The sequence below is a fragment of the Polaromonas sp. P4_H1 genome (assembly GCF_056400945.1).
The window spans coordinates 165,494-221,799 of the sequence record NZ_JBFUKG010000010.1 but is presented as its reverse complement, the minus strand read 5'-3'; the positions used below and the strand labels follow the sequence as shown (position 1 = coordinate 221,799).

At 63.9% G+C, this 56,306-nt stretch carries 51 protein-coding genes; 29 read left to right on the top strand and 22 right to left on the bottom strand.

What is annotated here, in order from left to right; all coding sequences use genetic code 11:
* Positions 1–1,500 (top strand): AMP nucleosidase, encoded by a 1,500-nt coding sequence (locus AC1DS5_RS14955; protein WP_477719037.1) that lies wholly within the window; start codon positions 1–3, stop codon positions 1,498–1,500.
* Positions 1,501–1,505: 5 nt separating this feature from the next.
* Here the strand turns inward: AC1DS5_RS14955 and AC1DS5_RS14950 are convergent, their stop codons facing one another.
* From AC1DS5_RS14950 to purT, 7 genes are all read right to left on the bottom strand, one after another.
* On the bottom strand, positions 1,506–2,684 hold the full coding sequence (locus AC1DS5_RS14950; protein ID WP_477719036.1) for an MFS transporter: 1,179 nt from the start codon (positions 2,682–2,684) through the stop codon (positions 1,506–1,508).
* 60 nt (positions 2,685–2,744) lie between these two features.
* The gene (gene tcuB / locus AC1DS5_RS14945; RefSeq protein ID WP_477719035.1) at positions 2,745–3,932 is read right to left on the bottom strand and encodes a tricarballylate utilization 4Fe-4S protein TcuB; all 1,188 of its coding nucleotides are present in this window, start codon (positions 3,930–3,932) and stop codon (positions 2,745–2,747) included.
* On the bottom strand, positions 3,919–5,325 hold the full coding sequence (gene tcuA, locus AC1DS5_RS14940) for an FAD-dependent tricarballylate dehydrogenase TcuA (RefSeq protein WP_477719034.1): 1,407 nt from the start codon (positions 5,323–5,325) through the stop codon (positions 3,919–3,921). Before tcuA ends, tcuB begins: the two co-directional genes overlap by 14 nt.
* A 22-nt stretch (positions 5,326–5,347) precedes the next feature.
* Positions 5,348–6,340 (bottom strand): Bug family tripartite tricarboxylate transporter substrate binding protein, encoded by a 993-nt coding sequence (locus tag AC1DS5_RS14935; RefSeq protein ID WP_477719033.1) that lies wholly within the window; start codon positions 6,338–6,340, stop codon positions 5,348–5,350.
* A 228-nt stretch (positions 6,341–6,568) separates the two neighbouring features.
* The gene (locus AC1DS5_RS14930; RefSeq protein ID WP_477719032.1) at positions 6,569–7,501 is read right to left on the bottom strand and encodes a LysR family transcriptional regulator; all 933 of its coding nucleotides are present in this window, start codon (positions 7,499–7,501) and stop codon (positions 6,569–6,571) included.
* A 356-nt stretch (positions 7,502–7,857) separates the two neighbouring features.
* Positions 7,858–8,952: a mechanosensitive ion channel family protein gene (locus AC1DS5_RS14925; protein ID WP_477719031.1), complete on the bottom strand. Its 1,095-nt coding sequence runs from the start codon at positions 8,950–8,952 to the stop codon at positions 7,858–7,860.
* Between the two features lie 35 nt (positions 8,953–8,987).
* Positions 8,988–10,196 carry a formate-dependent phosphoribosylglycinamide formyltransferase gene (gene purT, locus AC1DS5_RS14920; RefSeq protein ID WP_477719030.1) on the bottom strand — a complete coding sequence of 403 codons (1,209 nt, stop codon included), beginning with the start codon at positions 10,194–10,196 and terminating at the stop codon, positions 8,988–8,990.
* A gap of 243 nt (positions 10,197–10,439) precedes the next feature.
* On the opposite strand from purT, the gene AC1DS5_RS14915 reads away from it, so the two are divergent.
* The 5 genes from AC1DS5_RS14915 to AC1DS5_RS14895 all read left to right on the top strand — a co-directional run bounded on the left by AC1DS5_RS14915 (position 10,440) and on the right by AC1DS5_RS14895 (position 15,265).
* Positions 10,440–11,267 (top strand): siderophore-interacting protein, encoded by an 828-nt coding sequence (locus tag AC1DS5_RS14915; RefSeq protein ID WP_477719029.1) that lies wholly within the window; start codon positions 10,440–10,442, stop codon positions 11,265–11,267.
* A gap of 251 nt (positions 11,268–11,518) precedes the next feature.
* Positions 11,519–12,463 carry an ATP-binding cassette domain-containing protein gene (locus tag AC1DS5_RS14910; RefSeq protein WP_477719028.1) on the top strand — a complete coding sequence of 315 codons (945 nt, stop codon included), beginning with the start codon at positions 11,519–11,521 and terminating at the stop codon, positions 12,461–12,463.
* Positions 12,463–13,287 (top strand): ABC transporter permease, encoded by an 825-nt coding sequence (locus AC1DS5_RS14905; RefSeq protein ID WP_477719027.1) that lies wholly within the window; start codon positions 12,463–12,465, stop codon positions 13,285–13,287. Before AC1DS5_RS14910 ends, AC1DS5_RS14905 begins: the two co-directional genes overlap by 1 nt.
* Positions 13,288–13,343: 56 nt before the next feature.
* The gene (locus AC1DS5_RS14900) at positions 13,344–13,865 is read left to right on the top strand and encodes a hypothetical protein (RefSeq protein ID WP_477719026.1); all 522 of its coding nucleotides are present in this window, start codon (positions 13,344–13,346) and stop codon (positions 13,863–13,865) included.
* The gene (locus AC1DS5_RS14895) at positions 13,862–15,265 is read left to right on the top strand and encodes a GAF domain-containing protein (RefSeq protein ID WP_477719025.1); all 1,404 of its coding nucleotides are present in this window, start codon (positions 13,862–13,864) and stop codon (positions 15,263–15,265) included. Before AC1DS5_RS14900 ends, AC1DS5_RS14895 begins: the two co-directional genes overlap by 4 nt.
* Positions 15,266–15,273: 8 nt before the next feature.
* On the opposite strand, the gene AC1DS5_RS14890 is transcribed toward AC1DS5_RS14895, so the two are convergent.
* The 3 genes from AC1DS5_RS14890 to pcaH form a co-directional block, all read right to left on the bottom strand.
* Entirely contained in the window at positions 15,274–15,990 is a 717-nt protein-coding gene (locus AC1DS5_RS14890) for a hemerythrin domain-containing protein (protein ID WP_477719024.1), read from the bottom strand.
* 278 nt (positions 15,991–16,268) lie between these two features.
* Positions 16,269–16,859, bottom strand: coding sequence for a protocatechuate 3,4-dioxygenase subunit alpha (gene pcaG / locus AC1DS5_RS14885; protein ID WP_477719023.1), 591 nt, complete (start codon positions 16,857–16,859; stop codon positions 16,269–16,271).
* Between the two features lie 32 nt (positions 16,860–16,891).
* The gene (pcaH, locus tag AC1DS5_RS14880; RefSeq protein WP_477719022.1) at positions 16,892–17,605 is read right to left on the bottom strand and encodes a protocatechuate 3,4-dioxygenase subunit beta; all 714 of its coding nucleotides are present in this window, start codon (positions 17,603–17,605) and stop codon (positions 16,892–16,894) included.
* Between the two features lie 101 nt (positions 17,606–17,706).
* Here pcaH and pcaQ point away from each other — a divergent pair, with 101 nt between their 5' ends.
* The gene (pcaQ, locus tag AC1DS5_RS14875) at positions 17,707–18,684 is read left to right on the top strand and encodes a pca operon transcription factor PcaQ (protein WP_477719021.1); all 978 of its coding nucleotides are present in this window, start codon (positions 17,707–17,709) and stop codon (positions 18,682–18,684) included.
* 21 nt (positions 18,685–18,705) lie between these two features.
* On the opposite strand, the gene AC1DS5_RS14870 is transcribed toward pcaQ, so the two are convergent.
* The gene (locus tag AC1DS5_RS14870; RefSeq protein WP_477719020.1) at positions 18,706–19,647 is read right to left on the bottom strand and encodes a class I SAM-dependent methyltransferase; all 942 of its coding nucleotides are present in this window, start codon (positions 19,645–19,647) and stop codon (positions 18,706–18,708) included.
* Between the two features lie 283 nt (positions 19,648–19,930).
* Between AC1DS5_RS14870 and AC1DS5_RS14865 the strand changes: the two genes are divergently transcribed.
* From AC1DS5_RS14865 to AC1DS5_RS14845, 5 genes are all read left to right on the top strand, one after another.
* Positions 19,931–20,335 (top strand): RNA recognition motif domain-containing protein, encoded by a 405-nt coding sequence (locus AC1DS5_RS14865; protein ID WP_477719019.1) that lies wholly within the window; start codon positions 19,931–19,933, stop codon positions 20,333–20,335.
* 279 nt (positions 20,336–20,614) lie between these two features.
* Positions 20,615–21,070 carry a MarR family winged helix-turn-helix transcriptional regulator gene (locus tag AC1DS5_RS14860; RefSeq protein WP_477719018.1) on the top strand — a complete coding sequence of 152 codons (456 nt, stop codon included), beginning with the start codon at positions 20,615–20,617 and terminating at the stop codon, positions 21,068–21,070.
* An 87-nt stretch (positions 21,071–21,157) separates the two neighbouring features.
* Positions 21,158–21,577, top strand: a complete 420-nt coding sequence (locus AC1DS5_RS14855) for an organic hydroperoxide resistance protein (RefSeq protein ID WP_477719017.1) — start codon at positions 21,158–21,160, stop codon at positions 21,575–21,577.
* 333 nt (positions 21,578–21,910) lie between these two features.
* Positions 21,911–22,987 carry a serine/threonine protein kinase gene (locus tag AC1DS5_RS14850; RefSeq protein ID WP_477719016.1) on the top strand — a complete coding sequence of 359 codons (1,077 nt, stop codon included), beginning with the start codon at positions 21,911–21,913 and terminating at the stop codon, positions 22,985–22,987.
* 113 nt (positions 22,988–23,100) lie between these two features.
* The gene (locus AC1DS5_RS14845; RefSeq protein ID WP_477719015.1) at positions 23,101–24,069 is read left to right on the top strand and encodes a tripartite tricarboxylate transporter substrate binding protein; all 969 of its coding nucleotides are present in this window, start codon (positions 23,101–23,103) and stop codon (positions 24,067–24,069) included.
* An 86-nt stretch (positions 24,070–24,155) separates the two neighbouring features.
* Here AC1DS5_RS14845 and htpG read toward each other — a convergent pair whose 3' ends face one another.
* Entirely contained in the window at positions 24,156–26,036 is a 1,881-nt protein-coding gene (gene htpG / locus AC1DS5_RS14840) for a molecular chaperone HtpG (RefSeq protein WP_477719014.1), read from the bottom strand.
* 274 nt (positions 26,037–26,310) lie between these two features.
* Here htpG and AC1DS5_RS14835 point away from each other — a divergent pair, with 274 nt between their 5' ends.
* The 6 genes from AC1DS5_RS14835 (at position 26,311) to AC1DS5_RS14810 (ending at position 32,617) form a co-directional block, all read left to right on the top strand.
* The gene (locus AC1DS5_RS14835; protein WP_477719013.1) at positions 26,311–26,763 is read left to right on the top strand and encodes a spore coat protein U domain-containing protein; all 453 of its coding nucleotides are present in this window, start codon (positions 26,311–26,313) and stop codon (positions 26,761–26,763) included.
* A 65-nt stretch (positions 26,764–26,828) separates the two neighbouring features.
* Entirely contained in the window at positions 26,829–27,383 is a 555-nt protein-coding gene (locus tag AC1DS5_RS14830) for a hypothetical protein (RefSeq protein WP_477719012.1), read from the top strand.
* Positions 27,384–27,448: 65 nt separating this feature from the next.
* Positions 27,449–28,123 (top strand): fimbrial biogenesis chaperone, encoded by a 675-nt coding sequence (locus tag AC1DS5_RS14825; RefSeq protein ID WP_477719011.1) that lies wholly within the window; start codon positions 27,449–27,451, stop codon positions 28,121–28,123.
* 41 nt (positions 28,124–28,164) lie between these two features.
* On the top strand, positions 28,165–30,531 hold the full coding sequence (locus AC1DS5_RS14820; RefSeq protein ID WP_477719010.1) for a fimbria/pilus outer membrane usher protein: 2,367 nt from the start codon (positions 28,165–28,167) through the stop codon (positions 30,529–30,531).
* Positions 30,532–30,715: 184 nt separating this feature from the next.
* Positions 30,716–31,648, top strand: coding sequence for a Csu type fimbrial protein (locus AC1DS5_RS14815; protein ID WP_477719009.1), 933 nt, complete (start codon positions 30,716–30,718; stop codon positions 31,646–31,648).
* Positions 31,649–32,224: 576 nt separating this feature from the next.
* The gene (locus AC1DS5_RS14810) at positions 32,225–32,617 is read left to right on the top strand and encodes a hypothetical protein (protein WP_477719008.1); all 393 of its coding nucleotides are present in this window, start codon (positions 32,225–32,227) and stop codon (positions 32,615–32,617) included.
* Between the two features lie 86 nt (positions 32,618–32,703).
* Here the strand turns inward: AC1DS5_RS14810 and AC1DS5_RS14805 are convergent, their stop codons facing one another.
* The 9 genes from AC1DS5_RS14805 to AC1DS5_RS14765 form a co-directional block, all read right to left on the bottom strand.
* Positions 32,704–33,084, bottom strand: coding sequence for a response regulator (locus AC1DS5_RS14805; protein ID WP_477719007.1), 381 nt, complete (start codon positions 33,082–33,084; stop codon positions 32,704–32,706).
* Between the two features lie 235 nt (positions 33,085–33,319).
* Positions 33,320–34,168, bottom strand: coding sequence for a pseudouridine synthase (locus tag AC1DS5_RS14800; RefSeq protein ID WP_477719006.1), 849 nt, complete (start codon positions 34,166–34,168; stop codon positions 33,320–33,322).
* A gap of 95 nt (positions 34,169–34,263) precedes the next feature.
* A complete protein-coding gene (gene kdpE / locus AC1DS5_RS14795; protein WP_477719005.1) occupies positions 34,264–34,968 on the bottom strand; it encodes a two-component system response regulator KdpE in 705 nt (234 codons plus the stop codon).
* A gap of 11 nt (positions 34,969–34,979) precedes the next feature.
* The gene (locus tag AC1DS5_RS14790; protein ID WP_477719004.1) at positions 34,980–37,697 is read right to left on the bottom strand and encodes a DUF4118 domain-containing protein; all 2,718 of its coding nucleotides are present in this window, start codon (positions 37,695–37,697) and stop codon (positions 34,980–34,982) included.
* Between the two features lie 34 nt (positions 37,698–37,731).
* Positions 37,732–38,304 carry a potassium-transporting ATPase subunit KdpC gene (kdpC, locus tag AC1DS5_RS14785; protein WP_477719003.1) on the bottom strand — a complete coding sequence of 191 codons (573 nt, stop codon included), beginning with the start codon at positions 38,302–38,304 and terminating at the stop codon, positions 37,732–37,734.
* A gap of 9 nt (positions 38,305–38,313) precedes the next feature.
* Positions 38,314–40,434: a potassium-transporting ATPase subunit KdpB gene (kdpB, locus tag AC1DS5_RS14780; protein WP_477719002.1), complete on the bottom strand. Its 2,121-nt coding sequence runs from the start codon at positions 40,432–40,434 to the stop codon at positions 38,314–38,316.
* Positions 40,435–40,458: 24 nt separating this feature from the next.
* On the bottom strand, positions 40,459–42,258 hold the full coding sequence (kdpA, locus tag AC1DS5_RS14775) for a potassium-transporting ATPase subunit KdpA (RefSeq protein ID WP_477719001.1): 1,800 nt from the start codon (positions 42,256–42,258) through the stop codon (positions 40,459–40,461).
* A complete protein-coding gene (locus AC1DS5_RS14770; protein ID WP_477719000.1) occupies positions 42,258–42,356 on the bottom strand; it encodes a potassium-transporting ATPase subunit F in 99 nt (32 codons plus the stop codon). The genes kdpA and AC1DS5_RS14770 overlap by 1 nt, the downstream gene beginning before the upstream one ends.
* 289 nt (positions 42,357–42,645) lie before the next feature.
* Complete coding sequence (locus AC1DS5_RS14765; RefSeq protein WP_477718999.1) at positions 42,646–43,365, bottom strand: Crp/Fnr family transcriptional regulator; 720 nt, start codon at positions 43,363–43,365, stop codon at positions 42,646–42,648.
* 187 nt (positions 43,366–43,552) lie between these two features.
* On the opposite strand from AC1DS5_RS14765, the gene AC1DS5_RS14760 reads away from it, so the two are divergent.
* The 9 genes from AC1DS5_RS14760 (at position 43,553) to AC1DS5_RS14720 (ending at position 54,833) form a co-directional block, all read left to right on the top strand.
* Positions 43,553–45,499 carry an AMP-binding protein gene (locus tag AC1DS5_RS14760; protein ID WP_477718998.1) on the top strand — a complete coding sequence of 649 codons (1,947 nt, stop codon included), beginning with the start codon at positions 43,553–43,555 and terminating at the stop codon, positions 45,497–45,499.
* A gap of 17 nt (positions 45,500–45,516) precedes the next feature.
* Entirely contained in the window at positions 45,517–46,302 is a 786-nt protein-coding gene (locus tag AC1DS5_RS14755; protein WP_477718997.1) for an ABC transporter ATP-binding protein, read from the top strand.
* 242 nt (positions 46,303–46,544) lie between these two features.
* Positions 46,545–47,474 (top strand): branched-chain amino acid ABC transporter permease, encoded by a 930-nt coding sequence (locus tag AC1DS5_RS14750; RefSeq protein WP_477718996.1) that lies wholly within the window; start codon positions 46,545–46,547, stop codon positions 47,472–47,474.
* Positions 47,475–47,632: 158 nt separating this feature from the next.
* Complete coding sequence (locus AC1DS5_RS14745; RefSeq protein ID WP_477718995.1) at positions 47,633–48,709, top strand: branched-chain amino acid ABC transporter permease; 1,077 nt, start codon at positions 47,633–47,635, stop codon at positions 48,707–48,709.
* A gap of 127 nt (positions 48,710–48,836) precedes the next feature.
* Positions 48,837–50,171, top strand: a complete 1,335-nt coding sequence (locus AC1DS5_RS14740; protein ID WP_477718994.1) for an ABC transporter substrate-binding protein — start codon at positions 48,837–48,839, stop codon at positions 50,169–50,171.
* 110 nt (positions 50,172–50,281) lie between these two features.
* Positions 50,282–51,091, top strand: coding sequence for an ABC transporter ATP-binding protein (locus tag AC1DS5_RS14735; protein ID WP_477718993.1), 810 nt, complete (start codon positions 50,282–50,284; stop codon positions 51,089–51,091).
* 174 nt (positions 51,092–51,265) lie between these two features.
* Positions 51,266–52,528: a phenylacetate--CoA ligase family protein gene (locus AC1DS5_RS14730; protein WP_477718992.1), complete on the top strand. Its 1,263-nt coding sequence runs from the start codon at positions 51,266–51,268 to the stop codon at positions 52,526–52,528.
* Positions 52,529–52,676: 148 nt separating this feature from the next.
* Positions 52,677–53,663 carry a tripartite tricarboxylate transporter substrate-binding protein gene (locus tag AC1DS5_RS14725; protein WP_477718991.1) on the top strand — a complete coding sequence of 329 codons (987 nt, stop codon included), beginning with the start codon at positions 52,677–52,679 and terminating at the stop codon, positions 53,661–53,663.
* A 213-nt stretch (positions 53,664–53,876) separates the two neighbouring features.
* The gene (locus AC1DS5_RS14720; protein ID WP_477719053.1) at positions 53,877–54,833 is read left to right on the top strand and encodes a Bug family tripartite tricarboxylate transporter substrate binding protein; all 957 of its coding nucleotides are present in this window, start codon (positions 53,877–53,879) and stop codon (positions 54,831–54,833) included.
* A gap of 152 nt (positions 54,834–54,985) precedes the next feature.
* Here AC1DS5_RS14720 and AC1DS5_RS14715 read toward each other — a convergent pair whose 3' ends face one another.
* On the bottom strand, positions 54,986–55,282 hold the full coding sequence (locus AC1DS5_RS14715; RefSeq protein ID WP_477718990.1) for a DUF1840 domain-containing protein: 297 nt from the start codon (positions 55,280–55,282) through the stop codon (positions 54,986–54,988).
* On the opposite strand from AC1DS5_RS14715, the gene AC1DS5_RS14710 reads away from it, so the two are divergent.
* Together AC1DS5_RS14710 and AC1DS5_RS14705 are read left to right on the top strand one after the other, a co-directional pair.
* Entirely contained in the window at positions 55,281–55,460 is a 180-nt protein-coding gene (locus AC1DS5_RS14710; RefSeq protein WP_477718989.1) for a hypothetical protein, read from the top strand. The genes AC1DS5_RS14715 and AC1DS5_RS14710 overlap by 2 nt on opposite strands.
* Positions 55,461–55,465: 5 nt before the next feature.
* Positions 55,466–56,215: a 2OG-Fe dioxygenase family protein gene (locus tag AC1DS5_RS14705; RefSeq protein WP_477718988.1), complete on the top strand. Its 750-nt coding sequence runs from the start codon at positions 55,466–55,468 to the stop codon at positions 56,213–56,215.
* The last annotated feature ends 91 nt before the right edge of the window (positions 56,216–56,306 follow it).

Below are 56,306 nucleotides of genomic sequence, written 5' to 3'. Positions count from 1 at the left end.
ATGTCCTACCTGCCCCCCTTCATTGCCCCGACCCGCTACTCCGACCCCGCTGCCGCGCTGGCGCAGGTGTGCGTCATCTATGACCAGCAGATTGCGCACCTGCGCGATGCCATGCAGCGCTATGTTGCCGGAGAAACCCTGCCCGGCCATGTGCGCGCCTGCTACCCCTTTGTGCGCATACACACCGACACGGTGGCGCGCGCCATTCTGGAGACGCCGGACATCGCCCAGCTGAGCTATGGCTTTGTGGCCGGGCCCGGCCGCTTTGAAACCACGCTGACGCGGCCCGACCTCTATGGCGAGTACTACCTCGAGCAGTTTCGCCTGCTGATGCAGAACCATTCGGTCGAGCTCGAAGTGGGCACCAGCACCCAGCCCATCCCCGTGCATTTTTCGTTTGCCGAGCATGACCATATCGAGGGCCACCTGAGCGTGAAGCGCCGCATGCTGATGCGTGACGCCTTCGACCTGCCCGACCTGAGCGCCATGGACGACGGCATTGCCAACGGCACCCACGAGCCGCGGCCGGGCGAGCCGCAGCCGCTCTCGCTCTTCACCGCCGCGCGCGTCGACTATTCGCTGCAGCGCCTGCGCCACTACACCGGCACTTCGCCCGAGTGGTTCCAGAACTTTGTGCTGTTCACCAACTACCAGTTCTACATCGACGAATTCGTGCGCCTGGGCCACGAAGCCATGGCCGACCCGGACAGCGAGTACATCGCGTTTATCGAACCCGGCAATGTGGTCACGCGGCGCGCCGGCATGCCGCCCATCACGGGCGACGAGCTGGGCATGGCGCCGCCGCGGCTGCCGCAAATGCCGGCCTACCACCTGCTGCGCGCCGACCGCACCGGCATCACCATGGTCAACATCGGCGTCGGCCCGGCCAACGCCAAGAACATCACCGACCACATCGCCGTGCTGCGGCCCCACGCCTGGATCATGCTCGGCCATTGCGCCGGCCTGCGCAACAGCCAGCAGCTGGGTGACTATGTGCTGGCGCACGGCTATGTGCGCGAAGACCATGTGCTCGACGAAGAGTTGCCGCTGTGGGTGCCGATCCCGGCGCTGGCCGAAATCCAGAAGGCCCTCGAGCAGGCCGTGGAACACGTGACCCACCTGCAGGGCCCGGACCTCAAACGCATCATGCGCACCGGCACGGTGGCCTCCACCGACAACCGCAACTGGGAACTGCTGCCCGGCAACCAGCCGCAGCGCCGCTTCAGCCAGAGCCGGGCCATTGCGCTTGACATGGAAAGCGCCACGATTGCCGCGAACGGCTTCCGCTTTCGGGTCCCCTATGGCACCCTGCTGTGCGTGAGCGACAAGCCGCTGCACGGCGAGATCAAGCTGCCCGGCATGGCCAACCACTTTTACCGCGAGCGGGTCGACCAGCACCTGCGCATCGGCATCCGCGCGGTGGAGCTGCTGCGCGGCGAAGGCATCGACCAGCTGCACAGCCGCAAGCTCAGGAGCTTTGCCGAGGTGGCGTTTCAGTAAGAGCCTCAGGACGGCTCAGGCTGGCGGCGCAACAGGGGGCGCATGGCCAGCAGGCCCAGCGCCGGCCCGACACCCAGCCAGGGCAGCAGCGACGCCAGCGCATGGCGCTGTGTCAGACTGGTGAACAGCTCGATGCTAACGATGGAAATCGCAAAGCCTATGCTGTTGGTCAGCGTCAGCACGCTGCCCACCGCCTGGCGCGGCGCATTGCTGGCGGTGAGCGCGGAAAACTGCGGCGAGTCGCCGGCCACGGTGATGCCCCACACCAGCAGCCACAGCGCGAACCATACGGCCGGCGCGCCAATGAGCCAGGGCGCCAGCAGGCAGCACAGGCCGCTGATCGCCAATTGCCCGCACGCGACCCGCGCGCTACCGATTTTTTGTGCGACCCATCCGCCACCCATGCAACCGATGGCACCGGCACCCACGACGCCAAATGCAGCCAGCGACAGCGCCGCCCCGTTGAGCCGGCTGGCCAGAATCAGGGGCACCAGCACCCACATGGTGTAGAGCTCCCACATGTGGCCGAAATAGCCCAGGACCGAGGATCGCACACGCCAGTCGGTCCACAGCGTGGCCAACGCGCGCCATTCCAGCGTGCTGCGCCGCACCGGACCCGCAGGGGGCTCGGGCAACAGGCCGTACAGCAGCACACCGCCGGTAGCGGCCAACGCGGCAACACCCAGCATGACGCTGGGCCAGGGCAATTCACCGCTCAGCCCACGCAGCGCATGAGCACTGGCCGAACCAAGCACCAGGGCACCAATCAGCAGGCCCAGAGCGGCACCCAGCCCGCGTGAATACCATTGCGCGGCAATCTTCATCCCCACCGGGTAAATGCCCGCCAGAAAAAAACCGGTCGCCGTTCGCCAGACCAGCAGGGCCGTGAACTCGCGCACCATCCACCAAGCCCCCACGGTGCATAGGGCACCGGACAGTGAGCACACCAGAAAGACCCGCCGGGCCGGAAAGCGGTCGGCGACGGCCAGGACGGCAAAAACCAGCGTACCCACGATAAAACCAAGTTGCAGCGACGAGGTCAGCGTGCCGACGGCGGATGCCGGCCATCCGAGTTCACGCTGCAGGTCCGGCATCACCGCATTGACGGCAAACCACAGCGAGGTTCCGGCAAACTGCGCCAGTACCAGCACGGGCAGCACATGACGGGGAACGGCATCGTTCATGGGCTGGACTATATCCCGCACCCCCCGTCCATCCAAACTGCCGTTTCGTTGATGGGGCGCTCAGTCTTCGCTGAGCCGCAGCCCGGTGGGCAGGCGTTTTTCCGTCGTCCACTTCAGCAGGGCGGCGCAGCGGTACACCCCATGCGCAAATTTTCCGTACGGCAGGGTGGCAAACAGGGCCATCACCGCGCCCAGATGAACCGCCAGCAGCAGGGCCATGGCCGATGTGTCGCGCCAGGCCAGCAAGGCCAGGCCGGTCAGGCTGGTCAGAAACAGCAGGGCGATGAATCCGCGGTCCATCGGTTTCTGGGCCGCATCGCCGTGCTGCGGGTGGCGCCGCAGGTTGAGCCACAACAAACCCGCCGGGCCCAGCAGCAGGCCCACACCCCCCACCGTCCCCAGCAATACCGGCAGGCTGTTCAGCGCATAAGGCGCCTGCAGGCCCAACAGATAGTGGTAAAGCGTGGCCACCGCAGTAGCGGCAAAGCACAGCATGAAACCGTAGAAGGTGAGATGGTGAAAGCGCCGCCGCCACAGCGTCCACGCGTCGCTGTCGTTGTTGCAGCCCTCGCCATGCCCGCCGTCGAGGTATTTCAGGCGCAGCGCGTCCACGGTGGCCTCGACCGCCGCTTCCCGCTTCATGACTTCAACCGTGGCGGCCCCCGATGCGTCGCCTGGCGCCACGTCACGCCAGAACTTGCGCACGCCCAGTGCCAGCGCCAGCGCAGCAAACAGGAAAATCGGCGCGAACATGGAGACCAGCAGGTTGTGCGGAAAGATCGCATAGAAATTTCCCGCCAGCGGTTCATGCAGCAGCGTGCCCTTCATCACCAGGGCGAGCACCAGGAACAGCGCCAGTCCGGCGGCCAGCGCCAGTGCCAGCGTCAGGCCGTTGCGCTTGTACAGCGCCCCCAGGGCGGGCGGCCAGGCGTAGTCGGCATAGGTCTGGCCGCGCACCTGCGCCATGGCCTGCGGCACGTTGACGGCAAACTCGTGCGGCGGCGCGTACTGGCAGGCATGCAAGCAGGCGCCGCAGTTGTGGCAGAGGTTGGCCAGGTAGTGGATGTCGGCCTTGCCAAACTCGAGCCGGCGCGTCATGGCCGGGAACACGGCGCAAAAACCTTCGCAGTAGCGGCAGGCATTGCAGATCTGCATTTGCCGGCCGACTTCGGCCTCGAAAGGGGTCAATGGCAGGTCACCGACCGCCAGCGCGCGCGCTTCGCGGGTCAGGGCTTCAAGCTGCTGCATGTCGCGCTCCGTGATTCAGGGCCGCCCGGGCGGCCTGGGTGCCGGCAATCCGGCCAAACGCCGTGCCGATGGTCATGCCGACGCCGGCGGTGTAGCCCTTGCCCAGCACGTTGCCCGCCATGATTTCACCGGCGGCAAACAGGTTGGAACTGGGTTGACCGCCAAAATGCACGGCCGCCTGGTCGTTGACCTTCATGCCCAGGTAGGTGAAGGTGATGCCGGGCTTGAGCGCATAGCCGTAAAACGGGGCCGTATCCAGGGGCCGGGCCCAATGGGTCTTGGCCGGGGCCAAGCCTTCGGTATGGCAATCGTCGAGCACGGCATGGTCGAAGGTGCCGACGCGGCAGGCCGTGTTGTAGTCATTCACCGTGCGCAAAAACGCCTGCACGTCCAGGCCCAGCTGGCACGCCAGCTGCTCCAGCGAATCGGCTTTTTCGCCGGGGAACACCGGCGGCATGAAGCGGCCCACGGCCTTGGCATCGATCACCGAATAGGCCAGCTGCCCGGGCTGCATCGCCACCAGCCGGCCCCAGATGGCGTAGCGCTTGGGCCAGAAGTCCTCGCCCTCATCGTAAAAACGCTGGGCGTGTTTGTTGACCACCACACCGAGCGAGACACAGTCGACGCGGGTGCAAATGCCGCCGTCGTACAGCGGTGCGCGCGCGTCAATGGCGACCGAGTGGCTTTGCGTCGGATCGCCAATGGTGTCCGCCCCCTGGGCCATCAGGTCGCGCAACAGCACGCCCTGGTTAAAGCGCGTGCCGCGGATGGCAAAGTTGTCGGCCGGCCACTCGCCCGCTTCATTCTGGCCCCAGGCTTCGCGCAGCCACTCGCGGTTGGACTCGAAGCCGCCGCTGGCCACCACGCAGGCGCGGGCCTCAATCCGCTCGGCGCCGCAGTGCGCGGCCACGAAGCGGCCATCGCGCAGTTCCAGGCGATCGACGGGCGCGTCATAGCGGACCTGCACACCGAGGCGCCCGGCACTGCGGTAATAGGCGTTTATCAGCGCCTTGCCGCCGCCCATGAAAAAAGCATTGGTGCGCGACAGGTGCAGCGTGCCCGACAACGAGGGCTGAAAGCGCACCCCGTGCCGGCGCATCCAGTCGCGGCAGCGCGACGATTCGCGTATCGCCAGGCGCGCCAGCTGTTCATTGGTCTGCCCGCCCGTGACCTTGAGCAGGTCCTGCCAGTACTCTTCTTCCGGGTAGGCGTCGGTCAGCACGTCCTGCGGCGACTCATGCATGCAGCGCAGGTTGCGCGTGTGGCTGGAATTGCCGCCACGCCACTCGCGCGGCGCCGACTCCAGCACCAGCACGCTGGCGCCGGCCTCCCGCGCCATCAAGGCGGCACACAGAGCGGCATTGCCACCGCCAATCACCAGGACATCCAGCATCTCTTGCGACTCCCTTTGACGTTTAATCGGCGTGGATGCCGGCGCGCTTGACGATGTCGCTCCAGATCTTTTGCTCGCTCGCGATAAACGCGGCAAATTCGCTGGACGGCCCGCCGCCGCCAACCGCGTTGTCCGTGGCGAAGCGGGCGGTGACGGCCGAGGACTTGAGGGCCTTCAGCGACTCTTCCTGCAGATGCTTGACGACGTCCGCGGGCGTGCCGGCCGGCGCCAGGATGCCGTACCACTGCGAGGTCTCAAAGTTCCTGAAGCCCATCTCGGCCACGGTGGGCACATCGGGCAGGCCGGAAATACGCTGCGCGGTGCCCACCGCGATGGCGCGCAACTTGCCGCTCTTGATGTGCGCGCTCAGGGCCGGCAGGCCGGCTGACGAGGCTTGGGTACGACCCGAAAGCAGATCGGTCAGCTGCGGGCCGGTGCCGCGGTAAGGAATGTGCGTGATGAACATGCCGGTGACCAGCTTCAGATATTCCATGGCCAGATGCCCGGCGCTGGCATTGCCGGCCGAGCCGTAATTGAGCTGACCCGGGTTTTTCTTCACATAGGCGACAAATTCCTGGAAGTTTTTGGCCGGTACATCCGGATGGATCACAAAGACATTGGGCACCTTGGCCAGCAGGGTCACCGGGATGAAATCCCTGTTCACGTCATAGGGCTGGTTTTTCAGCATGTAGGGATTGACGGCGAGCGTGCCCACATGCCCGAGGATGATGGTGTGCCCGTCGGCCGGGGACTTGGCCACCTCCTGCATCGCCACCGTGCCCGCCCCGCCCGGCTTGTTTTCCACGTAGACACTTTGCCCCAGCTGCTTGCTGAGCTCGGCGGCCACCGAGCGCGCGACGATTTCAGAAGTGCCTCCCGGTGCAAACGGCACCACAAAGCGAACCGGCCGCGACGGCCATGCCGACTGCCCCAGCGCATACGGCAAGGCCAGCGCCGAGGCGCCCAGGCCGGCGGCCTGCAACAGCACACGCCGGGAAATGGAAGGGCTCATCATGACGGGTCTCCTTGTAGTAATTGAAGCTGAAGCGCGGCGAACGGCGCCAGGAAATGACACCTGTGACACTCGATACATCTGAGGCACCCATGACGCCGGGACCGCCGGCGTTGATCACCCGGCCGGGTTGTCAGCCACGCTGGAATTTAGCGCCAAAACACCGGCAGGCCTAGCGGGTCGGCGGCATGGGGGTATCACCAATCGTGATGGCAACGCGCCGAGTTGGCCTCAGGCGTCCACCAGCCGGGCGCCCAGCCAGCGGCCGGAGCGCACGGCCTCGGTCGCGCAATCGGCCAGCACCACGCGCGCCGCCAGGGCGGCGGGCGACAGCTCGTCGTCCGACAGGCTGCACAGTGAATTGACGCGGCGCGCCAGGGGGTCGGAGATTTGCGCCAGATGAAAGCGCTGCGTCGCATCGGTGAACCGGCTCACCGCGGCCCAGGGCTGCAGCGTGCAGCCGAGGCCGTTGTCAACCGCATCCATCAGCATGGCCAGTGAGTCGATTTCGGCCACCAGCGTGGGCTTGCATTTGGCCCGGGCAAAGGCACTTTCGATCGTGCTGCGCAAGCCGTGCGTGCCGGTGGGCAGTATCAGCGGCAAGCCCGCCAGCTGCGCCACACGGATGCGGTCGGCGGGTTTGCCCGCCAGCGTGCGGCGTGACCGGATCAAAAACAGCTTTTCCTCGAGCAGGGGCATCACGCTCCAGCGGCGCCCCGCCTGGGTGTTGAACAGCATGGCCAGGTCCAGCTGGCGGGCATTGAGCATGGCCGTCAGATGGCCCGACAGGCTTTCCACCATATGCAGGCGCACATCGGGGTAGCGTTCACGCATGGCGCGGATCAGCGGCAGGCCCAGCACGGCGGCCGTAGTGGGCGCCATGCCCACGCTGACACTGCCCGACAGGCGCGACTGCTGCGCCGCTCGCGCCGCCTGCTCGGCGTGGCGCAGCACCAGTTGCGCCTCGCGGAAAAACGCCATGCCGGCCTCGGTCGGGGTCACGCCCTTGGGGCTGCGCTGGAGCAAACGGGTGGACAGCTCGCTCTCCAGCCGGCTGATCTGCTGGCTCAATGCCGATTGCACGAGGTCCATGTCCAGCGCGGCGCGGCTGATGCTGCCCAGCTCGATCACCCGGACCAGGTAACGCAGTTGGCGCAGTTCCATGCAAAATCCTCCGGTGGGTTCAACCTAGAAACGGCAGTTGGATGCGTCTGAGTGCGCCGTGATCGGCGTGCCAGGCAAGGCGTGACAACGCAGTGGGCTACTGCCCGCAAGGCGGAGCAACGCCGCATGGTGCGTCGAGCACGGTGCAATCGGACGCATAGCGCTGTCACCCAGAAGGTGAACGCGATCGAAGAGGGGAAAGTCAATGGGCATGCGGCTTTCCTGAAGTTTGTGAGCGGTCAACTGCTGTTTCTAGGTTCAACCATCACCTTTCGTGATGCCCTTGATCATCGCATGCGCGCCCTGCCTGTCCGCGTTGCCTGACTGCCTTGGGCTGCGGGCCTGCGGGCTTTGGCTCAGCCGGCCAGCCCGCCCGCCGCGTTCTGCCCTGGCTGCGGCGCTTGCGCCAACTCGGCCCGCATGCGGGGCAGGTATTGCGGGTACTCGCGCTGCATGAAATCCACCAGCGCCTCGCGCACCTTGCAGCGCAAATCCCAGTTCAGGCTGGAGTTGGCCGACGTGACCAGCAAGCGCAACTGCATGCTGTGCTCCCCCGCCTCCACCACCTGCAGCAGGCACAGCCGCTTGTCCCATTCAGCAGCCGCTTCACAGGCCTGCAGTGCGGCGTGACGCAGCGGCTCCATCGGCATGCGGTAATCCACCCACAGCAGCACGGTACCGATGATTTGCGCGCTGTTCCGTGTCCAGTTCTGAAAGGGATTTTCAATAAACCATTGCAGCGGAACGATCATGCGCCGCTCATCCCAGATCTTCAGCACCACATAGGCACCGGTGATTTCCTCGACCCGCCCCCACTCGCCCTGGACGATGAGGACGTCGTCAATGCGGATGGGCTGGGCCAGCGCAATCTGCAAGCCGGCAATCAGGTTGCTGAAGACGGGGCGCGCGGCAATACCGACCACCAGCCCCGCCACACCGGCCGAAGCCAGCAGGCTGGCCCCAAACTGCCGGGCACCGGGAAAGGTCATCAACATCAGGGCCAGCCCGGCCATCAGCACGACGAACATGAGGGTGCGCGCCAGCATGCGAGTTTGCGTGTGGATGCGGCGGGCATTGAGGTTGTCAGCCACATCGACCGGATGCAAGCCAATCACACCCAGCGCTGCCCCGCGGGCCGCGCGCATGCCCGCCCAGGTCAGGGTGGCCAGCAGTAACAGGCCATTGGCATGGCGTATTCCGCCGATCAGCGAGAAGGCATCGGGCGCGCTGTGCCACACGACCTGCAGGGCAATCAATGGCAGCAGGAACTGCGCAGGGGACCGGCATTGCTCCGCCACTTTGGCCAGCACCGGCATGGAACGCGTCACGCGCAGCACGATGGCGGCACCGATGCGGGCCACCACCAGCGCCAGCACAACGCTGACACCGGCTGCCAGCACGATGCGCAGCGACGAGTCGTCCACCCAGGCGACGAGCTCAGACAGGTTCATACCGCAGCCTCATACCGCAGCCCTGTCAGCATGCATCAGCCCTTCACCACCCGGGGCTTGACCCGGGACGCGGCCAGCTTGGCGTTGGCACGCGCCACCTCGACATCGGCATCAAACGCCAGTGCCACGCCCATGCGGCGCTTGACGAAACTCTCGGGCTTGCCGAACAGGCGAATGTCGGTGTTGGGCACGCGCAGCGCGTCGGCCACGCCGTCAAACACAATGCCGTGGGCGTCCACGCCGCCGTAAATCACTGCGCTGGCGCCCGGGCTCTTGAGCGCGGTGTTGACCGGCAGGCCCAGGATGGCGCGCGCATGCAGCTCGAACTCGCTTTGCCATTGCGTGGCCATGGTGACCATGCCGGTGTCGTGGGGGCGCGGGCTGACTTCGCTGAACCACACCTCGTCGCCCTTGACGAACAGCTCGACGCCAAAGAGACCCTGGCCGCCCAGGTTGTCGGTGATGGCTTTGGCAATGGCCCGGCTTTTTTGCAGGGCGGCCTCGCGCATGGGGTGCGGCTGCCAGCTTTCCACGTAGTCGCCGCTGACCTGGATGTGGCCAATCGGTTCGCAAAAATGCGTTTCCACCTGGCCGTCAGCGCCGAGGGCGCGCACGGTGAGCTGCGTGATCTCGTAGTCAAAGTCGATGAAGCCCTCGACGATCACCCGGCCGTGGCTCACGCGGCCACCGGCCATGGCGTAGTCCCAGGCGGTTTTCACGTCGGCGGGGCCGGCGATCTTGCTCTGGCCCTTGCCCGAGGAGCTCATGACCGGCTTGACGATGCAGGGGTAGCCGATTTTTGAATCGATGGCGGCCTGCAGCTCCTGCAGCGAATCACAAAACACATAGGGGCTGGTCGGCAGGCCCAGGGTCTCGGCGGCCAGCCGGCGAATGCCTTCGCGGTCCATGGTCAGGCGGGCGGCGCGGGCCGTCGGGATCACGCGCACCGTGCCAGCGGCTTCGAGTTCCTCGAGCATGGCCGTGGCGATGGCCTCGATCTCGGGCACGACCAGGTCAGGTTTTTCCTTTTCAATCAGCGCCTTGAGCTGAGCCGGGTCGCTCATGGTGATGGTGCGCGCATGGTGGGCAACCTGCTGGCCGGGCGCATTGTCGTAGCGGTCTATTGCAATCGTTTCCACGCCCAGGCGCTGCAACGCAATCAGCACCTCCTTGCCCAGCTCGCCCGAACCGAGCAGCATGACTTTGGTGGCATGGGGGGACAAAGGGGTTCCGAAAGTGGTCATAAGCGCAGAAGGTAGAAGTGGGAGAAATGGGAGAAAAGGGGAACGGCGGCCGCAAGGCTGGGCGCCTGGGCACCGCTTGGGCTTACTTTACTGCACAAGCCCCGCAGCCCCGGGTAGGACGCCGGCCCGCTTTGCCCCTGCAAAGCACCGGTCATTGCAATCAGATGATAATAATTCTCAATTAGAACGTTTCTCCGTTTCTCCCTCAAGCAGCGCACGATGCGCCGCTCCTCTGAAAGACACATGTCCACCACACCCACTTCGCCCTCCACCCCCGCCGCAGCCCCTGTATCCGAGGCCGCGCCGCGCAAGCGCCGGCCGCCGCGCCGCGTGCAGGTCACCCGCGTGCAGACCCTGAGCCCGCTGATGCGCCGCATCACCTTGCAAGGCGCGGAGCTTGAAGGCTTTGAGGTGGGCGACCCAGCCAGCTATATGAAGCTGATTTTTCCCGAGCCTGGGCAGACCGAGCCGGACCGCCCACTGCCCGACGGCCCGAAGCCGAAGGCCATGCGCACTTACACGCCGCTGGCCGTGCGTGCGGACGTGCACGAAGTCGACGTGGACTTTGTGCTGCACGGCGACGGCCCCGCGTCCACCTGGGTCGCGCAGGCGCAGACGGGCCAGGTGCTGTTTTTGATGGGGCCAGGCCCGGGCTACAAACTCGCGCTGGACGCACCCGTGCACGTGCTGATAGGTGACGACAGCGCCCTGCCCGCGTTTGAAACCATTCTGGCGAGCTTGCCCGCAAGCGCTCAGGCAAAGGTGCTGGTCGAAGTGGTCGATGGCACCGAAGAGCGCCCGCTGCAAAGCGCCGCGAAAGTGGACGCACGCTGGGTGGCGCGCGGCGCCGACAACACCCAGGCCGGCCAGGCGCTGGAAGCCGCCTTGCGCAAAGCCGGCGCGCCCGCCGCGGATGCCCGCATCTACCTGGCCTGCGAAGCCGCCGCCATGCGCCGCATACGCCAGTTGCTCATTGAAGAACTTGGCGTGGAACGCAGCCGCATCGTGGGCCGCGGCTACTGGAAGCTGGGCACGGTCAATCACCCGGACCACGACTACGGCGAAGATTGAGCCCCCACGCTCCCCCACTTCGTGTGGGTCGCTGCCCCCCGAGGGGGCCGCCCGCCTGCGGTCTGGCAAAGCCAGTCCCGCGGCTCATGCTTGGTTCAAGAGTTCAGTGGCGTAACCCAGTAGGGTATTTCACCAGTGGGGGCCGCGGGTCCGGCTTTGCCGGCCCCAGGCGCCGCCCCCTTGAGGGGGGAACAGGCTACACGCAGTGAGCCTGGACGGGGGTGTGGTTATAGAGTGGGCACAATGGCCGCATGAGCAAGCCCCTGTTTGAAGTCGCCGGCCTGAGCAAGCATTACGGCGACACCATCGTCGTCAACCAGCTGTCTTTCAGCATCGCACCGGGCGAATGCCTGGGGGTCATAGGCCCCAACGGCGCCGGAAAGACCACCACCATACGCATGTGCCTGGGACTGACCGCCCCCGATGCCGGCAGTGTTTCCTATTATTCCAACGGTCATGCGGCAGGCACGCTGCAGATGCCGCAGGACGCGCTGGCCATCAAGGCGCGCTTGGGCATCGTCAGCCAGTTCGACAGCCTGGACCCGGATTTCAGCTGCGCGGAAAACCTGCTGGTGTTCGGACGCTACTTCGGCCTCAAGGACGCAGTGATCCGGGAGCGGATTCCGCGGCTGCTGGAGTTTGCCGCGCTGACGCACAAGGCCAATGCCAAGCTCAGTGAACTCTCGGGTGGCATGAAGCGGCGCCTGAGCCTGGCCCGCGCGCTGGTCAATGACCCGCAGTTGCTGATGCTCGACGAGCCCACCACCGGCCTGGACCCGCAGGCCCGGCACCTGATGTGGGAGCGCCTGCAGCGGCTGGTTCAGCAGGGCAAATCGATTTTGCTGACGACCCATTTCATGGACGAAGCCGAACGCCTGTGCAACCGCCTGCTGGTGCTGGACCACGGCAAGAAAATGACCGAGGGCACGCCGCGCGAACTGATTGCGCAAAACCTCGAACCCGATGTGGTGGAGGTTTATGGAAACGGCGCCCTGGCGCTGGCCGATTCACCCCTCAAAGCGCTGGCCGCGCGCACCGAAGTCAGCGGTGAGACGGTGTTCTTTTACACGCTGGATGCCAAGCGCCTGCTGAACGCGCTGACGGACTTTCCGCAGTTGCGCACGCTGCACCGCCCGGCCAATCTTGAGGACCTGTTCCTGAAGCTCACCGGCCGCCAAATCAGGGAGGAAGGCTGATGTCCGCCATACCGGGCGCCCCGACCGCAGGGCAGGCACTGCTCAGGCCACCGCAAATCAGCCCGCGCTGGCTGCCCGTCTTCCGCCGCAACCTGCTGGTCTGGCGCAAGCTGGCCATTCCCAGCCTCGTCGGCAACATCGCCGAGCCGCTGATCACGCTGGTGGCCTTCGGCTACGGGCTGGGCGCGCTGGTCGGGCAGGTGCAGCTCAACGGCACGGCCATACCCTACATCCTGTTCCTGGCCAGCGGTTCGATTTGCATGAGTGCGATGAACGCCGCGTCGTTTGAGGCGCTGTATTCGGCGTTTTCGCGCATGCAGGTGCAGCGCACCTGGGACGGCATCATGAATGCGCCAGTGCGGCTCGATGACGTGGTGTTTGCCGAAATGCTGTGGGCTGCCTTCAAGTCGCTGTTCACCACCACCATCATCCTGGTGGTGATGCTGGCGCTGGGCATCAGCCACAGCCCCATGCTGCTGCTGGCCTGGCCGCTGCTCGGGCTGGTGGGCATTACCTTCTCCAGTATTGCGCTGATCTTCAACGCACTGGCCAAGGGCTATGACTTTTTCACCTACTACTTCACGCTGTTTCTCACGCCAACGATGTTCCTGAGCGGCGTGTTTTTCCCGCGCGACCAGTTGCCGGGCGTGATGCGGGTGATCTCGGACTGGCTGCCGCTGACGGCGGCGGTGGAGCTGGTGCGCCCCTTGTTTCTGGGCCAGTGGCCGGCGCAGGGACTGCAGCATCTGGCGCTGCTGGTGTTTTATGCGGCGGCGGGCTTCTGGATTGCGCTGGTGCTGACGCGCAAGCGGTTTCGCAACTAAGAGCCTGTTCACGATCTGCAGGGGGTCGCACCTCAACGCCCCTACAATTTGGCCGCATGAACGCTGCCATGCCCGATACACCGGCGCCGCTGCTGCCGCCAGAGCTCGTCACCATGATGGGCAAGGGCGTGTCCGTCATCGTGAGCGCCTGCAGCCTCGAGATGCGGCCCAGCATCATGCGGGCGGTGGGCTGCGCGATTGCGCCGGCTGGGCACAGCATCACGGTGTATCTGTCGCGGCAGCAGTCGCGGCAATTGATCCAGGACATTGCCAGCACCGGACGCATCGCCGTGGTGTTTTCCGAGCCGAGTTCGCACCGCACGGTCCAGGTCAAGGCCGCGAGTGCGCGCATCCGCTGCGCCGAGGCCTCGGACGAGCCGGCGCTGGACTGCTATGTGGCGTCCATGGAAGAAGAAATCCAGCGGGTCGGTTACGCGCCGGTGTTTACCCGGGCCATGCTGGCGCGCCGGCTGGATGACCTGGTGGCCATCAGCTTTGAGCCGGCGCAGGCGTTTGACCAGACGCCCGGCCCCCAAGCCGGTGCGCCGCTGCCCCATGGCCCCGGGAGTCCGTCATGAACGCAGCTCAATCGGCGCAGTTGGCCCCGGAACCCTGCCTGGCGGACATACGCCCCTGCCTGGAGGGCGCCATCCCGGCCGTCATGGCCACCTGCGCGCTGGACGGCACGCCCAATGTGGCCTATATCTCGCAGGTGTTTTATGTGGACGAACGCCATGTGGCGCTGTCTTTCCAGTTCTTCAACAAGACGCGCAAAAACATCCTGGCCAATCCTTACGCCACGGTGCTGGTGTTGCACCCGGTCACGGCGGCGTTTTTCCGCATGCACATTCGCTACCTGCGCACCGAAACCGAAGGCCCGGTATTTGAGGGCATGAAGGCCCAGCTGGCCGGCATCGCGTCGCACAGCGGCATGGCGGGCGTGTTCAGGCTGCAGGGCTCGGACATCTACGAAGTGCAGGCGATCGAGTGCATTGCCGGCGAGCCCCTGCCCGCCGCCCCACCGCGCGCCAGCATGCTGACCGGGCTGCGCCGCGGCAGCGAGCGGCTGTCGCGCTGCACCGGGCTGGGGGAGCTGCTCAATGCCGCGCTGGCGACGTTGACCGATTTTGTGGGCATTCAGCATGCGATGGTGCTGATGCTGGATCCGGCCACCCAGCGGCTCTACACCGTGGCCAGCTGCGGCTATGCCACATCGGGTGTGGGCTCGGAAATTGAAATGGGCCAGGGCGTGATTGGCGTGGCCGCGCGGGAACGCACCCCGGTTCGCATCGTGCACATGAGCAACGCCTACGCCTACAACCGGGCCATTAAAACCGGCCTGGGCGCCAGCGCGCCTGAGCTGATGCTGGAGACCGACATTCCCTACCCGGGCCTGGCCGAGCCGCACAGCCAGGTGGCGGCGCCCATCGTTTCTGTCGGCCGGCTGCTGGGCGTGCTGTTTGCCGAGAGCCCGAACGACCTGCAGTTTGGCTTTGAAGAAGAAGACGCGCTGGTCGCGCTGGCCGGTCACTTGGGGGCGGCCATCGACCTGATGCAGGCCGGTCCGGAGGCCGCCGAACTGGCGGACGCCGCACCGCCGGCGGCAGCGGGGAACCGGCAGGCGGAAGGCCCTGGCGCCAAGGCAGGTGGTGCGGCCCTGCAGCTGCGGCGCTTCCAGAGCAACGACAGCGTGTTTGTCAACGACAGCTACCTGATCAAGGGCGTGGCGGGCGCGATCTTCTGGAAGCTGGTGACCGACCATGTCCGGCTGGGCCGGACCGAGTTTTCCAACCGCGAGCTGCGGCTGGACCCGGCCATTCACCTGCCTGACGTGACCGACAACCTCGAAGCGCGCCTGTTGCTGCTGCAACGCCGCCTGGCGGAGCACGGCCCGCACATCCGCATCGAGAAAACCGGACGGGGCCGCTTCAGGCTGGCGGTGCAGCGTCCGCTGGTGCTGGCAGAGGTGGCGACCTGAGCCTGCCCCTATGCAGTCGGCAGCCCGAGGCCGCGGGTGAGCTTGGCCCACTCCCGGTCGCTCAGGTGCGGCCTGACAGTGTCCAGTGCCGCGGCAAAAGCCGGCGCCGGTGCGTGCGCCCGCATATCGGCCATCATGGCGATGCGCTCGGCCGGGTTCATGAAGGGCACCAGCCAGCGCACGACGTACATCATTTCCTGCGGCGGGATGGAGGCGACCAGGGCGGCGTGGAGCTCGGCCAGTTCGGCGTCGGTGTAGCGCGACCAGAGCACTGCGTTATGGGCCGTTTCCTCCACATGCATGTGCTGGAAGTTGTCGGCGATGAACAGTGCCAGTTGCCGGTACAGCTCCAGCGCCGCGCCGGCGCGCTGCTTCGCCTCCAGCTTGAGCAGGGCACAGGCCAGGCCGCTCAGCTCGCCAATGTGCCGCTCATGCTCCTCGTGCTCATGGGCGATGGCCTCGCTGGCACCGGGGGCGCGCGCCTCCATGGCCGCGTGAATGAACGCGTTCTCGTGCTGAAGGTGCGAGGCGCAAAAATCCAGCAATTCCATCACCCGCTGGCTGGCCTGGGCCAGCTCCAGCGCATCGTCGGTGTCCGTGCGGCCCAGCGCCAGCAGGGTATCGGCCATCAGTGCGCGCAAGGCCTTGTGAATGCCGGCGTACAGGTCCAGGCGCGGCGCATCCTGCGCGGCGACCTGTAGCATTTCCTGGGGGGTGATGTTCATGGGGCTTTTCTTTCTCAGGCGACTGCCTGCTTGGAGGCTCCCCGGCGTAGCGCCACGCGCCAGCAGTACCGAAAAACCATGCCAAAGTCTAGAAAGATGCGCCTGCCGGCATTGCTAAAAAATGCCTACGGCAACCCTAAAAAAACCTTAAACCGCCTCAGGTAAAGGCAGATGCAGATGCAGAGGCAGAGGCAGCAGGGGCGGCGCTGCGCTTGCCAGTGTTCCCGGTGGCTCCCGCCGCCAGCCGCGTCCCGGCACCACCCTTTCAAAACGCTCCGTCAAAGGTCGAAGAAAACCGTTTCCTTCTCACCCTGCATGTGGATGTCAAAGCGGTAAACCGGCCCGGCGCCGGTCATCTCACGCTTGGCAATCAGCGTGGCGCGGCGCTCGGCGGGCACGCTGGCCAGCACGGCGTCCTGGCTGTTGGCAGCGGCTTCATCGTCAAAATAAATGCGGCTGAAGGTGTGCACCAGCAGGCCGCGCATGGTGACGCAGACATTGATGAATGGCGCCTGCCCCGGGGCGGCAGCACCGGGCTTCACGGTGTCAAAGGCAAAGTGGTTGTCCGGCAGGGTGCCGGTGCCGCAGCGGCCAAAGCCGGTGAAGCCTTTGGCCTGGGCATCGGCCACTGAAGCGACGGGCTGGCCGCTGGCGTCGGGCTGGCTGATTTCGACCATGGCGTCAAGAACGCTCTGGCCTGCGCCGTCGAACACCTGGCCGGTGATGCGGATGTGTTCGCCCTGCGCGTTTGGCTGGGCCAACACCGGGGTGAACAGGCTTTTGAGGTCGTAGCCGTATTGCGTGGGTGTGAGGCCGTAGGCAAAGAAGGGGCCGACGGTTTGCGAGGGGGTCTGTTTGAGTTGGCTCATGGTCGTGTTCCTGCTATTCCTGATGTTCCTGCTTATTCGAAACGGGTGGCCCGGGGGCCGCGCAGCACGATGTCAAACACATAACCCAGCGCAAAGTCGGGCTGGGTGACGTCGAGGCTGAACTTGGCCACCATCAGTTCGCGCGAGTCGGCCGGCACGCCCTGGTACATCGGGTCGTAGGCAAACAGCGGGTCGCCCGGAAAATACATCTGCGTCACCAGGCGGCTGGCGAAGTAGTCGCCGAACAGCGAGAAGTGAATGTGTTGCGGCCGCCAGGCGTTGGGGTGGTTGCCCCAGGGGTAGGCGCCGGGCTTGATGGTCATGAAGGTGTAGCGGCCGTCGCCGTCTGTCATGCAGCGGCCGGCACCCAGGAAGTTGGGGTCCAGCGGCGCGTTGTGCTGGTCCACCTTGTGCACATAGCGGCCGGCGGCATTGGCCTGCCAGACTTCGACCAGCGTGTTGCGCACGGGGCGGCCGTCTTCGTCCATGACGCGGCCGGTGACGATGATGCGTTCACCCAGCGGCTCGCCGTTTTTCACCGCATTTTTGGTCAGGTCATGGTCGAGCGGGCCGAGTTGATCGCTGCCATAGACCGGCGCATTCAGCTGGGCCAGCGCCAGCTTGATGGGCACCAGGGGTTGTTTGGGGCCGCGCAGCAAGGTTGATTTGTAGTACGGGTAAATGTGGGATGGGTGGGCGGCCCAGTCACGCGGGGCGAGATAGCTGGTTTGAAGGTCGCTGCTCATGGGGTCTCCTGTTTCAAGTGATGGATGACTTTAGTCAATATCAATGGTTATGTATATTGATATTTATTGCACTTTTCCATAACCAATGGCTATAGTTACGCATGATTGACGAGCGCATTAAATTCCGGCATTTGCAGTGCTTTCTGGCGGTGGCCCAGCATGGCAGTTTGCAGAAAGCGGCGGGGGTGCTGTCGATCACGCAGCCGGCCGTTTCCAAAACGCTGAAAGAACTGGAGGCCCTGCTGGCGGTGCGCCTCTTTGAGCGGGGCCGCCGTGGCGCGGTGCTGACGCGAAGCGGCGATGCCTTCGCGCGCCACGCCGGAGCCAGCGTGAGTGCGCTGCGCGAAGCGGTGGCCAGCGTCGCGCCCACCCGCCCGCACGGCAGCGAAGTGGTGACGCTGGGCGTGCTGCCCACGGTGGCGCCGCAGCTCATGCCCGCGCTGCTGCTGCAACTGGATGCGGCGAGCCGCGTCAGCCGCCCGGCGGGCTTGGTGGGCTTGGCTTGCAGCCTGCGCATCCATACCGCGCCGAATCCGGCCCTGCTCACGCAACTGCGCCAGCGCGAGCTGGATCTGGTGATTGGCCGCTTTGCCGAGCCGGCCCACATGGTGGGCCTGACCTTCGAGCATCTGTATGCCGACCCGCTGGTGCTGGCCGTGCGGCCCGATCACCCGCTGATCCGGGACGCTGCCCTGCGCTCCGATGCGCTGGCGCACCTGCCAGCTTTCACGGCTATCCTGCCCACGCAGGGCACGGCGATCCGGCACACGGCCGACAGTTTTTTGCTGACGCGCGGCCTGGGCCAGCTGGTGCGCACGGTGGAAACGCTGTCAGTGACCGGGGCGCGCAATTACACCGTGCGCAGCGATGCGGTCTGGTTTTCGCCCCGTGGCGCGGTGCAGCAGGACCTGGACAGCGGCCTGCTGGCGACCCTGCCCGTGAGCATGGCGGGCACCGAGGAACTGGTCGGCATGAGCCTGCGCGCCGACATGGCTCCCACCGTTGCCCAGGCCGAAGTGATTGGCGCCCTGCGCCTGCTGGCGGCCGCACACCGGGGCCTGGACGCGCCTGCGGGGTAGGCGGCCAGGCGGCTGGAGCGCTCAGGCAGCTACGGCGGCGGTTTGCGCGGTCACCGCAAAACGCGCCGTCAGCTCGTCCAGCCCCAGGGTCTGCAAAACCTCCTGCAGGCGCGCCTGGGCTGCACGGGTTTTGGCCGCGCTGGGCGTGGCGGGCAGGCTGGCCAGGATCAGTTCGTTTTTCATTGAATGCTCCCAGCCCACCAGCTCGGTCACCGTGACCTGGTAGCCGTTGGCCTCGAGCTGCAGGCAGCGCAGCACGTTGGTGATCTGGCTGCCGAACTCGCGCGTGTGCAGCGGGTGCCGCCACAGCTCGGCCAGCGGGGTCTTGGCCAGGTTCAGCGCCCGGCTCTTCTTGAGCACGCCCGCCACCTCGGCCTGGCAGCACGGCACCAGCACCATGTGCCGCGCATGCTTGGCCAGGCCAAAGGCAATGGCGTCGTCGGTGGCCGTGTCGCAGGCATGCAGGGCTGTCACGATGTCAATGCGCTCGGGCAAGTCGGCCGACGTGGTGGCTTCCGCGACTTTCAGGTTCAAAAACGACATGCGTTCAAAGCCCAACCGTGCAGCCAAGGCGCGGGACTTGTCGACCAGTTCGGCGCGGGTTTCAATGCCGTAGATGTGCCCGGCATCCTTGCGGCCCTGGTGCGCGACATTGAAAAACAGGTCATAGAGGATGAAACCCAGGTAGGACTTGCCGGCCCCATGGTCGGCCAGGGTGGGCGCCGGATGGGTGGCCGACACCTCATTGAGCAGGGGCTCGATGAACTGGTAGAGGTGGTAAACCTGCTTGAGCTTGCGCCGGGTGTCCTGGTTGAGCTTGCCCTCGCGCGTGAGGATGTGCAGCTCCTTGAGCAGTTCAATCGACTGCCCTGGGCGCAGCTCTTCAATGACCTGCGCAGCGGGCGCAGGCTTTCCAGTGCCTTTTGAAGGTTTTGCGGCGCGCGCGGTGCTGGAGGTTTGCATGGCTCCAATTTTAGTGGGGCGGTCCGGGCCTTATCCGCCGCGGTGCAAAGCCCTTTTAGCGCAGGCACCCGACCGGCGTGCGCGCCGGCATGACGCCCGCAGGGAGAAAGGATGAAAAAAGGCGCTCCGGCGGTTCTGGGCGCATAATCGAGCAGTACGGGTTGCAAAACACCCGCACAGGTTAGGTGATCGGTCAGTTTCGCGCGCTACGGCGTACTTTTTGGGTTTGTTGTGCTTTCGGGACCCCATCGCTTTGTTTTTATGTGTTTTTTGAGGAGTCCCCATGGGCAATAAACTTTACGTCGGCAACCTGCCTTACACGGTGCGCGACGAAGATCTGCAACAATCTTTTGGCGCTTTCGGCTCCATCACCAGCGCCAAAGTCATGATGGAACGCGACACGGGTCGCTCCAAAGGCTTTGGTTTCGTCGAAATGGGCAGCGATGCCGAAGCGCAAGCCGCAATTGCCGGCATGAACGGCCAGTCCTTGGGCGGCCGTAGCATCACGGTGAACGAAGCCCGTCCCATGGAGGCACGCCCTCCCCGCACCGGCGGCTTCGGTGGTGGCGGCGGCTACGGCGGCGGTGGCGATCGCTCTGGTGGCGGTGGCTACGGCGGCGGCGGTGGCCGTTCCGGCGGTGGTGGTGGTGGTTATGGCGGTGGCGGCGGTGGCCGCGGCGGTTACTAAACCCCGCAAACCCAGTCAACGGCAGAGATGCCGTTGCAAACCAGCTGTCTCAGCCTTGCGCTGAGCAAAGCCTCTAAGGCTTCAAAACTTCGGTTTTGAAGCCTTTTCTTTTTGGAAGGCTGCACCTGGACTTGCAGGCCGAACACACTGCGTACCTGCAAAAGCTGGCGTTGCGTGACCCAGTCCGTATCAAAGCAACTTAAAGCCGCTGAAACATCGCCGAAGCATCTTTCAGTCAATTAACTTGCACGCAATTTAATTGCGCGGTATAATTCAGCCATGCCCAACAAAACCGCCACCCCATCAGCCGACGCGATGCTGCTACTGGACAACCAGCTGTGCTTTGCGCTGTATTCCACCTCGCTGGCCATGACCAAGCTGTACAAGCCGCTGCTTGACGAGCTGGGGCTGACCTATCCGCAGTACCTGACGATGCTGGTGCTGTGGGAGCAGGACGGCCTGACGGTCTCGGAACTTGGCCAGCGGCTGTACCTGGATTCGGGCACGCTCACGCCCCTGCTCAAGCGCCTGGAGTCGTCGGGCCTGATTTCCCGCATTCGTGCCGTGGAAGACGAGCGGCGCGTACACATCACCCTGACCGCCGCGGGTCGCAAGCTCAAAACCAGGGCCGCCAAAATTCCCGGCTGCATCCTGAGCGCCAGCCAGTGCTCCATCCCCGAGCTGATGGCCCTGACACAGCAGGTGCAGGCTCTGCGCCAGCGGCTGGTGGCGTAAGGGCGTTGCCGATCTCCCGCCTCAAGAATATTCCCCCGTTTTCAACCCAACCCGCCTCATTCCGGGGCATTTTTCCAAGGAAGCACCATGACCACGAAACTCGAAAAAGTCCTTTACACCGCCCACGCCCATACCACCGGCGGCCGTGACGGCAAATCCAGGACCGACGACGGCCGCCTGGACGTCACGCTGAGCTCGCCCGGCACCTCCGGCACCGGCACCAACCCCGAGCAGCTGTTTGCCGCCGGCTATTCAGCCTGCTTCATCGGCGCCATGAAGGCAGTGGCCGGCATGCAGAAAATCACCCTCCCGCAAGACCTGTCGATTGATGCCAGCGTCGACCTCGGCAAAATCCCCAACGCCTACGGCATTGCCGTGCGCCTGGACATCAGCCTGCCCGGCATGGACCCCACCGCGGCACAGGCGCTGGTGGACGCTGCCCACCAGGTCTGCCCCTACTCCAACGCCACGCGCGGCAACATCGACGTGACCCTGACGCTGAAGTAAGCCCCTCCAGGTTGGCGGCTGGGCGAACTGCGCCGCCCGGCCAGCACCTCGGCCCGCCGGTCAATGACCGGCGGGCCGTTTTCGTTCAGGGTCCGACAGCTCTCTGGTCCACCCCCCCGATCCGCCGGCCCTTTCGCCAGGGAAGGCGCGTGGGCCAATCAACCGCCCGGCAGCTCGGGGCGAGGCGAACGCCTATTCCTATTGCCTATTGTTTGATAGCGGATACCGCTCACCTCTCCCGGGTTCAAAGCGGTTTAGAAAATTTGCCCTCTCCCGACGCGGATCAGCGGCCCGCACCGTGCAGCAAGCCACCATCTGCGCCGACAATGGGTCATGACTGAAAAAAACACGGCTGCGCCGACGCAACACGCGGTTCATGCCTACGAGACCCTGACGCCGGACCTGGTGCTCGATGCACTGGCCAGCGTGGGCCTGGCCGGCGATGGACGCCTGATGGCGCTGTCCAGCTATGAAAACCGGGTCTACCAGGTCCATCTGGAGAACACAGTCGGCCCCGATGACCTGGCCGGCGACATTGTGGTCGTCAAGTTTTACCGGCCCGGGCGCTGGAGCGATGCGCAGATTGCCGAGGAACATGCGTTTGCCGCCGAACTGATGGCCGCCGAGATCCCGGTGATCGGGCCCCTGGTGCTGGACGGCCGTACGGTGCACCATTTTGGCGGCTTCAGCTTCAGCGTCTCGCCCAGCCGCGGCGGGCGCCGGCCCGAACTCGACACGCCTGAAGTGCTGGAATGGATAGGCCGTTTTCTGGCACGCATCCACACGGTGGGCAGCGCCCAGCCGTTCACGCACCGGCCCGCGCTGAACCTGCAAACCTTTGGCTACGCCTCACGCGATATTTTGCTGGCGGGCGGCGCCCACGGTTCTCACGGCTCCCATGGTTATTTGCCCCTGGACATGGAGTCGCGCTGGCGCAAGGCTTTTGAAGAAGCGATGCTGGTGGCGCAGACCGTGTTTGAAAGCGTGGGCGACGTGAAGCAGCTGCGCCTGCATGGCGACTGCCACCCCGGCAACATCCTGTGGACACCCGAGGGCCTGCCCGGCGCCGGCCCGCATTTTGTCGACCTGGACGACGCGCGCACGGGCCCCGCCGTGCAGGACTTGTGGATGCTGCTGTCGGGTGACCGCGGGCAATGCACCCGGCAACTGGGCGCCCTGGTGGACGGTTACGAGGAATTTCGCGAATTCGACCGGCGTGAGCTGGCACTGATCGAGCCGCTGCGCACGCTGCGGCTGGTTCATTACAGCGCCTGGCTGGCCCAGCGCTGGCACGACCCGATCTTTCCCATCAACTTCCCCTGGTTTGGCTCCAGCGACTACTGGAAAGGCCAGGTCGACATGCTGGAAGAGCAGACGGAAGCGATGCAGGAGACGCCGCTGATAGCCTAGGCGGCCGTCAGGCGCCTAGGGATTGCGATGAGGCCCAGACCGCGGGCGGCCGTTAGCATGCTTCCATTGGGTCCCCGAACCTGTCGGGGTTGCCGGTCTACAAGGAGCACTGCATGAAACGTCGGTCGCTGTTGCTCGCCAGCCTTCTCATGTCTGCAGCCGGGTGGTGCGCGGCGCAGGGTGCCTGGCCCACCAAACCCATCACCATGATCGTGCCCTTCCCGCCCGGCGGCTTGGCCGACCTGGTGGCGCGGCCGGTGGCTGAAGCGATGTCGCGGGAGCTGGGGCAGCCGGTGGTGATCGAAAACAGGGCGGGCGCCGGCGGCGGCATTGGCATGGGCATGGCCGCCAAGGCCAAACCCGACGGCTACACCGTCCTGCTGGCGCTGTCGTCGCTGACCGTCATTCCCGAGGCCGACACCCTGCTGGGCCGGGCCGCCATGTTCTCCTTGTCCGACCTGCGGCCGATTGCCCGCTTCACGGCCGACCCCACCGTGCTGGCCGTGCGCGCCGATGCGCCCTGGAAGACCGCGCAGCAGTTCATTGACGATGCCAAAAAACGCCCCGGCGCCATCAACTACGGCTCATCGGGCAACTACGGCACCATGCATGTGCCGATGGAAATCCTGGCGCAAACCGCCGGCGTGAAACTGACGCACGTGCCGTTCACCGGCGCCGGACCGGCCGTGGTGGCGTTGCTGGGCGGCCAGATTGATGCGGTCTCTTCGGGACCGGCCACGGTGCTGCAGCAGGTCAAGGCCGGCAAACTGCGCGTGCTGGCGCATTGGGGCAACAGCGCGCTGAGCACGCTGCCCGAGGTGCCCAGCCTGAAAGACGTCGGCTTCAATGCCGAGTACGCGCAATGGTCGGGGCTGTTCATACCGCAGGCCACGCCGGAGCCGATTGCCCAGCGCCTGCGCGCCGCCGCGAAAGCCGCCGCACAGGACGCCCGGGTCAAGGAGGTGATTCTGGGTGCGGGCAGCCCGGTGCTGTACCAGGACAGCCCGGACTTCGAGAAGTACGTGCAGGAAGATGCCAAGCGCATGGCCGAGGTCGTCAAGCGCATCGGCAAGGTGGAATAAGCCCACTCTACTTTCCAGCCCCCGCCCCCACACCGTCAACGGGCCGACCGGTTCCACCAGGACCTTGGCCGGCATGGATGCCGGCCTTACACCAGCAACGCGTTGACACGCCGCACGTACGCGGCCGGGTCTTCCGGCATGCCGCCCTCGGCCAGCAAGGCCTGGTCGAACAGGATGTGGGCCAGATCGTCAAAGTGTTCACCGGCCTCCAGCTTTTTCACCAGCGGATGCTGCGCGTTGACCTCCAGGATCGGCTTGACCTCCGGCACGGTCTGGCCGGCCTGCTTGAGCATGCGGGCCAGCTGGGTGGACATGTCGCCATCCTGCACCACCAGGCAGGCGGGTGAGTCGACCAGGCGCGTGGTGGCGCGCACATCCTTGGCCTTGTCTTTCAGGGCTTCCTTGAGCTTGTCGAGAATGGGCTTGAAGTGGGTCTGCGCCTCCTCGGCGGCTTTCTTTTCGTCTTCGTCCTGCAGCTTGCCCAGGTCCACCGCCCCCTTGGCCACCGACTGCAGCGGCGTGCCGTCGAATTCGTGCAGGTAGTTCAGCGCCCACTCGTCCACGCGGTCGGCCATCAGCAGGACCTCGATGCCTTTCTTGCGGAAGATCTCGAGTTGCGGGCTGTTCTTCGCGGCGGCCAGGGTGTCGGCCGTGATGTAGTAGATCGCGTCCTGCCCCTCCTTCATGCGGGCCTTGTAGTCGGCAAAGCTCACGCTGACGGTGTCGGTGGTCGAACTGGCAAAGCGCAGCAGCTTGGCCAGGCGCTCGCGGTTGACAAAATCCTCACCCAGGCCTTCCTTGAGGACGGCGCCAAATTCGGCATAAAAGGTCTTGAACTTCTCGGCGTCATTGGCGGCCAGGTCTTCCACCATGGACAGCACACGACGGGTGTTGCCTTCGCGAATCGCCTTGACGGCGCGGCTTTCCTGCAACAGCTCGCGTGACACATTCAGGGGCAGATCCGCGGAGTCCACCACGCCCTTCACAAACCGCAGGTAGGTCGGCATGAGCGCCTGCGCGTCGTCCATGATGAAGACGCGCCGTACATAGAGCTTCACGCCCGCGGCCTTGTCGCGGTTGAACATGTCCATGGGCGCCTTGGCCGGAATGAACAGCAGCTGGGTGTATTCGGTCCCGCCTTCCACGCGGTTATGGGTGGTGGCCAGCGGCGCCTGGCTGTCGTAGCTGATTTGCTTGTAAAACTCGTCGTACTGTTCCTGCGTGATGTCTTTCTTGGCCCGGCTCCAGAGTGCGGCCGCCTGGTTGACGGTTTCCCAGTCACCCGTGACGATCATCTCGCCGGGCTGGCCGTCTTCCCCTTCCTTCCACTCCTCTTTCTGCATCAGGATGGGCAGCGAGATGTGGTCGGAGTATTTGCTGATGATGGCCTTGAGCTTCCAGGCGTTCAGGTAGTCGTGTGCGTCCTCTTTCAGGTGCAGGGTGATGCTGGTGCCCCGTTCGGCGCGTTCCATCTCGCTCACCTCGAACTCGCCGGTGCCATCGCTGCTCCAGCGCACGCCCTGGTTCACCGGCAGGCCCGCACGGCGGCTTTCCACGGTGATCCGGTCGGCCACGATGAAGCCGGAATAAAAACCCACGCCGAACTGCCCGATCAGCTGCGCGTCGTTTTTCTGGTCACCCGACAGCCGGGCCATGAATTCGCGCGTCCCGCTCTTGGCAATCGTGCCGAGGTTGTCAATCGCCTCGCGCTCGGACAAGCCAATGCCGTTGTCCGTAATGGTCAGGGTGTTGGCGGTCTTGTTGTAGCGCAGGCGCACCTGAAGCTCGGAATCGGATTCATACAGGGCGGCGTCATTGAGCGCCTCAAAGCGCAGCTTGTCGCAGGCATCGGAGGCATTGGAGATCAGTTCGCGCAAAAAGATGTCGGGATTCGAATACAGCGAATGCGTGACCAGGTTCAAAAGCTGGGCAACTTCGGCTTGAAAGGACAAGGTTTGTTTGTGCATGGTCAGGATTAAATGTAATTATCTTGTTACAGGTTGAATGGCAGAATCTGGGTGATGTGAATGGAGTTGGGGATTATTTACAACTCCTGGCGCCGGCCCGTTCTGTCGTAATTTGGCATAAACCCAATAATTTCAACGGTCTAACGTGACAAATTCCCGACATAAGCGGGTTTTAGCGGCTCCTGCACTGGTGAATTGTGAAATGTCTAGTTACAGTTCAGTCACATACAGATTCGGTCCTTCTTATTTTCGCCTCATCCACCAGGAGATTCTCATGAAAAAACTTCTCGCACTGCTTGCCCTGGCCCTTGTCAGCGTTGCAACCCTGCCCGTTCAGGCTGCCACCGCTTCCGGCCAGTTCGATGTGTCCATCAGCCTGACCGGCACCTGCAAGTACGCCAAAACCTCGGACGTTGCCTTCACTTACACCTCGTTCCAGACCGGTGCCCAAGCGCAAACCACCGCAGGCGGCTTCACGGTCCAGTGCACGAAAGACCTGGTTTATACCCTCGCCCTGGACTCCACCTCGATCACTGATGCCGCCGTTGACCTCGCCTACACGCTGGCACTGAGCGGATCGGGTGCCACCGGCTCCGGCGCTGCACAGGCTTACACCGTGACCGGCTCCATCGCGGCAGATCAGGCCGGTAAATGTGCGACCGCCGGCGGCGTCTGTACCAACAGCGGTTCGGGCAACAAACAGCGTACCCTGACCATCACCTACTAAGCTGATCTGCCAGGCTACTACTTGATATAAAACAGCAGGATCGCCCGCTCCCGGCGCCAATGCATATGTCCAACAAGCTCATCCTCGGGGTTTCGCTGATGCTGGCGGCCGCAAGCGGCTTTGCGGGTGGCGCCAGTGGACAGTTCGGCGTGCAGATCACGCTGAACAATGCCGGCGGCAACAGCTGCACCAGCGCGAGCGATTCAGGTACGACCAGTTCTTCGGTCCAGGTGCGGTGCACGACGAACGTGTTTGTCGAGATTGCAGCACGCACAACCACCAGCACCACCCCCCCCAGCACCAGCAGGTTCATGCCCGGCTATCGGCCGGCCCGGGACTCCCTGCTGCCGGACTATTGCCGCAGCGAGCTGTCCCGCGCTGATCGGGTCGCCGGCCTGACCTGCCGCCTCGATGACCAGCGCCAGTTTGCCGCAACCGACGATGAGGGGGACGAGGGCTGGGCTTTTGAGAGCCGGCTCTACGCGGTGAATACCGAAGGCACGGCGCTGCCAACGCAGGCGCGCTCCCGCGTTGAAGACGACCACGGCACCCTGACTTCCATACGTCTGGCCAGTGCGGATGGCCGCTCGGGCCCTGTTGAGATGCTGGTATCCTTCTGAGGATGAACGTCCTGCCGCGCCGAAGCCGCCTTCACCTTGTCAGCTACCTCCTCCTGCTAAGTCTCATGGCCCCTTGGGCCCCTGCCGTTGCCGGTGTGTTTTCCGTGACGCCCGTTCGGCTTTACATGACACCCCGCGACCGGGCCATCGCCGTGACGCTCACCAACGAAGCCGATACCGAAGTCGTGCTGCAGGCCGACATCAATACCTGGAGCCAAAAACCGGATGGGACCGATGAGCTGGTGCTCACCGAAGACCTGATTCTGGCCCCTCCCATCATCAAGCTGGCCCCCAAGGCCAGGCAGGTGGTGCGGCTGGCCTTGCTGAAACCGGCGGATGCAAGCCGGCAGCTGACCTACCGCATGATCATCCGCGAAGTGCCGGAAGCCCTGCCCGCATCGGGCATTCAGGTCCCCATTGCATTGGCCCTGAGCATGCCTGTCTTTATCACGCCACCGGCCGCCAAGCGCCAGATGAACTGCAACACCGGCCGTGCAGACGCCAAAACCGTCAACCTGCAGTGCAGCAACACCGGCACCGCCTATGCGCAGATCCGCGAGGCCGCGGTCATGCGCGGCGACCAGGCGCTCGCCCGCTTTGAGGGCGGCAGCTACATCCTGCCTGGCGCGAGCAAAACCATCAGCCTGCGGAGCGACAAAGCCGTCGCCGCGGGCCCGGCGCAGCTGGTCGTGACGTTCGACGACGGGCAGAACCTGACGACCAGCATCACGCTGCCCTGATCCAGCACGGTATGACAAGGGGGCGTTGCCGGCTTTCACATGTGCGCGCCTGCCTTGTCCTGGCAAGCCTCTGCACGGGCGCCGCTGCGCAAGTCCAAACCACGCCGCCGTCCAACGTTCCGGCCAATGCCCGGTCAGCCAATGACCGGCTGCTTCCGCTGGAAGTGTTCATCAACAGCACCAAAGGCGGCGTCTGGACCCTGCTCGAGCGCAACGGCATTTTGTATGCGCCGTCAGACGCCTTTGACGAGTGGCGCCTGAACCACCAACCCAGCGCCCAGGACATCCAGTTTCAGGGACAGCAGTGGTACCCGCTTTCGGCGATTCCGGGGTTTGAAGCACGGCTCAACTTTGCCACCCAGTCGGTCGACCTGGTGTTTTCGCCGGCCGCCTTCAACGCCGTGCGCCTGACGCAGGAAGCCGCACTGCGTCCCCCGCTGTCGCCCACCATTCCCGCCGTCTTTGCCAACTACGACCTGAACTACACCACCAGCCGCAGCCGCATTGCGGGCAGCGATGACTTGCACGCCAAGGATCTGGGCGCCTTGACGGAGCTCGGGTTTTCGGGGCAATGGGGCCTGGTGACCAGCAGCTACGTTGGCCGCAACCTCGTCAGCCAGGACCCCACCCTGAATGCCTCGTGGCGGCGGCTGGAGACCACCTACACCCGGAATTTCCTGGACAGCAACAGCACGCTGCGACTGGGTGACAGCACCACGCGCACGGGTATCTCGGGCCGCTCCGTTTACTTTGGGGGCTTTCAGTTCGCCAAGAATTTTGCCCTGCAGCCGGGCTTTGTGACGCAGCCCATCCCCACCGTCACGGGGTTGTCTGCCGCGCCCAGCACGGTGGAGCTGTACGTCAATGATGCGCTCCGGCAAACCTCCCGGGTGCCCTCGGGGCCCTTCAGCATTGACAACTTCCCGGCCCTGACGGGCGCCGGCGAAGCCCGGGTCGTGGTGCGCGACATCCTGGGCCGCGAAACCGTCATCACCCAGTCCTTTTTCAGCAATGCCAACCTGCTGGAAGAAAACCTGACGGACTGGAGCTTCGAGCTGGGGGCCATCCGCAACAACCTGGGCACCGACAATGCCAACTACGGCCCGCGCTTCATCGCCGGCCTCTGGCGCAAGGGCCTGAGCAAGAGCCTGACGGTGGAAGGCAACGCCGAGTGGTCCTCCTCGCTGAGCCGTGCCGGCGCGGGTGTCAGCTACGCGTTGCCGTTCCAGATGCTCGGACAAACCGCGCTGGCGGTCAGCCGCAGCGATACCGGCGGCAACGGCGGCAACTGGCTGGTCGGCGTAGAGCGCAGCGGCCTGCGCCACGGCGTTGCCTTCAGCGCGCAAGGTGCATCGCGCGGTTACCGGCAGCTCGGTATTGACACAACATCGCCCCGCCTGCAAACCACCGCCAGCTATAGCTACAGCAGTGACCAGTTCGGGGCGCTCAACCTGAGCTATGCCGGCTTTGACAATTACGAGCTGGGCAAGCTCAACACCCTGAGCCTGAGCTACACCATCCGGCTGGGGCAGCGCAGCGCCCTGACGCTGAGCGCCACCCGGCTCAGCGGCGTGTCTTCCGGCAATTCGCTGGGCGCATTCCTGATTGTGCCGCTCGAAAACCGCATCACCATCGCCTCCGGTGTGACGGCACGCGGCGGCTCGACTGACAGCTATGTGAACGCCAGCCGGGCCCTCAGTGCCGAAACCGGCTGGGGCTGGCGCACCGCTCTGGGCTCGCGTGCCAATGGGGGCTATGCGGAAGGCGGCGCTTATTACCAGGGCACCCAAGGACTGTTTTCAGCCGACGTCAGCGGCGCAAAAAACCAGCAGAACCTGCGCCTGGGCCTGCTCGGCGGCGTCGTGATGGCCGATGGACAGGTCTTCGCCACACGCCGCGTCCAGGACAGCTTTGCGATTGTCGAAGTGCCGGGCTATGCGAATGTGGGCGTGGGCTTTCAGGGCAGCACACTGACCCGCACCAACGACAGCGGCGTGGCGCTCCTGCCGCGCCTGCTGCCCTTCCAGCGCAACAGCGTGCGCCTGGATCCGACCGAGCTGCCGATCAGCGCCGAGCTGGACTCGATTGAGCAGGAGGCCGTGCCGGCCCTGCGCAGCGCCGTCAAGATCACCTTCCCCGTGCGGTCCGGCCGGGGCGCCTTGATCCGCATTGAATTCGACGACGGTGAACCCGCGCCCGCCGGCGCTGAAATCGAACTGGTGGGAGACAAGAAGGAATTCTTTGTCGCCCGGCGCGGAGAGGCTTTTGTTACCGGCCTGCAGGCCAGCAACCGCTTGCGCCTGAAATGGAACGGCGCCAGCTGCACCTTTGACGTGGCCTTGCCGCCCGGCAAGCTGGAGGAGATCACCCGGGTGGGCCCCGTCCGCTGCATCGGCGTCAAACGGTGAAGCGCCTCCGGACGAATGGATCCGGAAAACTGTGCAAAGGGGGCGCACGCCGTGATAATCCACGAACAAAGTTTGCAGTTACCCCGTGCATTGAGGCTTTTGTCACGAGTTGCCCATCCATCTGCCCGCGACGCCTACTGGAAATGGACCAAGTCACCCCTCGCGTAACATAATGTTACCCATCATGGCCATCATGTGTAAAAAGCTTCCCGAAGCAACACCCCGCGATACCGTACGTGGCCGGGTGAGTGCAGTGGTGACTCTGCGCCATTTCCTGCTGGTGGCAGTGGCCTGGGCCGGACTCCTGGCCGCGTGCGCCGCCCACGCCACGATCAGCTGCAGCGTCTCCGGCAATGGATTCACATCGGTTTACGACCCGGTCTCGACGGTGTCGAACGACAACGTATCAAGTGTCACCATCAACTGCTCACGCGCGTCGGGCGACCTCGCTACGACCACCTATTCGCTGGCGGTCAACAATGGCGCCAATCCCAACGGACAAACCAATCGCGCCCGCTACCTGACGAACAACTACCTCAAATACGACGTCTACAAGGATGCCGCCTATTCGACCCGCTGGGGGAGCAACGGGAGTGCGCCGTTCACCGGAACACTCAGCTTTGCCAGCGGCACATCGGCCTCGTTGACCCTTCCCTACTACAACCGGGTGACCGCCCAGCAATCGGCCGTGGTGGGGGATTACACCGACGTGATGACCGCGACGCTCACCTATTCGGTGACGTCAGGGGTCAATGCGATAGCCACGCCAGCCACCATGCCGGTGATCATCACCACCAATCCGCAGTGCCAGTTCAGCACACCGCCTGGCACCATGAGCTTCAGCTATACCTCGTTCCAGTCGACGGCCGCGACAGGCAGCTCGCAATTCGCCACGCGCTGCACCAGCGGACTGCCGTACACGATGGCCCTGGGCTCCACCAGCGGCACGCTGCTGGGCCTGGCCTACAGCCTGTCGCTGAGCGCCGCCAGCGGCACAGGCACCGGCGCCGCCCAGACCTACCTGGTCAATGGCAACATTGCTGCCAATCAGGCAGGCATCTGCGCCACATCGGCCTGCTCCGCCTCCGCCCCGCAGACCATCACCATCAGCTACTGAGTCGCTGCGTCGGCGACGGGTTGACGACGGGTTGACGCGGCAACGATGCCACGCCGCTGTCATCCATCGAACACCGGCGGGCACGTTACACGCTCCGCCTCCCGGCCCGGTCACGCGCCAGTCGGCCCTCGCGCGCCACTGCGAAGGCTGACTCATGGCCTGAGTCGGGGATGCCGATAAGGGATGTCGTCAACGCTCACCGCCGATTGAAGGCCCCTGCGGCTGAAAATCTCTACCCGCCAAGCCAAAGGCCGCCGGATGCTATGACCTTCATAGCATTCAATCCAACTTCCATATGGGTAAACGCCATTTTTCGTCCGAAAAATGCGCCGAGCAAGCCTGCCACGGAACCGGCTCCCAGAAAGGTTTGGCCACCCTTGAGCTCCCAATAAATTGATAAATTTGACGAAAAAAATCGAATTCACGGCCATCGCACGCGCCAAAACTCCTCATTTCACCTAATTTGGTGAAAAATCACACAGATCAGCAAACTGATAACTTAAATTAGATATTGCGCGAATTTATCAATTTAATTAAAATTCAGGCAACAGTTGATAGTTTCAGGGAGTCAGTGCCATGCGAACCTTCACCACCGCCTTTGCCGTTTTGACCATCCAGCTTCTGCTGGCCATGTTCAGCCCCGCCCATGCGCAAAGCAGTTCCGGCACCAGTTCTGGCACGTTTGGCGTCACGATTGTGTTGCGCACCTTCAGCGAAGTGGCCACCGCAGACCATCGCTGCACCCACCGCGGGCAGCCAGAAGGACAGGCCGGCACGCTGCGCATCAGCTGCCCGGCCACAGTGGATGTGCAGGCCATTGCCAGCGCCTCTACCCGCAAAACAGGTCAACAACCCCACATGAATGCCGTGGCCGATCAGGCTAATCAGGCCGATCGCACGCAGCTTGCGGTCGTTGCCGGCCAGCCCATGAATTACCCCAACCCGGTTGAACTGACGATTTCCTGGTAACGCACGACAAGGAACGCGATGCGTGCTCCCCTCCGGAATGCATTGACCGCGCAACCAACATCAAATCCCGGCTGCGGCCACGCCTGTTACCCCTGCAGCGCCGTCTGCTCCATGCAGTAGGCAAAGAGATCATCCAGTTCCCCGGACTTGTCAAACACGGCATCCGCGCCAAGCGCGGCGGCCCGCCTGCGGATCTCGGGCGTAGCGTAGTTGGTCAGCATGACCACCTTCTGGAAAGGCTCGCGGTTGCGGCAGCCCTCCAAGACACCGAGACCGCTGCCCTCCTTCAAAAACAGGTCGACGATCGCCAGGTGCCACTCGCCGTTGTGCACGGTGAGCCAGCGGTGGGCATCCGCCTCGGTGGCACCAAAACCAGTGACCTTGACCGCGCAGATTTCCTCCAGCGTCTCGATCAGGTTCTCGAGGACGGTCTCGTTGTCTTCCGCCAGATAGGTAATGAGTGCCATGATGAGAGCGCAGGTGGGTGGGGGTAGACGGGGGTGATTTGATGACGTGGCCGGGCTGCTGCGCGTTTGGGACCTGTGAGACATGGCCAAGCCCTTAAAGACACTTTAGGCCGCATCAAGCAAAATGTTGCCAGCCTTTGGCGTACGTCGTCGTAGGACAGAGTGCGCCCTGCGCTGGCAAGGACGGTGGTGCTCCTGCAGCGTTACCGACCGCTGCAGATCACCACGGCAAAGGCTAAAAAGACTCGTGCGCCGCCAGGTAGCGCCACTGGCCTACCGGCAAATGGCCGAGGTTGACCCGACCTATCCGCACGCGCTTCAGTCCAGTCACAAAAAGCCCCACTTGCTCGCACATGCGGCGAATCTGGCGCTTTTTGCCCTCTTTGAGCACAAACCGCAGCTGCTCGGGGTTTTGCCAGTCCACCTGCGCCGTGCGCAAGGCCTGCCCGTCGAGGCTCAGACCATGGCGCAGCAAGGCCAGCTTTTCACGCGGGAACACCGCCTGCACATTGTTCGTTTCGGCGCCGTAGCTGACCCGCACCAGGTATTCTTTTTCGATCTCCGAGTTTTCACCGATGAGCTGGCGCGCCACGCGCCCGTCCTGTGTCAGCACCAGCAAGCCGATGGAGTCAATGTCCAGGCGGCCGGCCGGCGCCAGGCCCCGCAACTGCTCGGGACCCCAGCGCATGCGGCTGTTGCACTCGCGCCAGCGGTTTTGCGGCTGTACCAGCACCACCGCAGGCTCATGGCCGTCTTCAGCCTGGCCGCTGACATAGCCAACGGGTTTGTTGATCAGAATGGTGACCTGCTGGCGCTGCTGCTGCTCGGCCTGGCGATCCACTTCGATGCGTGCATCAGGGGCGACCGGCTGGCCCATCACGGCGGGCGCTCCATTCACCAGCACCCAGCCGCGGGCAATCCAGTCGTCGGCCTCGCGTCGCGAGCACAGGCCCAACTCGGCCATGCGTTTGTTCAGCCGCACGGTGGACGGTGGCGCACCTGCGGCGGAAGCAGCGGCTTTCGGAATACGCACCGCGGTGCCGGATGGCGGCGATGCTGTTTTAGGTTTCAGGGGATCTTGCATTTGCTATCTATTTTGTAGCTTACTATGCCCGTACATATTGGAAGAAATCCATATTTAGCTCTGATTATCGTGGAAATCCGGCACCGACCGGGGCCTCAGGACACCAGCAACCGGTAACCGACCGCCGTTTCCGTAAGCAGGTGCTTGGGCTGCGCCGGGTCGGTTTCCAGCTTTTGGCGCAGGTGCCCCATGTAAATACGCAGGTAGTGGCTCTGCGCCGCATGAGACGGCCCCCAGACCTCGCGCAGCAACTGGCGGTGCGTCAACACACGGCCGGCGTTGGTCATCAACACCGTCAGCAGCCGGTACTCGATCGGCGTCAGGTGAACCTCGACCCCCTGGCGCCGCACCAGCCGGGCCTGCCGGTCAACCACCACGTCGCCAAAGCTGAACAGTGGCTCCGCAGGCGCGCCGTCGACGCCGGCAGCGCGTGGCCGACGCAGATTGGCGCGCACCCGGGCCAGCAACTCGCCCACGCCAAAAGGTTTGGTCAGGTAGTCGTCGGCCCCGGCGTCAAGCGCGGCAATCTTGTCAGCCTCATCGACCCGCGCCGACAGCACCACAATCGGCACGCCCGACCAACTGCGCACATCGCGGATCACGTCCAGGCCGTCACCATCGGGCAGGCCCAGGTCCAGCACCAGCAGATCGGGTTTGCGGGTGCCGGCCTCGGTCAGCCCGCGCTGCGCGGTGTCGGCTTCAAACACCTGCCAGCCCTCGGCTTCGAGCGCGGCGCGCACAAAGCGGCGAATCTGCGGCTCATCTTCAATGACAACGGCAACGGGCGTGGGCTGGGACATTCGGTATGGGGTCAGGGATTTTCGGGCAGGCTTTGTGGTGGTGGACGGCGCGGCAGGCTCATGGTGAATTCTGCACCACCGCCTGAGGCGTTGGCCGCCGTGATCTGGCCGCGATGCGCATCAACCACCGCCTGGCAGATGGCCAGGCCCAGGCCCACGCCCGGCGTGGCCGACTCGGCGACGCCGCGCGTGAATTTCTCAAACAACTCGTGTTCGCGGCCCTTGAGCGCAGCGGGCAATCCGGGCCCATGGTCACGCACCGTCAGCACCAGAGCCTGGTCGGTCACATGCGCGCTGACTTCAACAGGCAAATTTCCGGAGCCTCCATATTTGCCGGCGTTTTCCAGCAGATTGACCAGCGCGCGTTCTATCAGCACCGCATCAAACTCCACCAGTGGAAGATCGGCCGGCAACGCCGTCTTGACGGTTTTGCCCGCCAGCGCGTGCTGCGCCTGGCGAATCGCCGAGCCCACAATCTCTTCGACCGACTGCCACTCGTTTTTGAGGTTGACGGCGCCGCTTTGCAGACGCGCCATGTCCAGCAGGTTGTTGACCAGCGCACTCAGGTGGCGTGCCTCGTCGCTGATGGCACGCGCGGCCTGGGCTTGGGCGTGGCTCAGCGGCGGTGTGGTTCGCTGCAACGAGTCGGCTAGGCCAATCAACGCCGTCAGTGGTGTACGCACGTCGTGCGAAATGGCGGCCAGCAGCACATTGCGCAGTTTTTCCGACTCCATTTGCACCAGCGCCTGCTGCGCAACCTCGACGTAATGCACCCGCTCCAGCGCAATCGCAATTTGCCGCGCCAGCGTGTCCAGTTGCTGCTGTTGCTCGGGAATCAGCAGCCAGCGCGGCTGGTCAGGCTTGAGCGCCAGCACACCGCGCACCCGCATGGGCGCCCTGAGCGGGATGTAATGCCAGGCTTGCGCCGACAAGGTCGAAGTGGCCAGGCCGGCGGCCTGCTCGTTGCGAAACGCCCAGTCGGCCACGCCCGCGTCGAAATCAACCGGTGCGTTGCTGCCGGGCAGCACCAGCTGGTCATTGGCATCGGTGGTCAGCACCAGCGCCTGGCCGCCAAAGTTGCGCTGCACCGCCGCCTCGCCCAGCTCGGTTACCTGCAAACTCAAGAGCGCAGCCGACAGGTCGCGCGTCAGTTCAAACAGCGATTGCGCGCGGCGTTCCCGGCTCGATGAAATGCGTGCCTGAAAGCGCAGCCCCGCCGTGAGCTGGCCCGTCAGCAACCCCACCACCAGCATCACCGCAAAGGTCAACAGGTACTGCACGTCGCTCACCGCGAACGACAGGCGCGGCGGCACAAAGAAAAAGTCAAAGGCCGCCACATTGAGAAAAGCAGCCAGCGCCGCTGGGCCACGGCCGAACTTCAGCGCGACCAACACCGTGCCCAGCAAAAACAGCATGACGATGTTGGCCAGGTCGAAAAACCTGAACAGCGGCAAGGCCACCAAGGTGATGGCCGCGCTGCTGGCCATGGCCCAGGCATAACGCGGCAGGCTGCCGTGCCAGGCGGCAGCGTCTTCTTCATCCGTGCGCAACACGGCCCGTGCCAGCCGCCGCGCGCTCTCGGCATGACCCACCTCCACAATGTCTAGCGCGGGCGACAGCGTGGCCAGCTGGCGCGTCATGGTGCGCCGACTCCACAGGGCGGACCAGCCCGACAGCTGCGGCCGCCCGACCACCAGCGTGGCGCAGTTCAGCAGTTGCGCCTGCGCCACCAGTTCGGTGGCTGCATCGCTACCCGCCAACACAGCGGTGGTGGCGCCCAGCTCTTCAGCCAGCTTGATCACCGCCAGAATCCGGTCGCGCTCGGCCACCGCCAGCCGCTGCAGGCGCGGCGTTTCCACATAGGCCGCATGCCAGCGCACATTGAGCTGGCCGGCCATCCGCGCTGCCGTGCGCACGGTCTGCTCGGCGCCTTCGCGCGGACCGATGCAGGCCAGAATCGCGCCTTCGGTGTTCCACACCGAGGCGATGGATTTCTCGACCCGGTAGCTGCGCACATCGTCTTCCACATGCTCGGCCGTGCGGCGCAAGGCGATCTCGCGCAGCGCAATCAGGTTGCCCTTGCGAAAAAAGTTTTTCGCCGCACGCTCGGCCTGCTGCGGCAGGTAAACCTTGCCGGCTTTCAGCCGCGCCATCAGCTCATCGGGCGTGACATCGACCAGGATGATTTCGTCGGCATCGTCCAGCACGGTGTCGGGCACGGTCTCATTGACGCGAATGCCGGTGATGGCGCCCACCGTGCCGTTCAGGCTTTCGAGGTGCTGCACATTGACAGCGGACCAGACGTCGATACCGGCTTCGAGCAGTTCCTGCACATCCTGCCAGCGCTTCGGGTGGCGCGAGCCGTCCACATTGCTGTGCGCCAGTTCATCGACCAGGAGCACAGCGGGCTTGCGCGCAAGCGCCGCGTCGAGGTCGAACTCCTGCAAGGTACGGTCGCGGTAAGGCACCTGGCGCAGCGGCAGTTGCGCCAGCCCGGCCAGCAGCTCCGCCGTTTCGCTGCGCCCGTGCGTCTCGACCACGCCGACCAGCACCTCACGTCCGGCCTTGCTTTCGCGCTGTGCGGCGCTGAGCATGGCGTAGGTTTTGCCGACCCCCGCGTTCGCCCCGAAATAGATGCGCAGCTTGCCGCGCGCGCCCTGTTCTGCCTGCTGCTGCAGTTGTAGCAACAGCACGTCAGGGTCGGGGCGTTGGTTGCTGGATACCTTCATGGCAACAGATTACCGCATGCCTTGGCGCATTCATTCACTTCAAGTCATCCAGCGCCAGATTCAGCTTGAGCACATTGACGCGCGATTCACCCAGAAAACCAGCCAGCGGCGTTTCGGTTTGCTGATCGACGAGCCCCTGTACCTTCTCGACAGGCAGGCTGCGCGCCTTGGCCACGCGCGCCACCTGGTAACGGGCCGCAGCCGGGCTGATGTGCGGATCAAGTCCGCTGGCAGAAGCGGTAACCAGATCCACCGGCACTGTAGCCGTGTTGCCCGGATCGGCCGCCTTGAGCGCCTCGATGCGGCCTTTGACCGCATCGGCCAGCGCCGGGTTCAGCGGGCCCTGGTTGGAGCCGCTGGAAGCGGATGGGTTGTAAGGCATGGGTCCGGTTGCCGAAGGCCGGCCCCAGAAATGGCCGGGCTCGCTGAAGTTCTGCCCGATCAGCGCCGAGCCGACCGGTTTGCCGTCACGCAGGATCAGGCTGCCTGCGGCCTGCACCGGAAACAGCGACTGCGCCACGCCGGTCACCACCAGCGGGTAGGCCACGCCGGTGACCAGCGTAAGAACAAAGAAAAGAATCAGCGCGGGACGAAGAATGTTTTTCATGAATTTTCCTTAAACGAGGTTCATGGCCACCAGCAGCAGGTCGATCGCCTTGATTCCGATAAAAGGCACGATCAAACCGCCCAGGCCGTAAATCAACAGGTTGCGGCGCAGCAGCGCGGCAGCGCCGACAGCACGGTACTTGACACCTTTAAGCGCCAGCGGGATCAGGAACATGATGATCAGCGCATTGAAAATCACCGCCGACAAAATCGCCGATGAAGGGCTGCCCAGCTGCATCACATTGAGAGCGGCCAGCTGCGGATAGGTCGTCACAAAAATCGCCGGAATGATGGCGAAGTACTTGGCCACGTCATTGGCAATCGAGAAGGTGGTGAGCGAGCCGCGCGTCATCAGCAGCGCCTTGCCGGTCTCCACAATCTCCAGCAGCTTGGTCGGGTTGGAGTCCAGATCGACCATGTTGCCAGCCTCCCTGGCGGCCTGGGTGCCGCTGTTCATCGCCACCGCCACGTCGGCCTGCGCCAATGCGGGTGCATCGTTGGTGCCATCGCCCGTCATCGCCACCAGCCGGCCTTCGGCCTGGTACTGGCGAATCAGCTTGAGTTTGTCTTCAGGCGTGGCCTCGGCCAGGAAATCATCGACGCCGGCTTCCGCCGCAATGGCTGCCGCCGTGAGCCTGTTGTCTCCGGTGATCATCACGGTCTTGATGCCCATGCGGCGCAGTTCGCCAAAGCGCTCCTTGATGCCGCCCTTGACGATGTCCTTGAGCTCGATGACGCCGAGCACGCGAGTCGAGTCGCTGACTACCAGCGGCGTGCTGCCGCGGCGCGCGACGTCGTCGACGGTCGCCTGCAACGCGGACGGGAAGCTGCCGCCCAGCGATTCGACATGCTTGCGGATCGCCGCGGCTGCGCCCTTGCGCACCTGGCGAACCTCGACCGCCGTGGCCACGCCGCCGTTCTCCGACTCGGCTTCGCCGCCCGTGGCGATGTCCACGCCGCTCATGCGCGTTTGCGCCGAGAAGTGAAGGAAATGCGCGCCCAGGCTTTGCAGGTCGCGCTCGCGCAGGTTGAACTTCTGCTTGGCGAGCACGACGATGCTGCGGCCTTCGGGCGTCTCGTCGGCCAGCGACGCGAGTTGCGCCGCGTCGGCGAGTTCACTCTCCTTCACGCCCGGCGCGGGCAGGAAAGCCGAGGCCTGGCGATTGCCGAGCGTGATGGTGCCGGTCTTGTCCAGCAGCAGCACATCCACGTCGCCGGCCGCTTCGACTGCACGACCCGAGGTAGCGATCACATTGGCCTGCATCATGCGGCTCATGCCCGCCACACCGACGGCAGACAGCAGGCCGCCTATGGTCGTGGGAATCAGGCACACCAGCAAGGCGACCAGCGCGGTGATGCTCACCACCGTGCCGGCCTTGACCGCCTCCACACTGAAAATGGAGTACGGCAACAGCGTGACCGTGACGACCAAAAACACGATGGTCAGCGCCACCAGCAAAATCGTCAGCGCAATTTCATTCGGTGTTTTCTGGCGTTTGGCGCCCTCGACCATGCTGATCATGCGGTCGAGGAAAGACTCGCCGGGATTGACCGCGATGCGCACCACCAGCCAGTCGGACAGCACGCGGGTGCCGCCCGTCACCGACGAGAAGTCGCCGCCCGACTCGCGCACCACGGGCGCCGATTCGCCGGTGATGGCGCTTTCGTCGACCGAAGCGACGCCTTCGATGACTTCACCATCGAGCGGAACCATGTCGTTGGCCTCCACCAGAACCACATCACCTTTACGCAGGTTCTCGGCCTTCTCCGGCAACCAGGCCCCGCCGTGTCTCGGTTCCTTGAGCTTTTTGGCCCAGGTGCTTTTTTTCAGGCTGCGCAGTGATGCTGCCTGGGCTTTGCTGCGCCCTTCGGCCATTGCTTCGGCAAAGTTAGCAAACAGCACGGTGAACCAGAGCCAGAGGGCCACGGCGAAAATGAAGCTCGCTGGCGACTCACCCTTGCCCTGCAAGGCCTGCAGACCCAGCAAGGTCGTCAGGATGCTGCCGATATAGACGACAAACATCACCGGATTGCGCCATTGCACACGTGGGTTCAGCTTGGTGAACGAAGCCGCGATGGCCGGCTTGAGAAGAGCCGGGTCCAGCAATACAAAAGATTTTTTGATACTCATGGTAATTACTCTTTGCCTTGCGGTTTATTTGCCTGACCACAGCATCAGGTGCTCAACCATCGGACCCAGCGCGAGGGCAGGCACGTAATTGAGCAGGCCCACCAGCAGCACGGTGCCGATCAGCAGCGTCACGAACAGCGGGCCGTGCGTGGGCATGGTTCCTGCCGTTACCGGCAGGCGTTTTTTGGCGGCCAGTGCACCTGCAATAGCCAGCACCGGCACGATCACGCCAAAGCGGCCCAGCCACATGACAATGCCCAGCAGCGTGTTGTAGAACGGCGTGTTGGCCGAAAGACCGGCAAACGCGCTGCCATTGTTGTTGCCCGCCGAAGTCAGCGCATAAAGGATTTCGGAAAAACCGTGTGCGCCTGGGTTGGCGATGCCCGCCTTGCCGGCGCCTGCCAGCACGGCAACGGCGGTTCCTGCCAGCACCAGAATTGGCGTCACCAGAATGGCGATCGAGGTCAGCTTCATTTCATGCGACTCGATTTTTTTGCCCAGATACTCCGGCGTGCGGCCAATCATCAGGCCGGCAATGAACACCGCCAGGATGGCGAAAATCAGCATGCCATAGAGGCCGGTGCCGACACCGCCAAACACGACTTCGCCCAGTTGCATCATCACCATGGGCACCATGCCACCCAATGGGGTGAGCGAATCGTGCATGGCGTTCACTGCACCACACGATGCAGCCGTGGTGATGACCGCGAACAGGGCGGAGGCGTTGATGCCGAAACGGGTTTCCTTGCCTTCCATGTTGCCGCCCGATTGCAGGGCGCTGGCCGTCTGGTCCACACCCAGCGGCGACAGCAGCGGGTTGCCCACCTGCTCTGCGGGCGTGATGGCCACCACCGCAATCACGAAAACCACAGTCATCGCCGCCAGCACGGCCCAGCCCTGGCGCAGGTCACCGACCTCGCGGCCAAACGCAAAGCACAGCGCGGCCGGGATCAGGAAAATCGACAGCATCTGGAAAAAATTGCTCAGCGCGGTCGGGTTTTCATAGGGGTGCGCCGAATTGGCATTGAAGAAGCCGCCGCCGTTGGTGCCCAGCATCTTGATGGCTTCCTGCGAAGCGACCGGGCCCATGGCCAGCGTCTGCTTGTCGGTCTTGGCGTCTTCCATGGCAGGATTGCCCTTGTCGTCCTTCAGGGCCTGGCCGTCGGGACCATTTTTCGGCTGCTGGTAGCTGTTGACCTCCAATGTGCTCACGTCTTTGTAAGCACCAAAGTTCTGGATCACGCCCTGCCCCACGAGGAAGATGGCAAACACCAGCGACAGCGGCACCAGCAGCCAGGCCGTGATGCGCGTGACGTCCGCCCAGAAGTTGCCGATGACGCCGGTTGAGCGCGCGGCAAAGCCGCGAAAGAGCGCGAATACCACGGCGATGCCGGTGGCCGCCGAGAAAAAGTTCTGTACCGCGAGCACCAGCATCTGCGTCAGGTAGCTCATGGTGGCTTCACCACTATAGCCCTGCCAGTTGGTGTTGGTCACAAAGCTGACGGCGGTATTGAAAGCCGAGTCAGGCGACACGGCCGCCATGCCGGCAGGATTCAGCGGAAGCCATACCTGCAGGCGTTGCAACGCATAAACAGCCAGAACGCCCAGTGCATTGAAGGCCAGTAAGGCCAGCGCATAGTGCGACCAGTTCATGGACTTGTCCGCGGACGTGCCGGCCAGGCGGTACAAAGGTGCTTCCAGCTTGTGCATCCAGCCCGGAAGCCGGCCCGAACAAAGACGCGCGAGCCAGATGCCAAGCGGCCAGGATGCCACCAGCAAAACGCTCAGGAAAAGAGCCAGCAGGCCCCAAGAGGAGTTAGTCATCAGAACTCCTCGGCGCAGATCAGCGCACAAACCAGATAGGCGAGCAGCACAATTGCACAGACGCCACCAAAGCCGTACAGGACGTCAAGGCCGATCATGAGCGGCCTCCCCGCGGACGTTCCAGCTTCTGGAAACCCCAGACCAGTAACACCATCACGCCCCAGAGCGCGGCGGCACCAACAATAAAGACAATATCCATGGACCTTCTCCAAACGTAAGACGATGTAAGGAGGTTAGGTTTCGGCGCGTAAAAACGGGGATGAAAGTGGGGCGGGCGGCGTAAAAAAACCGTAAAAAAGCGCTGAACAGCGCCGCCCGGGCATGTCGAACCCGATCCGCAAACTATCAAATTGATAGCTGACTACGCCCACCAGCCAAGGACGGCGACTACGATTTGCTTAAGGCAATGCTGGAACGCAGGGCGGCCAGGTCGAGCACGCGCAGCCCGCCGTATTCCACCCGGATGAGGCCTTGCGCCTGCAGGGCTGTCAGTGCTTCATTGACGCGCTGGCGTGACAGGCCGACCAGGTAGGCCAGCTCCTGCTGCGTGATGCGCAGGATTTCGCCCACCCCCGGGTACAGCACCGGATTGAACAGCGCGGCCAGGCTACGCGCCACGCGGATATCGGGGTTGTTCATGCGGTCAATTTCACGCGCGGCGATGAACTGGCCCAGCCGTTCATTGAGCTGGTTCATCACAAAACGGTTAAAGCCGATGGAATGGTCGAGCAGCCCGTGAAAGGTATCGACCGGCAGGCCTGCCACCACGCTTTTACGCAGCGCCTGGATGTTGTAGCGGTAGGGCTCGCGCTTGAGCGTCGTGCCCTCGCCAAACCAGCCGCCTGGCGGCAACCCGGCGAAGGTCATGGTCTGGCCCTGGGCGTTGTCGCTGCTCATCTTGAGCAGGCCTTCGACCACGCCGAACCAGTAGGTCACCGGCTTGCCTATGCGGCAGACATAGTCACCCGGATACGCCTCGCCCACCCGAAGTTCGGCCACGGCACGCTCGCGCTCGGCAGGCAGCAGCAGGCGCAGCCAGGGAATGCTTTGCAGTTCATCCGGAGTGGGCATCCTGCGGCGCTGGTGCAGGGTCAGGTCAGTGGACATGGTTCGCAAGAAGTACCGGATCGGGCGAGGGATAGGCCGGGGGACCCGGGGACACCCCAGTAGGACTTACCCGCAAATTGTCGTCGCAATGACACCGCGACGTCAAATGCGGTCCTACTATTCGTTTACATCAGCGGCTTTCTCCGACAGAAGGCTGCACCAAGAAAGAAAGAGACAAGGAACCGGAATGCAGACCACGTTCCCACGATTGCTGCTCCAACATGCCGCCGAGCGCCCCGGCGCCGCGGCCATGCGCGAGAAAGAATATGGCATCTGGCAGGCGCACAGCTGGGCCGGCATGGCCGGGCTGGTGGAACACATTGCCTGCGGCCTGCACGAGGCGGGCCTGGCGCGTGGCGAACACATGGCCGTGATCGGTGCCAACCGGCCGCGCCTGTATGCCACCATGCTGGCCGCGCAGTCGCTGGGTGCGATTCCCATTCCGCTGTACCAGGATGCCGTGGGCGCCGAATGCATCTTCCCCATCACCAACGCGGATGTCCGGTTCGCCATGGTGGAAGACCAGGAGCAGGTCGACAAGCTGCTGGAAATCCGTGACCGCTGCCCGGACCTGGCCCACATCATTTTTGACGACCCGCGCGGCCTGCGCAATTACGAAGAGCCCGGACTGGTGTCGCTGGACCAGCTGATCGAGTCCGGCAAGGCCTTCGCCGCCCGCCAGCCCGCCTGGTTCAGGGCGGAAGTGGACAAGGGCCGTCCGGACGATGTGGCCGCCATGTTTTTCACCTCGGGCACCACCGGCAACCCCAAGGGCGTGGTGCACACGCACACGACCTTGCTGGACCGTGCACAGGCCGGCGCGGAATTTGACAAGCTCACTTCCCGCGAGGAGGTGCTGGCCTACCTGCCGCCTGCGTGGATTGGCCAGAACATCTTCAGCTATGCACAGTGGCTGGCCTGCGGCTATGTGGTGAACTGCCCCGAAAGCGCCAGTACGGTGATGATTGACCTCAAGGAGGTCGGGCCGACCTACTACTTTGCCCCTCCGCGGGTGTTTGAAGGCATGCTCACCACGGTCATGATCCGCATGGAGGACGCAGGGCGCCTCAAGCGGGGCATGTTCAATTACTTCATGGGGGTGGCGCGGCGCGTGGGCCCTGACCGCATGGACGGCAAGCCGGTCAGTTTCGTCCAGACCCTGCTTTACGGCCTGGGCAACCTGATGGTCTACGGCCCCCTGCGCAACAACCTGGGCTTTTCGCGCGTGCGGGTGGCCTATACCGCCGGCGAAGCCATTGGCCCGGACCTCTTCACTTTTTACCGCTCCGTCGGCATCAACCTCAAGCAGCTCTACGGCTCCACGGAAACCGCCGTGTTCGTCTGCCTGCAGCCCGACAACGAAGCGCGGGCCGACACGGTCGGCGTGCCGATTCAAGGCGTGCAAATCCGGGTGGCCGACAACGGCGAGGTCCTGGTCAAGTCGGCCGGCCTGCTCAAGGAATACTACAAAAATCCGGCGGCCACGGCCGAGGTGCTGACGGCCGACGGCTGGTACCACACCAGCGACGCCGGATTTCTGGATGCCAGCGGTCACCTCAAGATCATTGACCGGGTGAAGGACGTGGGCCGCATCAAGGGAGGCGCCAGTGACGGCGCCCTGTTCGCCCCCAAATATGTGGAGAACAAGCTCAAGTTCTTCCCGCACATCAAGGAAGTCGTGGCCTATGGCGACGGCCGTGAAAAGGTCTGCGTGATGATCAACATCGACTTCGAGGCGGTGGGCAACTGGGCCGAACGGCGCAACCTGCCTTATGCGGGCTACACCGACCTGGCGCAAAAACCGGAGGTCTACCAGCTCATCAAGGAATGCGTCGAGAAGGTCAATGCCGACCTCAGCGCCGATGCGCTGCTGGCCGGCTCGCAGATCAGCCGCTTCCTCGTGCTGCACAAGGAACTCGATGCCGACGACGGCGAGTTGACACGGACCAACAAGGTGCGCCGCGGCTTCATCGCCGAAAAATACCAGCCGCTGGTGGATGCCCTGTACGGCGGCAAAACCGAGCAGTTCATTGAAACCGTGGTGAAGTTTGAAGATGGCCGCAGCGGCAGCGTGAGCGCCACGCTCAAGATCAGCGACACCCAAACCTTCGCGCCGGTCCTGGCGGCAGCCTGAGCAAAGACACGCACATCATGGCCCAAAAGAAAATAGGCGAAGTCATTCTCGACGTCAGCAACATCTCCCTGAGCTTTGGCGGCGTCAAGGCGCTGTCCGATATTTCCTTCAATGTGAAGGAGCACGAGATCCGCGCCATCATCGGCCCCAACGGCGCCGGCAAGAGCTCCATGCTCAACTGCATCAACGGCGTCTATTCGCCGCAGCAGGGAGCCATCACCTTTCGCGGCCAGACTTTCAAGCACATGAACAGCCACCAGGTCGCGGTGATGGGTGTGGCCCGCACCTTCCAGAACCTGGCGCTGTTCAAGGGCATGAGCGTGCTGGACAACATCATGTCGGGCCGCAACCTCAAGATCAAGAGCAACCTGCTGCTGCAGGCGCTGCGGATTGGACCGGCCGAGAAAGAGGAAATCATGCACCGCGAGGCGGTCGAGAAAATCATCGACTTCCTGGAGATCCAGGCCTTTCGCAAAACACCGGTCGGCCAGTTGCCCTACGGACTGCAAAAACGCGTCGACCTGGGCCGGGCGCTGGCCATGGAGCCGCAGGTCCTGCTGCTTGACGAGCCCATGGCCGGCATGAATGTCGAGGAAAAACAGGATATGTGCCGTTTTGTACTCGACGTGAACGATGAATTCGGAACCACCGTCGTGCTGATCGAACACGACATGGGCGTGGTGATGGACATCTCCGACCGCGTGGTGGTGCTGGACTACGGCAAGAAGATCGGCGACGGCACCCCCGACGAAGTGCGCAACAACGAAGACGTCATCCGTGCCTACCTCGGAACCAGCCACTGATATGCAAGACAACACTTTGAAAGAATCCCGGGGTATGACTACAGACCTTTCCAGCAGGCGCCGCGGAACCGGCTATGCCGGGCCGCTGGCGTCGCCCCCTGCAAGGGGGGAGGCCGCTACGCGAAGCGAGTCGGCAACGGGGGTGAGCAAAACCATCGGCTTCGCCGGGCCACAGGCGTCGTCCCCTGCAAGGGGAGAGGCCGCTACACGCAGTGAGTCGGCAACAGGGGTGAGGAAATAATATGGCTTTCTTTCTGGAAACACTCTTTGGCGGCCTGATGGCCGGCATGCTCTATTCGCTGGTGGCGCTGGGCTTTGTGCTGATCTTCAAGGCCTCGGGGGTCTTCAACTTCGCGCAGGGCGCCATGGTGCTGTTCGCCGCCCTGGCCATGGCCAGATTCTCCGCATGGATCCCGCAATGGACGGGCATCGACAGCCTCATCTTCGCCAACCTGGCTGCCTTCGTGATTGCCGGCATCATCATGTTTGCGGTAGCCTGGCTAATCGAGCGGCTGGTGCTGCGCCACCTGGTCAACCAGGAGGGCGCAACGCTGCTGATGGCCACGCTCGGCATCGCCTACTTCATGGAAGGCCTGGGCCAGACCCTGTTTGGCAGCAACATCTACAAGATCGACATCGGCATGCCCAAGGAGCCGATTTTTGTCGCCGACGGCATATTTCCGGGCGGCATCCTGATCAACAAGGAAGACCTGATTGCCGCCGCGATTGCCGCAGCACTGGTCGCCTTGCTGAGCATCTTTTTCCAGAAAACCGCGACAGGCCGCGCCTTGCGTGCGGTGGCCGATGACCACCAGGCCGCGCAGTCCATCGGCATTCCGCTGAACCGCATCTGGGTCATCGTCTGGTGCGTCGCGGGTGTGGTGGCACTGGTGGCCGGGATGATCTGGGGCAGCAAGCTGGGTGTCCAGTTCTCGCTCACCACCGTGGCGCTTCGCGCCTTGCCGGTGGTGATTCTCGGCGGCCTGACCTCGGTGCCAGGGGCCATCATCGGCGGGCTCATCATCGGTGTCGGTGAAAAGCTGTCCGAGGTGTACCTCGGTCCCTATGTTGGCGGCGGCATCGAGATCTGGTTTGCCTATGTGCTGGCGCTCGGCTTCCTGCTGTTCAGGCCGCAGGGATTGTTCGGCGAAAAAATCATTGACCGCGTATAGACATGAAGCCCCCACGCTTGTCACTTCGTGTACTGCGCTGCCCCCCGGGGGGGCCGCTGCGCCTGCGGCCCGGCAAAGCCGGTTCCGCGGCCCCTGCTGCACGGGGCAAAACCCGACGCGGAACTTCTTTCATTGCGATCTAACAGCGGCTCATCCTTATGCTCTACAGAGAAAACGGCCAATTCAAGACAACCTACCGGGCGGACCAGCAGATCTTCCCCATCCTGCAGGACCGCGTGGTGGTGGGCCTGTTCCTGATTTTCGCCTTCGCAGCGGTGCCCATGCTGGCTAGCGACTATCTCTTTCGCGCCATCCTCATCCCTTTCCTGATCATTGCGCTGGCCGCACTCGGCGTGAACATCCTGGTGGGGTATTGCGGGCAAATTTCACTGGGCTCCGGCGCCTTCATGGCGGTGGGCGCGTATGGCGCCTATAACTTTTTTGTGCGCATTCCCGGCATGCCGCTCATCCCGGCGGTGATTCTGGGCGGGCTGTGCGCCACGGTATTCGGCATCCTGTTCGGGCTGCCCAGCCTGCGGGTCAAGGGCCTGTACCTGGCGGTGGCGACGCTGGCCGCACAGTTCTTCGCGGACTGGATGTTCCTGCGCATCAAGTGGTTTACCAACGACTCCCCTTCAGGGTCGGTGTCCGTCTCCAACCTGCAGGTGTTTGGCCTGCCGATTGAAAGCGCCCACAGCAAATACTGGCTGTGCCTGTCTATCCTGGTGGTGATGGCGTTCCTGGCCAAGAACCTGGTGCGCGGCGCCATCGGGCGGGAGTGGATGGCGATCCGCGACATGGACGTGGCAGCGGCCGTCATCGGGATTCGTCCGATGTACGCCAAGCTCAGTGCCTTTGCGGTGAGCTCCTTCATCATCGGCATGGCCGGCGCACTGTGGGGCTTCGTCTACCTGGGCGCCTGGGAGCCTGCCGCATTTTCGGTAGACCAGTCCTTCCGGCTTCTTTTCATGGTGATCATCGGCGGCATGGGCTCCATCCTGGGCGGCTTTCTGGGTGCGGCCTTCATCACCGTCCTGCCGATCGCGCTGAACCAGTTCCTGCCGGTGCTGGCACATGCATTTGGATTTGAGATTTCCACCGCGGGCGTCTCCCATGCCGAGCTGATGATTTTTGGCGGTCTGATCGTCTGGTTCCTGATCGTGGAGCCGCACGGGCTGGCCAAGCTCTGGGCCATTGGCAAACAGAAGCTGCGGCTCTGGCCGTTTCCCCATTAGGACCAGGGTTGATTGGGGACTACCCATGAAACGAGCGCATTTTTTTGGTAATTGATCACTTGTCGGGATATCAGTTTTCGGATTTCGGGTTTTCGGGTGCTTTGCTTTTAATTATTAGGAGACAACAATGAAGGTTCGCAATTTGATTCTCGCCGTTGCGGCTGTGGCTGCCGGCGCATCGTCCCTGGTGTCCACCGGCGCGCTGGCCCAGGCCAAGGAGCAGTTCATTCCGGTGCTGTCATACCGGACCGGGCCTTACGCGCCCAATGGCGCGCCGTGGGCCAATGGCTATGTCGACTACCTCAAGCTGGTCAATGCCCGCGGCGGCCTCAATGGCGTCAAGCTCTCGTTTGAAGAGTGCGAAACCGGCTATGACACGGCGCGCAGCGTGGAATGCTATGAACGCCTGAAAGGCAAAAACGGTGGCGCCGCGCTGGTGCAGCCGCTGTCCACGGGGGCCACCTTCGCCATCACAGAGAAGGCGCCCGCCGACAAAATCTCCGTCGTCACGGTGGGCTACGGGCGCAGTGAAAGCGCGGACGGCTCCGTCTTCAAATGGAATTTTCCGATCGCGGGCACCTACTGGGTGGCCTCGGACGCCATCCTGCAGGCCATCGGTAAAAAAGAGGGTGGGCTCGACAAACTCAAAGGCAAGAAAATCGCGCTGGTCTACCACGACAGCCCCTATGGCAAGGAGCCGATTGCCCTGCTGCAGGAGCGCAGCAAACAACTCGGTTTTGAGCTGCAGCTACTGCCTGTCACCGCGCCCGGCGTGGAGCAAAAAGCCACCTGGCTGCAAATTCGGCAGGCCCGCCCCGACTACACCTTGCTGTGGGGCTGGGGCGTGATGAACTCCACCGCCATCAAGGAAGCGCAAGCGACCGGCTACCCGCGCGAAAAAATGTACGGCGTGTGGTGGGCCGGTGCCGAGCCTGACGTGAAAGACGTGGCGGACGGCGCCAAGGGCTACAACGCCGTGACCTTGCAGCACGGCGCCGAACCGCAGTCCAAACTCGTCAAGGACGTGTTGACCCTGGTGCACGACAAGGGCCAGGGCACGGGGCCCAAGGACGAAGTGGGGCAGGTGCTCTACGTACGTGGCGCCATGAGCGCCATGCTGGGCGTGGAAGGCATACGCGCCGCCCAGGACCGCTTCGGCAAGGGCAAGGTCATGACAGGCGAGCAGGTCCGCTGGGGTCTGGAAAACCTCAACCTGACGCAGGCCAAACTGGACGCCCTGGGCTTTGCCGGCGTGATGCGCCCGATCAGCACCTCGTGCACCGACCACATGGGTGCAGCCTGGGCCCGCATCCACACCTGGGACGGCAAGCAGTGGAAATTCACCTCCGACTGGCTGCAGGCCGATGAACAAATCCTCAAGCCGCTGATCAAGTCCACCGCCGCCAGATACGCCACCGAGAAAAAGCTGACGCCGCGCACTCCGGCTGACTGCCAGTCCTGACAGCACCCTCCCCAGCCCTGCCCGCCGGGCGGGAGGGGCGCGGCTCCGATGAGCCGCCAACTGAAAGAACAGAGGGCTGTTCTTTCAGTTGGCACTTGGAAAAAAACAGCATGGAAAAACCAGACATCGTTCTCAACGTCAATGGCATCGAGGTCATTTACAACCACGTGATCCTCGTGCTCAAGGGCGTTTCGCTTCAGGTCCCCGAAGGCCGCATCGTCGCCATTCTGGGCGGCAATGGCGCGGGCAAGACCACGACCCTGCGCGCGATTTCCAACCTCCTCAAAGGGGAACGGGGAGAAGTCACCAAGGGCTCGATCGAGCTGCGCGGCGAGCGCATTGAAAACCTCTCGACCTCCGACCTGGTGCAACGCGGCGTGGTGCAGGTCATGGAAGGCCGGCATTGCTTCGCCCACCTGACCATCGAAGAAAACCTGCTGACCGGCGGCTACACCCGCAAGAGCAAGGCCGAAATGGCGGCCAATCTGGAAAAGGTCTACAACTACTTTCCGCGCCTGAAAACGCGGCGTACATCGCAGGCCGCGTACACCTCCGGCGGCGAGCAGCAGATGTGTGCGATTGGCCGGGCATTGATGGCCAGCCCCTCCGTGGTGCTGCTGGACGAGCCGTCGATGGGGCTGGCGCCGCAGATTGTGGAAGAGGTGTTCAACATCGTCAAAGACCTCAACCAGAAAGAAAAAGTCACCTTCCTGCTGGCTGAGCAAAACACCAATATGGCGCTGAAGTACGCCGACTACGGCTACATCATGGAAAGCGGCCGCGTGGTCATGGACGGGCTCGCGGCCGACCTCGCCAACAACGAAGACGTCAAGGAGTTTTACCTGGGCGTGGGCGGCGGTGAACGCAAAAGCTTCAAGGACGTCAAGAGCTACAAGCGCCGCAAACGCTGGCTGGCGTGAATATGGCCCCCACGCTCCCCACTTCGTGTGGTTCGCTGCCCCCCGAGGGGGCCGCTGCGCCTGCGGCCCGGCGAAGCCGGTTCCGCGGCCCCTGCTGGTTTCAGATTCGTCGCCCCATGTTCCGCTGCTGCAACTGATCGCGCCGAGGTATTGACAGGATTTGGAAGATCTCACATGACCACACATTACGACGCACTGGAAGTGCGAAGCCCTTCACAACGCGAAGCCGCCCAGATGGCCGCGCTGCCGCAGCAGATCGCGCATGCGCAGTCCCACGCGCCGGCTTTCGCCGGCATCCTGCAGGGCGTGGACAGCGCAGCCATCAGCTCGCGCGCCGCGCTGGCGCGCCTGCCCGTGACGCGCAAGCACGAGCTGCTGGAGCGCCAGCAGGCCGCACGACGGGCGGGCGGCGACCCTTTCGGCGGCTTCAGCGCGCTGCGTTATGGCGCCGCGATGCCGCGCGTGTTCGCCAGCCCCGGCACGATTTACGAGCCCGACAGCACGCGCAAGGACTACTGGCGCATGGCGCGGGCCCTGCACGCCGCTGGCTTCAAGCCGGGGCAGCTGGTCCACAACTGCTTCAGCTACCACTTCGTGCCGGCCGGCACCATGATGGAAAGCGGCGCCCACGCGCTGGGCTGCACGGTGTTTCCGGGCGGCACGGGGCAGACCGAGCAGCAGGTACAGGCCATGGCCGAGCTCAAGCCGGCCGGTTATGTCGGCACGCCCAGCTTCCTCAAAATCATTGTCGAAAAAGCCGCCGAGATGAAGGTGGCGCTGCCCACCGTGACCCGGGCCATGGTGTCTGGCGAAGCCTGTCCACCCAGCCTGCGCGACTGGCTGGGCGAGCACGGCATAGCCGCCTACCAGTGCTATGCGTCGGCGGACCTGGGCCTGATTGCCTACGAAACCGAAGCGCGTGAAGGCCTGGTGCTGGATGAGGGCGTGATTGTGGAAATCGTCCGTCCCGGCACGGGCGACCCGGTGGCCGAAGGTGAAGTGGGCGAACTCGTGGTGACCACGCTAAACCCCGACTATCCCCTGATCCGCTTCGGCACCGGCGACCTGTCGGCCGTGTTGCCGGGCACCTGCCCGACCGGGCGTACCAACACCCGCATCAAGGGCTGGATGGGGCGGGCGGACCAGACCGTCAAGGTGCGCGGCATGTTTGTGCACCCGGGCCAGATAGCCGACATCACCCGGCGTTTTCCCGAGGTGGGCAAGGCCCGGCTGGTGGTCAACGGCGAGATGGCCAATGACAGCATGACCCTTCAGGTCGAGGTCGCAGGGGGCGCCGCAGCGCAGGCGGGGCTGGACCAGCGCATCGGCGAGGCCATACGCGATGTCACCAAGCTGCGCGGCACGGTGCAGTTGATGGCCCCTGGAAGCCTTCCGAACGACGGCAAGGTGATTGAGGACGCCCGCAGCTATCAATGAAGAAAGGGTATGCCTGCCCGAGGGGGGAGGCCGCCACTCTTTTCGTGCGGGAGCACGCCCCTCTAGAGGATTTTGCTTACGTAGTTCCCGCCGTCAATTTACGGCGGGCCAACCGTACACTCAAGGGCTTATTTTCAAGGAGACACGCATGAAACGCCTGTTAGTCTTGGCCGTCGCCGCGACAGCCCTCTTCGCCAACGCCCAAACCTTCCCGGGCTCCAAGCCCATCAGCTTCGTGGTTCCTTTTGCAGCCGGCGGCCCCACCGACCGGGTGGCGCGCGACCTGGCAGAAGCCATGCGCAAATCCATGGGCGGTGGCGCCAATTTTGTGGTGGAAAACGTCAACGGCGCCGGCGGCACGATTGGCGCTACCAAGGTTGCCAAGGCTGCACCCGACGGCCACACGCTGCTGCTGCACCACATCGGCATGGCCGCGGCGCCGGGCCTGTACCGCAAGCTGCAGTACAAGCCGCTCGAAGACTTCGAATACCTGGGCATGGTCAACGAAGTGCCAATGACGCTGATTGGCAAACCCCAGCTGGCGGCCAACAACTACCGCGACTTTGAAAACTATATTCGCACCAACGCCGGCAAGCTCAATATTGCCCATGCCGGCCTGGGTTCAGCCTCTCATCTGTGCGGCCTGATGTGGCAATCGGCCATCAAGGCCAGCGAGGCCATGACGACGATTCCATTTGGTGGCACCGCGCCTGCCATGAACGCGCTGGTGGGTGGCCAGGTCGACCTGATGTGCGATCAGACCACCAACACCACGGGGCAGATCGAGGCCGGCCGCGTCAAGGCGTTTGCCGTGACGACCGCCAAGCCGCTGTCCGGCAACAAGGTGCTCAAGGACTACCCGACGCTGCAGGAAATGGGCTTGAAGGGCTTCGAGCTGACGATCTGGCATGGCCTGTATGCGCCCAAGGGCACACCTCCAGCCGTGCTGGCCCAGCTCAACACCGCGCTCAAGCTGGCGCTGAAGGACCCTGACTTCATCAAGAAGCAGGAAGGCCTGGGCGCCATCGTCGTCGCCGACAAGCGCGTCGAGCCGGCGGCCCACAAGGCTTTCGTGGCGGACCAGATCGCCAAAATCAAGCCGGTGATCGAAGCCGCCGGAAAGTTTGCCGACTGAGCACGCAGGCATCGCCCTGATTGCCAAGCCGCCGGGTCGACTCCGGCGGCTTTTTTCATGCCCGGATCATGCCCGGATTTACCCTCTTGAAGCAACGGTGCGGGCACGGTATCTTTGCTGGCTGCAGCGTGCACCCATCCACCGGAGACCGTCTTGAATCTTTCCTTTAAACAAAACCGGCGCCTTGCCCTCGTTAATTGCGCGCTATCTGCTATTGTTTTTATAGCGCCTACCGTGTGGGCCCAAAGCACATGGCCGACCAAGCCCGTCAAGATCGTGGTGCCTTTCGCGCCTGGCGGCACCACGGACATTCTGGCCCGCGCAATGGCGCCTGAACTGTCCAAAGCCTTCGGCCAGCAGTTTGTGGTCGAGAACCGTGCCGGGGCCGGTGGCAACATCGGCGCCGATGCGGTGGCCAAGTCGGCGCCCGACGGCTACACCCTGCTGATGGGAACGGTCGGAACGCACGGCATCAACAAATCGCTCTACAGCAAGATGGCTTTCGACCCGCAAAAGGACTTTGCCCCCATCACGCTGGTCGCGGGCGTGCCGAACGTGATGATCGTCAACGCTGAAAAAGCGCGGGCTGCCGGCATCAGCAATGTTGCCGACTTCATCCGGGTCGCCAAGTCGAAACCGGGCCAGTTCAACATGGCCTCCAGCGGCAACGGCACGTCCATCCATCTGGCCGGCGAGCTGTTCAAAACCATGAGCGGCACCTACATGACCCACTTCCCTTACACCGGCTCGGGCCCGGCGCTGCTGGCCATGGTGGGTGGCGACATGGATGTGATGTTCGACAACCTGCCGTCCTCCATGCAGCTCATCAAATCAGGAAAGCTCAAGGCGCTGGCCGTCACCAGTTCACAGCGCTCCGCGGCCCTGCCCGATGTGCCGACGGTGGAACAGGCGGGCGGGCCCGCGCTGAAGGGTTATGACGCGAGTTCGTGGTTTGGTTTGCTGGCGCCGGCGGCAACGCCGCCCGACGTTGTCAACCGCATCCAGCAGGAAGTGGCCAAGTCGCTGAACACGCCGGCCATCAAGGAAAAACTGCTTGCACAAGGTGCGATTCCGGGCGGCAACACGCCGCAACAGTTCACGGCCTTCATCGACGCGGAGCACAAGAAGTGGGCCCAGGTGGTGAAGGCTTCCGGTGCGAAAATCGACTGAGTTCCGAACCGGGTTTCGCTGAGCTTCGTGTAGCGCTGGCGCTGCAGCACTGCCTGCACGTCCAGCGCGCAAAAAAGCCCCGTCACCGGGGCTTTTTGGCGGGAGGAACCGGCGCAGGGCCGCAGCCTTTATCGCAACCTTTTCCGCAGTCTTTACACGCCCCAGACCACTTCGTGGCCGGCCTTGTGGTTGCGCTCGAGCATGTCGATGAAAGGCAGGGCGCGCTGATGCAGGCCCAGCCCATCGCCCGGCACGGTACCGACCTGTTCATCGCCTGCATATTCCAGCGCAATGGCCGCCTTGAGCGCCTCAATCGCCGCGGGCATCTCCTCGGGCAGGATGATGCCCTTGGGCCCGGCGTGCTTGCCGATGATTTCAAGAACGCGGCGGCCATTGGGCTCCAGCATGATCACGTTGCCGGCATCTTTGGATTTGAATTTGTACAGCATGAAAGACTCCTCTGATAAACAGCACCTTCATTATGAGCAGCTTTTTGACCCCTGTCTGCAGCGAGGGTTCACCTCTTTTTGCTCATTTTTGAAATCGCCTTTCGGCCCTGCTCTGCGCACCGCTTCCGGCTCCAGCAAACCCCTGCGCTGCATCTGGGCGCACGGTAAAGCAAAATAGCCAGCATGTTCAATATCGCCACCGTTCAAAAACCCGCGGATCAGGCCCTTCGCCAGGATGGCCTGAGCCTGCTCTACCCGGCCGGCCTCACCACCAGCCTGCACCTCGACAGCCCCGCATGGAGGCAGGGCTGGCACCAGCTGACCGACTCCTGGAACCGCTTGCCGCCCGACGCCCACCTCAAGGACGGCGGGCATTACCGCAAGCGCCGGCATGCCTGCTTTGTCCAGGAACTGCCCGGTGGCGCGCTCACGCAGGTACCGCACCGCGCCCACTGGCAGCCCACCGACTACAACGCCTTGCATGGCGGCTTCGAGCGCTGGTTCGAGCCGGTGGAACCAGCTGTGGCCGAGGCGCCCGCCTGGACTGATTTGCTGGCCAGCCTGGGAAAGCTGTTTGCCCAGGTCCGGCCGGTGCCGCGGTGGTATATCGAGGCCCACCAGTTCCGCATCGACACCGCCGGCGGCGTCGGACGCCCGACGCCGGAAGGCGCTCACCGCGATGGCGTGGACTTTGTGGTGGTGCTGCTGGTAGCCCGCCACGGCGTCAAAGGCGGGGAAACCCGGGTGTTTGACGCGAATGGCCCGGACGGCGTACGCTTTGTCATGCAGGAACCCCTGACCACCCTGCTGCTGGACGACGCACGCGTCATTCACGAAACCACACCCATCCTGCCGGGCGATGGCCCCGCGGAAGACGGCTACCGGGACACGCTGGTGCTCACGTACCGCGCCGCGGGCTTTCAGGCGCCCTGAAACGCCTCGACACGCCCCTGAGGTTGGGAGCCCTGACCTCATTTGGCTTCAATTGGCTTTTGGCTGGCCGGAAAAGCGCCGTGGCCGGCCG

Bases quoted from the DNA above. Each gene is read 5' to 3' on its own strand.
- AC1DS5_RS14910 (WP_477719028.1), top strand. From the start codon at position 11,519: ATGAGCAAGCCCCTGTTTGAAGTCGCCGGCCTGAGCAAGCATTACGGC.
- AC1DS5_RS14730 (WP_477718992.1), top strand. From the start codon at position 51,266: ATGACCACACATTACGACGCACTGGAAGTGCGAAGCCCTTCACAACGC.
- AC1DS5_RS14830 (WP_477719012.1), top strand. From the start codon at position 26,829: ATGTCCAACAAGCTCATCCTCGGGGTTTCGCTGATGCTGGCGGCCGCA.
- AC1DS5_RS14715 (WP_477718990.1), bottom strand. From the start codon at position 55,282: ATGCTGTACAAATTCAAATCCAAAGATGCCGGCAACGTGATCATGCTG.
- kdpA (WP_477719001.1), bottom strand. From the start codon at position 42,258: ATGACTAACTCCTCTTGGGGCCTGCTGGCTCTTTTCCTGAGCGTTTTG.
- AC1DS5_RS14710 (WP_477718989.1), top strand. From the start codon at position 55,281: ATGAAAGACTCCTCTGATAAACAGCACCTTCATTATGAGCAGCTTTTT.
- AC1DS5_RS14925 (WP_477719031.1), bottom strand. From the start codon at position 8,952: ATGAACCTGTCTGAGCTCGTCGCCTGGGTGGACGACTCGTCGCTGCGC.
- kdpC (WP_477719003.1), bottom strand. From the start codon at position 38,304: ATGAAAAACATTCTTCGTCCCGCGCTGATTCTTTTCTTTGTTCTTACG.
- AC1DS5_RS14930 (WP_477719032.1), bottom strand. From the start codon at position 7,501: ATGGAACTGCGCCAACTGCGTTACCTGGTCCGGGTGATCGAGCTGGGC.
- AC1DS5_RS14750 (WP_477718996.1), top strand. From the start codon at position 46,545: ATGGCTTTCTTTCTGGAAACACTCTTTGGCGGCCTGATGGCCGGCATG.
- AC1DS5_RS14915 (WP_477719029.1), top strand. From the start codon at position 10,440: ATGTCCACCACACCCACTTCGCCCTCCACCCCCGCCGCAGCCCCTGTA.
- AC1DS5_RS14870 (WP_477719020.1), bottom strand. From the start codon at position 19,647: ATGCAAACCTCCAGCACCGCGCGCGCCGCAAAACCTTCAAAAGGCACT.
- AC1DS5_RS14895 (WP_477719025.1), top strand. From the start codon at position 13,862: ATGAACGCAGCTCAATCGGCGCAGTTGGCCCCGGAACCCTGCCTGGCG.
- kdpE (WP_477719005.1), bottom strand. From the start codon at position 34,968: ATGTCCCAGCCCACGCCCGTTGCCGTTGTCATTGAAGATGAGCCGCAG.
- AC1DS5_RS14845 (WP_477719015.1), top strand. From the start codon at position 23,101: ATGAAACGTCGGTCGCTGTTGCTCGCCAGCCTTCTCATGTCTGCAGCC.
- htpG (WP_477719014.1), bottom strand. From the start codon at position 26,036: ATGCACAAACAAACCTTGTCCTTTCAAGCCGAAGTTGCCCAGCTTTTG.
- pcaH (WP_477719022.1), bottom strand. From the start codon at position 17,605: ATGAGCAGCGACCTTCAAACCAGCTATCTCGCCCCGCGTGACTGGGCC.
- AC1DS5_RS14825 (WP_477719011.1), top strand. From the start codon at position 27,449: ATGGCCCCTTGGGCCCCTGCCGTTGCCGGTGTGTTTTCCGTGACGCCC.
- AC1DS5_RS14735 (WP_477718993.1), top strand. From the start codon at position 50,282: ATGGAAAAACCAGACATCGTTCTCAACGTCAATGGCATCGAGGTCATT.
- tcuB (WP_477719035.1), bottom strand. From the start codon at position 3,932: ATGCAGCAGCTTGAAGCCCTGACCCGCGAAGCGCGCGCGCTGGCGGTC.
- AC1DS5_RS14835 (WP_477719013.1), top strand. From the start codon at position 26,311: ATGAAAAAACTTCTCGCACTGCTTGCCCTGGCCCTTGTCAGCGTTGCA.
- AC1DS5_RS14790 (WP_477719004.1), bottom strand. From the start codon at position 37,697: ATGAAGGTATCCAGCAACCAACGCCCCGACCCTGACGTGCTGTTGCTA.
- AC1DS5_RS14900 (WP_477719026.1), top strand. From the start codon at position 13,344: ATGAACGCTGCCATGCCCGATACACCGGCGCCGCTGCTGCCGCCAGAG.
- AC1DS5_RS14810 (WP_477719008.1), top strand. From the start codon at position 32,225: ATGCGAACCTTCACCACCGCCTTTGCCGTTTTGACCATCCAGCTTCTG.
- AC1DS5_RS14815 (WP_477719009.1), top strand. From the start codon at position 30,716: ATGGCCATCATGTGTAAAAAGCTTCCCGAAGCAACACCCCGCGATACC.
- AC1DS5_RS14865 (WP_477719019.1), top strand. From the start codon at position 19,931: ATGGGCAATAAACTTTACGTCGGCAACCTGCCTTACACGGTGCGCGAC.
- AC1DS5_RS14855 (WP_477719017.1), top strand. From the start codon at position 21,158: ATGACCACGAAACTCGAAAAAGTCCTTTACACCGCCCACGCCCATACC.
- AC1DS5_RS14890 (WP_477719024.1), bottom strand. From the start codon at position 15,990: ATGAACATCACCCCCCAGGAAATGCTACAGGTCGCCGCGCAGGATGCG.
- purT (WP_477719030.1), bottom strand. From the start codon at position 10,196: ATGACCACTTTCGGAACCCCTTTGTCCCCCCATGCCACCAAAGTCATG.
- AC1DS5_RS14860 (WP_477719018.1), top strand. From the start codon at position 20,615: ATGCCCAACAAAACCGCCACCCCATCAGCCGACGCGATGCTGCTACTG.
- kdpB (WP_477719002.1), bottom strand. From the start codon at position 40,434: ATGAGTATCAAAAAATCTTTTGTATTGCTGGACCCGGCTCTTCTCAAG.
- AC1DS5_RS14765 (WP_477718999.1), bottom strand. From the start codon at position 43,365: ATGTCCACTGACCTGACCCTGCACCAGCGCCGCAGGATGCCCACTCCG.
- AC1DS5_RS14705 (WP_477718988.1), top strand. From the start codon at position 55,466: ATGTTCAATATCGCCACCGTTCAAAAACCCGCGGATCAGGCCCTTCGC.
- AC1DS5_RS14905 (WP_477719027.1), top strand. From the start codon at position 12,463: ATGTCCGCCATACCGGGCGCCCCGACCGCAGGGCAGGCACTGCTCAGG.
- AC1DS5_RS14955 (WP_477719037.1), top strand. From the start codon at position 1: ATGTCCTACCTGCCCCCCTTCATTGCCCCGACCCGCTACTCCGACCCC.
- AC1DS5_RS14935 (WP_477719033.1), bottom strand. From the start codon at position 6,340: ATGATGAGCCCTTCCATTTCCCGGCGTGTGCTGTTGCAGGCCGCCGGC.
- AC1DS5_RS14740 (WP_477718994.1), top strand. From the start codon at position 48,837: ATGAAGGTTCGCAATTTGATTCTCGCCGTTGCGGCTGTGGCTGCCGGC.
- AC1DS5_RS14805 (WP_477719007.1), bottom strand. From the start codon at position 33,084: ATGGCACTCATTACCTATCTGGCGGAAGACAACGAGACCGTCCTCGAG.
- AC1DS5_RS14850 (WP_477719016.1), top strand. From the start codon at position 21,911: ATGACTGAAAAAAACACGGCTGCGCCGACGCAACACGCGGTTCATGCC.
- pcaQ (WP_477719021.1), top strand. From the start codon at position 17,707: ATGATTGACGAGCGCATTAAATTCCGGCATTTGCAGTGCTTTCTGGCG.
- AC1DS5_RS14800 (WP_477719006.1), bottom strand. From the start codon at position 34,168: ATGCAAGATCCCCTGAAACCTAAAACAGCATCGCCGCCATCCGGCACC.
- AC1DS5_RS14760 (WP_477718998.1), top strand. From the start codon at position 43,553: ATGCAGACCACGTTCCCACGATTGCTGCTCCAACATGCCGCCGAGCGC.
- tcuA (WP_477719034.1), bottom strand. From the start codon at position 5,325: ATGCTGGATGTCCTGGTGATTGGCGGTGGCAATGCCGCTCTGTGTGCC.
- AC1DS5_RS14770 (WP_477719000.1), bottom strand. From the start codon at position 42,356: ATGATCGGCCTTGACGTCCTGTACGGCTTTGGTGGCGTCTGTGCAATT.
- AC1DS5_RS14950 (WP_477719036.1), bottom strand. From the start codon at position 2,684: ATGAACGATGCCGTTCCCCGTCATGTGCTGCCCGTGCTGGTACTGGCG.
- AC1DS5_RS14725 (WP_477718991.1), top strand. From the start codon at position 52,677: ATGAAACGCCTGTTAGTCTTGGCCGTCGCCGCGACAGCCCTCTTCGCC.
- AC1DS5_RS14745 (WP_477718995.1), top strand. From the start codon at position 47,633: ATGCTCTACAGAGAAAACGGCCAATTCAAGACAACCTACCGGGCGGAC.
- pcaG (WP_477719023.1), bottom strand. From the start codon at position 16,859: ATGAGCCAACTCAAACAGACCCCCTCGCAAACCGTCGGCCCCTTCTTT.
- AC1DS5_RS14755 (WP_477718997.1), top strand. From the start codon at position 45,517: ATGGCCCAAAAGAAAATAGGCGAAGTCATTCTCGACGTCAGCAACATC.